General features: G+C 67.2%; 51 protein-coding genes, 2 tRNA genes and 1 pseudogene (1 of these 54 only partly in view). 26 read left to right on the forward strand and 28 right to left on the reverse strand.

Going from position 1 to position 56166, the window contains the following annotated elements; translation table 11 throughout:
- Positions 1-178: 178 nt before the first annotated feature.
- The gene (gene efp / locus ABE483_RS11705) at positions 179-748 is read right to left on the reverse strand and encodes an elongation factor P (protein ID WP_019182820.1); all 570 of its coding nucleotides are present in this window, start codon (positions 746-748) and stop codon (positions 179-181) included.
- A 126-nt stretch (positions 749-874) separates the two neighbouring features.
- Here efp and epmB point away from each other — a divergent pair, with 126 nt between their 5' ends.
- Positions 875-1879, forward strand: coding sequence for an EF-P beta-lysylation protein EpmB (gene epmB, locus ABE483_RS11710; RefSeq protein ID WP_346481740.1), 1005 nt, complete (start codon positions 875-877; stop codon positions 1877-1879).
- Here epmB and ABE483_RS11715 read toward each other — a convergent pair whose 3' ends face one another.
- From ABE483_RS11715 to ABE483_RS11725, 3 genes are read right to left on the reverse strand one after another with little or no spacing between them, the layout of a single operon-like run.
- Positions 1880-4006, reverse strand: a complete 2127-nt coding sequence (locus ABE483_RS11715; RefSeq protein ID WP_346481741.1) for an EAL domain-containing protein — start codon at positions 4004-4006, stop codon at positions 1880-1882. It abuts the gene before it with no gap.
- The gene (locus ABE483_RS11720) at positions 4003-4935 is read right to left on the reverse strand and encodes a phosphate/phosphite/phosphonate ABC transporter substrate-binding protein (RefSeq protein WP_313212366.1); all 933 of its coding nucleotides are present in this window, start codon (positions 4933-4935) and stop codon (positions 4003-4005) included. Before ABE483_RS11720 ends, ABE483_RS11715 begins: the two co-directional genes overlap by 4 nt.
- A 52-nt stretch (positions 4936-4987) precedes the next feature.
- Positions 4988-5761 (reverse strand): RNA methyltransferase, encoded by a 774-nt coding sequence (locus tag ABE483_RS11725; RefSeq protein WP_313212367.1) that lies wholly within the window; start codon positions 5759-5761, stop codon positions 4988-4990.
- A 119-nt stretch (positions 5762-5880) separates the two neighbouring features.
- On the opposite strand from ABE483_RS11725, the gene ABE483_RS11730 reads away from it, so the two are divergent.
- Positions 5881-6708: an inositol monophosphatase family protein gene (locus tag ABE483_RS11730; RefSeq protein ID WP_019182815.1), complete on the forward strand. Its 828-nt coding sequence runs from the start codon at positions 5881-5883 to the stop codon at positions 6706-6708.
- A gap of 451 nt (positions 6709-7159) precedes the next feature.
- Here the strand turns inward: ABE483_RS11730 and htpX are convergent, their stop codons facing one another.
- A complete protein-coding gene (gene htpX, locus ABE483_RS11735; protein ID WP_313212368.1) occupies positions 7160-8032 on the reverse strand; it encodes a protease HtpX in 873 nt (290 codons plus the stop codon).
- Between the two features lie 92 nt (positions 8033-8124).
- Between htpX and gluQRS the strand changes: the two are divergent.
- The 3 genes and pseudogenes from gluQRS to phaR form a co-directional block, all read left to right on the forward strand.
- Positions 8125-9044, forward strand: a pseudogene (gene gluQRS / locus ABE483_RS11740) (tRNA glutamyl-Q(34) synthetase GluQRS); the annotation flags it as partial.
- Between the two features lie 39 nt (positions 9045-9083).
- Entirely contained in the window at positions 9084-9824 is a 741-nt protein-coding gene (gene phbB / locus ABE483_RS11745; protein WP_121038246.1) for an acetoacetyl-CoA reductase, read from the forward strand.
- A gap of 121 nt (positions 9825-9945) precedes the next feature.
- Positions 9946-10485 carry a polyhydroxyalkanoate synthesis repressor PhaR gene (phaR, locus tag ABE483_RS11750; RefSeq protein WP_070470221.1) on the forward strand — a complete coding sequence of 180 codons (540 nt, stop codon included), beginning with the start codon at positions 9946-9948 and terminating at the stop codon, positions 10483-10485.
- 121 nt (positions 10486-10606) lie between these two features.
- Here the strand turns inward: phaR and ABE483_RS11755 are convergent, their stop codons facing one another.
- From ABE483_RS11755 to ABE483_RS11780, 6 genes are all read right to left on the reverse strand, one after another.
- The gene (locus ABE483_RS11755; RefSeq protein WP_346481771.1) at positions 10607-11569 is read right to left on the reverse strand and encodes a TraB/GumN family protein; all 963 of its coding nucleotides are present in this window, start codon (positions 11567-11569) and stop codon (positions 10607-10609) included.
- Positions 11570-11571: 2 nt separating this feature from the next.
- Positions 11572-12510 (reverse strand): DUF1684 domain-containing protein, encoded by a 939-nt coding sequence (locus ABE483_RS11760; RefSeq protein ID WP_346481742.1) that lies wholly within the window; start codon positions 12508-12510, stop codon positions 11572-11574.
- Between the two features lie 10 nt (positions 12511-12520).
- Positions 12521-14392, reverse strand: a complete 1872-nt coding sequence (mutL, locus tag ABE483_RS11765; protein WP_346481743.1) for a DNA mismatch repair endonuclease MutL — start codon at positions 14390-14392, stop codon at positions 12521-12523.
- Positions 14393-14499: 107 nt separating this feature from the next.
- Entirely contained in the window at positions 14500-16092 is a 1593-nt protein-coding gene (locus tag ABE483_RS11770) for an N-acetylmuramoyl-L-alanine amidase (protein ID WP_313209019.1), read from the reverse strand.
- Between the two features lie 88 nt (positions 16093-16180).
- Complete coding sequence (gene tsaE, locus ABE483_RS11775; RefSeq protein ID WP_259261485.1) at positions 16181-16663, reverse strand: tRNA (adenosine(37)-N6)-threonylcarbamoyltransferase complex ATPase subunit type 1 TsaE; 483 nt, start codon at positions 16661-16663, stop codon at positions 16181-16183.
- 2 nt (positions 16664-16665) lie between these two features.
- Positions 16666-18144, reverse strand: a complete 1479-nt coding sequence (locus ABE483_RS11780) for an NAD(P)H-hydrate dehydratase (RefSeq protein ID WP_346481744.1) — start codon at positions 18142-18144, stop codon at positions 16666-16668.
- 72 nt (positions 18145-18216) lie between these two features.
- On the opposite strand from ABE483_RS11780, the gene queG reads away from it, so the two are divergent.
- Complete coding sequence (gene queG / locus ABE483_RS11785) at positions 18217-19305, forward strand: tRNA epoxyqueuosine(34) reductase QueG (protein ID WP_346465986.1); 1089 nt, start codon at positions 18217-18219, stop codon at positions 19303-19305.
- Positions 19306-19365: 60 nt separating this feature from the next.
- A complete protein-coding gene (xseA, locus tag ABE483_RS11790; RefSeq protein ID WP_313209007.1) occupies positions 19366-20706 on the forward strand; it encodes an exodeoxyribonuclease VII large subunit in 1341 nt (446 codons plus the stop codon).
- A 30-nt stretch (positions 20707-20736) separates the two neighbouring features.
- Here xseA and ABE483_RS11795 read toward each other — a convergent pair whose 3' ends face one another.
- Together ABE483_RS11795 and ABE483_RS11800 are read right to left on the reverse strand one after the other, a co-directional pair.
- On the reverse strand, positions 20737-21639 hold the full coding sequence (locus ABE483_RS11795) for a M48 family metallopeptidase (protein ID WP_313218924.1): 903 nt from the start codon (positions 21637-21639) through the stop codon (positions 20737-20739).
- 108 nt (positions 21640-21747) lie between these two features.
- Entirely contained in the window at positions 21748-23574 is a 1827-nt protein-coding gene (locus ABE483_RS11800) for a formylglycine-generating enzyme family protein (protein ID WP_313209018.1), read from the reverse strand.
- A 310-nt stretch (positions 23575-23884) separates the two neighbouring features.
- Here ABE483_RS11800 and rnd point away from each other — a divergent pair, with 310 nt between their 5' ends.
- Together rnd and ABE483_RS11810 are read left to right on the forward strand one after the other, a co-directional pair.
- Positions 23885-24967: a ribonuclease D gene (gene rnd, locus ABE483_RS11805; protein WP_313209005.1), complete on the forward strand. Its 1083-nt coding sequence runs from the start codon at positions 23885-23887 to the stop codon at positions 24965-24967.
- Between the two features lie 284 nt (positions 24968-25251).
- On the forward strand, positions 25252-26430 hold the full coding sequence (locus ABE483_RS11810; protein ID WP_346481745.1) for a serine hydrolase domain-containing protein: 1179 nt from the start codon (positions 25252-25254) through the stop codon (positions 26428-26430).
- Between the two features lie 88 nt (positions 26431-26518).
- On the opposite strand, the gene ABE483_RS11815 is transcribed toward ABE483_RS11810, so the two are convergent.
- Entirely contained in the window at positions 26519-28867 is a 2349-nt protein-coding gene (locus ABE483_RS11815; protein ID WP_346481746.1) for a TonB-dependent receptor, read from the reverse strand.
- A gap of 332 nt (positions 28868-29199) precedes the next feature.
- On the opposite strand from ABE483_RS11815, the gene ABE483_RS11820 reads away from it, so the two are divergent.
- Both ABE483_RS11820 and ABE483_RS11825 read left to right on the forward strand, forming a co-directional pair.
- Positions 29200-30525: an acetamidase/formamidase family protein gene (locus ABE483_RS11820; protein ID WP_346481747.1), complete on the forward strand. Its 1326-nt coding sequence runs from the start codon at positions 29200-29202 to the stop codon at positions 30523-30525.
- Positions 30526-30629: 104 nt separating this feature from the next.
- Positions 30630-30705: transfer RNA gene (locus tag ABE483_RS11825), tRNA-Ala, on the forward strand.
- Positions 30706-30775: 70 nt separating this feature from the next.
- Here the strand turns inward: ABE483_RS11825 and ABE483_RS11830 are convergent.
- Positions 30776-30946, reverse strand: a complete 171-nt coding sequence (locus ABE483_RS11830) for a hypothetical protein (RefSeq protein WP_176989378.1) — start codon at positions 30944-30946, stop codon at positions 30776-30778.
- A 124-nt stretch (positions 30947-31070) separates the two neighbouring features.
- Positions 31071-32093 carry an NADP-dependent oxidoreductase gene (locus ABE483_RS11835; RefSeq protein WP_313218928.1) on the reverse strand — a complete coding sequence of 341 codons (1023 nt, stop codon included), beginning with the start codon at positions 32091-32093 and terminating at the stop codon, positions 31071-31073.
- Between the two features lie 223 nt (positions 32094-32316).
- On the opposite strand from ABE483_RS11835, the gene ABE483_RS11840 reads away from it, so the two are divergent.
- On the forward strand, positions 32317-32706 hold the full coding sequence (locus ABE483_RS11840; protein ID WP_123730690.1) for a hypothetical protein: 390 nt from the start codon (positions 32317-32319) through the stop codon (positions 32704-32706).
- Here ABE483_RS11840 and ABE483_RS11845 read toward each other — a convergent pair.
- Positions 32696-33502: a helix-turn-helix transcriptional regulator gene (locus ABE483_RS11845; RefSeq protein WP_123730689.1), complete on the reverse strand. Its 807-nt coding sequence runs from the start codon at positions 33500-33502 to the stop codon at positions 32696-32698. The two genes, ABE483_RS11840 and ABE483_RS11845, sit on opposite strands and share 11 nt — an antisense overlap.
- A 93-nt stretch (positions 33503-33595) precedes the next feature.
- On the opposite strand from ABE483_RS11845, the gene ABE483_RS11850 reads away from it, so the two are divergent.
- The 9 genes from ABE483_RS11850 to dxs all read left to right on the forward strand — a co-directional run bounded on the left by ABE483_RS11850 (position 33596) and on the right by dxs (position 42649).
- On the forward strand, positions 33596-34777 hold the full coding sequence (locus ABE483_RS11850) for a YbfB/YjiJ family MFS transporter (protein WP_313208999.1): 1182 nt from the start codon (positions 33596-33598) through the stop codon (positions 34775-34777).
- Between the two features lie 203 nt (positions 34778-34980).
- Positions 34981-35056 (forward strand) — tRNA-Phe (locus ABE483_RS11855).
- Positions 35057-35163: 107 nt separating this feature from the next.
- Positions 35164-35688, forward strand: coding sequence for a hypothetical protein (locus tag ABE483_RS11860; protein ID WP_123730687.1), 525 nt, complete (start codon positions 35164-35166; stop codon positions 35686-35688).
- A gap of 125 nt (positions 35689-35813) precedes the next feature.
- Positions 35814-36530 (forward strand): hypothetical protein, encoded by a 717-nt coding sequence (locus tag ABE483_RS11865; RefSeq protein ID WP_346481748.1) that lies wholly within the window; start codon positions 35814-35816, stop codon positions 36528-36530.
- A gap of 123 nt (positions 36531-36653) precedes the next feature.
- Positions 36654-37193 (forward strand): lipocalin family protein, encoded by a 540-nt coding sequence (locus ABE483_RS11870; protein ID WP_313208997.1) that lies wholly within the window; start codon positions 36654-36656, stop codon positions 37191-37193.
- A gap of 167 nt (positions 37194-37360) precedes the next feature.
- Positions 37361-37846, forward strand: coding sequence for an LEA type 2 family protein (locus tag ABE483_RS11875; protein ID WP_123730685.1), 486 nt, complete (start codon positions 37361-37363; stop codon positions 37844-37846).
- A 47-nt stretch (positions 37847-37893) separates the two neighbouring features.
- Positions 37894-39687 carry an acyl-CoA dehydrogenase C-terminal domain-containing protein gene (locus ABE483_RS11880; RefSeq protein ID WP_123730684.1) on the forward strand — a complete coding sequence of 598 codons (1794 nt, stop codon included), beginning with the start codon at positions 37894-37896 and terminating at the stop codon, positions 39685-39687.
- Between the two features lie 275 nt (positions 39688-39962).
- Entirely contained in the window at positions 39963-40622 is a 660-nt protein-coding gene (locus ABE483_RS11885; RefSeq protein ID WP_088432555.1) for an HNH endonuclease, read from the forward strand.
- A gap of 116 nt (positions 40623-40738) precedes the next feature.
- The gene (dxs, locus tag ABE483_RS11890; RefSeq protein ID WP_313218937.1) at positions 40739-42649 is read left to right on the forward strand and encodes a 1-deoxy-D-xylulose-5-phosphate synthase; all 1911 of its coding nucleotides are present in this window, start codon (positions 40739-40741) and stop codon (positions 42647-42649) included.
- Positions 42650-42765: 116 nt separating this feature from the next.
- Here the strand turns inward: dxs and ABE483_RS11895 are convergent, their stop codons facing one another.
- The 3 genes from ABE483_RS11895 to ABE483_RS11905 form a co-directional block, all read right to left on the reverse strand.
- Positions 42766-43326: a DUF3011 domain-containing protein gene (locus ABE483_RS11895; protein WP_346481749.1), complete on the reverse strand. Its 561-nt coding sequence runs from the start codon at positions 43324-43326 to the stop codon at positions 42766-42768.
- A 167-nt stretch (positions 43327-43493) separates the two neighbouring features.
- Positions 43494-43697, reverse strand: a complete 204-nt coding sequence (locus ABE483_RS11900) for a hypothetical protein (protein WP_313208993.1) — start codon at positions 43695-43697, stop codon at positions 43494-43496.
- A 118-nt stretch (positions 43698-43815) separates the two neighbouring features.
- Positions 43816-44856: a linear amide C-N hydrolase gene (locus tag ABE483_RS11905; protein ID WP_313219225.1), complete on the reverse strand. Its 1041-nt coding sequence runs from the start codon at positions 44854-44856 to the stop codon at positions 43816-43818.
- A gap of 283 nt (positions 44857-45139) precedes the next feature.
- Between ABE483_RS11905 and ABE483_RS11910 the strand changes: the two genes are divergently transcribed.
- Positions 45140-45418 carry a peptidase gene (locus ABE483_RS11910; protein ID WP_346481750.1) on the forward strand — a complete coding sequence of 93 codons (279 nt, stop codon included), beginning with the start codon at positions 45140-45142 and terminating at the stop codon, positions 45416-45418.
- A 12-nt stretch (positions 45419-45430) separates the two neighbouring features.
- Here the strand turns inward: ABE483_RS11910 and ABE483_RS11915 are convergent, their stop codons facing one another.
- From ABE483_RS11915 to ABE483_RS11925, 3 genes are all read right to left on the reverse strand, one after another.
- Positions 45431-45679 (reverse strand): hypothetical protein, encoded by a 249-nt coding sequence (locus ABE483_RS11915; RefSeq protein ID WP_313208992.1) that lies wholly within the window; start codon positions 45677-45679, stop codon positions 45431-45433.
- Positions 45680-45748: 69 nt separating this feature from the next.
- Positions 45749-47113, reverse strand: coding sequence for a HAMP domain-containing sensor histidine kinase (locus ABE483_RS11920; RefSeq protein WP_346463798.1), 1365 nt, complete (start codon positions 47111-47113; stop codon positions 45749-45751).
- On the reverse strand, positions 47110-47784 hold the full coding sequence (locus tag ABE483_RS11925; protein WP_313208990.1) for a response regulator transcription factor: 675 nt from the start codon (positions 47782-47784) through the stop codon (positions 47110-47112). The genes ABE483_RS11920 and ABE483_RS11925 overlap by 4 nt, the downstream gene beginning before the upstream one ends.
- A 115-nt stretch (positions 47785-47899) precedes the next feature.
- On the opposite strand from ABE483_RS11925, the gene ABE483_RS11930 reads away from it, so the two are divergent.
- From ABE483_RS11930 to ABE483_RS11945, 4 genes are all read left to right on the forward strand, one after another.
- Complete coding sequence (locus tag ABE483_RS11930; protein ID WP_313218940.1) at positions 47900-48688, forward strand: MipA/OmpV family protein; 789 nt, start codon at positions 47900-47902, stop codon at positions 48686-48688.
- A gap of 2 nt (positions 48689-48690) precedes the next feature.
- Positions 48691-48903: a hypothetical protein gene (locus ABE483_RS11935; RefSeq protein ID WP_313208988.1), complete on the forward strand. Its 213-nt coding sequence runs from the start codon at positions 48691-48693 to the stop codon at positions 48901-48903.
- Positions 48904-48941: 38 nt separating this feature from the next.
- Positions 48942-49358 (forward strand): hypothetical protein, encoded by a 417-nt coding sequence (locus tag ABE483_RS11940; protein ID WP_313208987.1) that lies wholly within the window; start codon positions 48942-48944, stop codon positions 49356-49358.
- Between the two features lie 116 nt (positions 49359-49474).
- Positions 49475-50245, forward strand: coding sequence for a transporter (locus ABE483_RS11945; protein WP_346481751.1), 771 nt, complete (start codon positions 49475-49477; stop codon positions 50243-50245).
- A 93-nt stretch (positions 50246-50338) separates the two neighbouring features.
- Here ABE483_RS11945 and ABE483_RS11950 read toward each other — a convergent pair whose 3' ends face one another.
- The 5 genes from ABE483_RS11950 to ABE483_RS11970 form a co-directional block, all read right to left on the reverse strand.
- Positions 50339-50512 (reverse strand): DUF1328 family protein, encoded by a 174-nt coding sequence (locus ABE483_RS11950; protein ID WP_019182774.1) that lies wholly within the window; start codon positions 50510-50512, stop codon positions 50339-50341.
- Positions 50513-50608: 96 nt separating this feature from the next.
- On the reverse strand, positions 50609-51064 hold the full coding sequence (locus ABE483_RS11955) for a GNAT family N-acetyltransferase (RefSeq protein WP_313218944.1): 456 nt from the start codon (positions 51062-51064) through the stop codon (positions 50609-50611).
- A gap of 90 nt (positions 51065-51154) precedes the next feature.
- Complete coding sequence (locus ABE483_RS11960; protein ID WP_346481752.1) at positions 51155-52537, reverse strand: hypothetical protein; 1383 nt, start codon at positions 52535-52537, stop codon at positions 51155-51157.
- 73 nt (positions 52538-52610) lie between these two features.
- Complete coding sequence (locus ABE483_RS11965; RefSeq protein ID WP_346481753.1) at positions 52611-55658, reverse strand: TonB-dependent receptor; 3048 nt, start codon at positions 55656-55658, stop codon at positions 52611-52613.
- A 160-nt stretch (positions 55659-55818) separates the two neighbouring features.
- A protein-coding gene (locus tag ABE483_RS11970) for a FecR domain-containing protein (protein ID WP_346481754.1) crosses the window boundary here: on the reverse strand, positions 55819-56166 show its 3' end. 708 nt of this gene lie beyond the right edge of the window; 348 of the gene's 1056 nt are visible here — the last part of the coding sequence; its start codon lies beyond the right edge, outside the window; its stop codon occupies positions 55819-55821.

Consider the following 56166-nt stretch of genomic DNA (forward strand, 5'->3'; position numbering starts at 1 on the left):
GTCGGCTCTACCGGGTGCGGTGGTCGGCCGGTGCTGCAGCCGACCAACGGTCGGCTCTACCGGGTGCGGTGGTCGGCCGGTGCTGCAGCCGACCAACGGTCGGCTCTACCGGGTGCGGTGGTCGGCCGGTGCTGCAGCCGACCAACGGTCGGCTCTACCGTAATCCGGCTTTGCCGGATTACTTGCCTGCGCGTGCGGAGTATTCGCCCGAGCGGGTGTCGACCTTGATGATTTCATCCTGGTTGACGAACAGCGGCACGCGGACCACGGCGCCGGTTTCCAGGGTGGCCGGCTTGCCGCCGCCGCCCGAGGTGTCGCCACGGACGCCCGGATCGGTTTCGGTGATCTTCAGTTCCACGAAGTTCGGCGGCTGGACGAAGATCGGCTCGCCGTTCCACAGGGTGACGATGCAGGACTCTTCGCCCTTCAGCCACTTCTCGGCGCCGCCCATGCCGGCCTTGGTGGCCTGGACCTGCTCGAAGGATTCGGGGTCCATGAAGTGCCAGAACTCGCCGTCGCTGTACATGAAGTCCATGTTGGTATCCACAACGTCGGCCTTCTCCACGTCATCGGTGGCCTTCATGGTCATTTCGACCACGCGGCCCGACTTGATGAAGCGGTACTTCATGCGGGTGAAGGCCTGGCCCTTGCCCGGCTTGACGTATTCGGTCTCGGTGATGACCGCTGGTTCATTGTTGACCAGGATCTTCATCCCGTTCTTGACGTCGTTCATGCCAACAGTGGCCATGCTGAAACTCCTGAATGGGCAAACGCCGCGCAGGCGCGGCGAGCCGGATAGAATGGGAAATCCCACCGACACCGGTGGGGTGACTCGATATTTCTGACCCACATGATAACCGCAGGCCCCCATTCCATGCAGCTTTCCGCCACGCCCCTGGCCGCCCCCGTCCGCTGGCAGCAACGGTGGCGCGAGGCGATCCGCGACCCGCGCGAGCTGCTGCGCCAGTTGGGGCTGGATCCGGCGGAACTGGGCGTTTCGGACGAGGCGGCCGGCCAGTTCGCGGTGCGTGTGCCGCAAGGCTTTGCAGCCCGGATGCGTCATGGCGACCGCCATGACCCCCTGCTCCGCCAGGTCCTGCCGATCACCGACGAGCTGAAGGTCGTGCCCGGCTTCAGCCTGGATGCGGTGGGCGACGGGGCGGCCAAGAAGGCCACCGGGGTCATCCAGAAGTACCGCGGCCGCGCCCTGCTGGTCACCACCGGCAGCTGCGCGATCAACTGCCGGTACTGTTTCCGCCGCCATTTCGACTACGGCACCGAGAACGCGGCCCGCGAGGGCTGGCGCGATGCCGTGGATGCGATCGCGCAGGACCCGGACATCGACGAGGTGATCCTGTCCGGCGGCGACCCGCTCTCGCTGGCCACCCACAAGCTGGTGGAGCTGACCCAGGCCCTGAAGCAGATTCCGCACCTGCGCCGCCTGCGCATCCACAGCCGCCTGCCGGTGGTGCTGCCCGAGCGCGTGGACGACGCGCTGGTGCAGTGGATCGGCTCGCTGCCGTGGCCGGTGGCGTTCGTGATCCATGCCAACCACGCCAATGAATTCGACGCATCGGTGGACGCCGCGATGGCGCGCCTGCGTGAGGCCGGTGCCACCCTGCTCAACCAGGCGGTGCTCCTGCGCGGGGTCAACGATTCGATCGAGGCGCTGCAGGCGCTGAGCGAGCGCAGTTTCGCGGCGGGCGTGCTGCCCTATTACCTGTATCAGGTGGACCGGGTCGAAGGCGTGGCCCATTTCGAAGTGGCCGACGACACCGCCAAGGACCTGCATGCGCAGCTGACCGCGCGCCTGTCCGGCTACCTGGTTCCCAAGCTGGTCCGCGAGATCTCCGGCGACAGCAGCAAGCGCCCGGTCTGATCAGCTGCCGGCCTCGAGCAGCTGCACCACGTCCGTGGCGCTGACCGGGTGGCTCAACCAGTAGCCCTGGGCCAGGTCGCAGCCGCGCTGGGCCAGCAGATCGAACTGCACTTCCTGCTCGATGCCTTCGGCCACCACGGTGATCCCCAGTGCATGGGCCATGGCGATGATCGCCGTGGTCAACGCCAGATCGTCCGGGTCACGCTGCATGTCGGCCACGAAGCTCTTGTCGATCTTGACCCCGTCCACCGGCACCTGGCGCAGGTGGCTCAGGCCGGAGAAGCCGGTGCCGAAGTCGTCCAGCCAGACTTTGACGCCCGTCCGGTGCAGCTTGTCCAGCAGCGCGGCAGCCAGCATTTCATCGCCGATCACGGCGGTTTCGGTCAGCTCCAGGTGCAGGCGCGAGGCCGGCAGGCCGGTGTCGCGCAGGCAGTCGGCGACCAGCGTCGGCAGCTCGCCACCGCGCAGCTGGCGCGGTGACACGTTGACCGAGACGAACAGGCCTTCGCCATCGGCACCCGGCGGCCACTGCACCGCCTCGGTACAGGCCGCGCGCAGCACCTTGGGGCCGATCACTTCGATCAGGCCACTCTGCTCGGCCACTTCGATGAACACCGAGGGCGGAATCGTGCCCAGGGTGGGGTGTTGCCAGCGCAGCAGCACCTCCACGCCGACCATGCGGCGGTCGCGGGTCCGGTAGATCGGCTGATAGGCCAGCCGCAGCTCGCCGCGCTCCCAGGCGCCGCGCAGCTCCTGTTCCATGTGCACGCGGCGCTCGACCGCGTGATCCATGGCCCGGCTGTAGTACCGGTAGCAGTTCTTGCCCGCCATCTTGGCCTGGTACATGGCGATGTCGCCGTTCTTGAGCAGCGTGGTGGCATCGGCGGCATCATCGGGAAACAGGGTCACGCCGATCGAGGCGCCCAGGAACAGCTCGCGGCCCTGCACCACCAGCGGCTTGCCCAGCTCACGCACGAGAATCTCGGCCAGCTCACGGGCGCCGGCAGGAACATCGCCGTCACCGATCAGGATCACGAACTCATCGCCACCGAAGCGCGCCAGCAGCGCTTCATCCCCACCGGCCTGGGCCACCGCCGCGCTGATCCGCTGCGCGAACTGCAGCAAGGCCTCGTCACCGGCCTCGTGGCCCAGCGTGTCGTTGACGCGCTTGAAATCGTCCATGTCAGCGAACAACAGCCCCAGCCGATGCCCGGAGGCCCGTGCCGCCATCAAGCGATGATCCAGCGCCTCGCGGAAGGCCAGCCGGTTGGTCAGCCCGGTCAGGGCGTCGGTATAGGCCATGTGCCGCACCTCCCGGTCGTGCCGGGCAATCGCCTGGCTCATGCGACCGAACGCGCGCATCAGCTCCCCCACCTCATCCTGACGCCGGATCTCCGGCATCTGCAGGGTGTAATCGCCGGCCTCGATCTGGCGGGCGGCGCCGGCCAGCCAGCGGATCGGCGTGACCAGGGTGCGCTGCACGTAGATGATCACCACTGAGCCGATTCCGACCAGCAGGCCGAGCATCAGCAGCAGCCAGCCCAGGTGCCGCTTGCCGACCTGCTGCAGGCGGTCGCCCAGGGTCTGGTTGGCCTGCTGCTCCATGGCCTGCACATCGTCCAGCGCCATGCCCACGCGCACGCCGCCGATCCGCTGGTTGCCGATCATGATCGGCATCGCGTTGTCGAGCACCTTGGGCGACTGCTGCACCACCAGCCCGCGCGCGCCGGCCGCGCCCGCCGCGAGCGGATCGGTCATCGGCTGGCCAAACTCGAGCACGTCCAGCGTGCCGTCGTGGATCAGCCTGCCGTTGTCATCGAACACCAGCACATAGCGCACCACCTGCTGCCGCGAGGTATTGCGCACCAGCGCACCGACCTGCTCCAGGTCGTTGTAATAGAGCGGATTGGCCAGCGCATCGGACAGCTCCCGCGCCAGCGCTTCGCCCCGGCTGCGCACACTGCGGTCGAACAGGTCATGGATGACCGTCCCGCTGAGGTGCTGCACCTCCCCCTGCATCGTCGCCTGGCGCCCCAGCACCACGGCCACGATCGCCACCACGACCAGCATCGCGCCGCCCATCGCCAGCACGAAGCGGGCCTGCATTCCCGAACCCAAGCGACTCATTCCACTTCCATCCGCACGCGCGTCAAGCCTTGTTTCAATTCATCCAGCCGGTGCTGCATCTGCGCATCCACCCGGTGGAACCCGGACGTACCAAAAAATGTTTTCAATGCCGGCTGCGCCTGCGGATCCGATGCGGCATCCAGCAGAACCTGCTGCAACCGGTCGCGCACCTTCGGATCCAGGTCGTCACGCACCATTTCGACCGCACGCGGATACGGTTCGGTGCGATGGATGATGCGGAAATCGCGCAGGAAATTGGCCGGAATGCGTTTGGCATCGGACCAGTCCACGCTGCTCACCGCACCGGCATCGACCAGCCCCTTGTGGACGAACGTGGCGATGTTCGATTCCGACCGCGCGAACACGTAACCCACCGTATCCGGTGCGGCGACATCGCCGATCGAGGCCAGGATTTCCGGCGTCTCGCCGTGCTGCAGCAGGGTCATCACCGGCACCAGATACGCGCTGGTGGAGGCCACGTTCTGCAACGCCAGGGTGTGCCCACGCAGGTCTTCCAGTGTCTGGATGGGGCTGTCGCGGCGCACGAAAAACACGGTGTGGTAGTCGCGAACGCCGCTGCGCTCGGTCAGCAGCAGCGGCCTGGCGCCGCTGCGCAACCCCAGCGCGACGGCAGTACCGGAGGTCTCGGTCACCCAGTCGACCCGGCCGCGGCGCAGGTAACTGCCCATCTGCTGGGTGTCGCGCGCCATCAGGATGCGGCCTTCGGTGATACCAACATCGTGCATGCGCGGAATCACGTAATCGAGCAGGGGCTGCAGTTGCGCATAGTGTGACCTGGGGTCGTCGCTGATCCGGCCCAGCACCAGCACCTGCGCGGGGCCGGCCCACACCGGGCCGGTCATCGCGGCAATGGCCAGACACAGCACTACGCTCTGCAGCAGCCTTCGCAGTCCCGACAAGCCCATCACTCCCCCCAAGGAATCGAGACAGACTACCCGAAAAAATGAGAACTGCGTCAGCTTACAGGGGCTTATTCGTCGCCAATCGCGCCATGCGCTGTGCGTCGGAGAGGATACCGCGCAGCAGGCGCACTTCCTGTTCGCTCAATTCGGTGCGCAGGAACAGACGGCGCAGCTTGCGCATCGCCGATTCGGGGGCACGGCCCTTGTGGAAATCGATCTCATCCAAGGTGTCACCCAGCTGGCCGAACAGGCCTTCCACCTGGGCATGGCTGGCCGGCGCTTCGCCGAAGCCGGGGTCGGCCGGGACGGCGACCGGGGCATCGGCCGCGCCGAGAATGGCCATGCGCACTTCATAGGCCAGCACCTGGACAGCGGCGGCCAGGTTCAATGAACTGAAGTCCGGGTTGGACGGAATATGCACGGCGGCGTGGCAGAGCTGCAGCTCTTCGTTGGTCAGGCCGGTGCGTTCACGGCCGAACACGAACGCCACTTCGGCCGGCTCGGCGGCCTTGGCCAGGACGCGCTGGGCAGCCACGGCCGGCAGCAGCTCTTCCAGCTGGACCCGGCGCGAGCGGGCGGTACAGCCCAGCACGAAGCGGCAGTCGGCCACGGCCTCGGCCAGGGTCGCCACCACCGGCGCGTCGCCCAGGACGTCTTCGGCACCGGCCGAGCGGCGGAAGGCCTCTTCATCCAGCGGTTTTTCAGGGGCGACCAGGACCAGGCGGCCCAGGCCCATGGTTTTCATGGCGCGTGCGGCCGCCCCCATGTTTCCGGGGTGCTGGGTGCCGACCAGGACGAAGCGGATGCGGGCGGGAGCGGTTTCTACGGACATGAACAGGCCAAATGCGAGCAGGACAGCGACAAATGGTAAACTGTGCGACCGGCCTCTGCGCCGGGACCGCTCTTTTCCCCCGCCAAACCCCTACTCTGCCTTTACGGGAGCTTTTCGCCATGCAGAAACCCGCCGTCACCGTCATGGTCAAGGCCGCCCGCCTCGCCGGCAACGTCCTGTTGCGCAACATCAACAAGCTCGAGGCGTTGAACGTCGTGCAGAAGGGCCGCATGGACTATGCCAGTGAAGTCGATGCAGATGCGGAAAAGGTCATCGTCAAGGAACTCAAGCGCGCCTATCCCGAGTACGGGATCATGGGTGAGGAAGGTGGCGTGCAGTCGGTCAACCGTTACATGTGGGTCATCGATCCGCTGGACGGCACCAGCAACTACCTGCGCGGCTTCCCCCATTACTGCGTGTCCATCGCCCTGGTCGAGAACGGTGAGCCGATCGACGCGGTGATCTTCGATCCGCTTCGCAATGAGCTGTTCACCGCCAGCCGTGGTGCGGGCGCGGTGTTCAATGACCGCCGTATCCGGATTGCCGAGCGCAAGGATCTGGGCGGCGCGATGATCCATACCGGTTTTGCCCCGCGTGAGCGTCAGCGCACGAGCGCGCAGCTGAAGGCGGTGGACGCGCTGCTGGTGCAGGCCGAAGACGTGCGCCGCACCGGTTCGGCGGCACTGGACCTGGCCTATGTGGCCTGTGGCCGTGCCGATGCGTACTTCGAGGCCGGTGTGAAGGCCTGGGACATCGCCGCCGGTGTGCTGCTGGTCCGCGAGGCCGGTGGCCGCGTCTGCGATTTCAAGGGCGCGACCCCGGCCCGTATGGACAGCCGTGGTCCGGAGACGCAGCAGATCGTGGCTGGCAATGTGAAGATCAGCGATGCGCTGCAGAAGGTGCTGGTCAATACGGGCTACGCGGCGGAGTTCGACGCGAAGTTCTGATCGGGCTGGATCTGATCTGCATGATGACGGCGCCTTCGGGCGCCGTTGTTGTTTGTGGGCCGTCATCGTGCGCCCTGCTGGACACGTCGTCGTGCGCCCTGCTCGGCGTGCCACGGTAGTGCCGACCGTTGGTCGGCTGCTGTTGAATTGCTGCCAACGGCAGCGGCAACAGCAACAGCAACGGCAGCGGCAGCGGCAGCGCTTCCATTGCTGAGGGCGAGAGGCCGGTGGGTAGCCTGGGCCAAGACGCGCCGTAAACCCATCCCTGGGGGCTCGTGGGCGCCCTCCATGGCGCCCTGACGGTCTTGGCCCAGGCTACCCACCGGCCTCTCGACAGATCTTGATGTGGCGGATGGAAGCGCTCGTGCTGCTGAGTCCACTCGGGGCACCTGCTCGCCCAACAAAAACGCCCGGCGGAAGCCGGGCGTTCTGGTCAGCGCACTGCGGTGGGTTACACCACGGTGTTGTTGGCGGCGCGCAGGGCGGCGATGCGCTCGTCCAGCGGGGGGTGGCTCATGAACAGCTTCTTGGCAGCGCCGCCGGCGATGCCGAAGGCGGCGATCTGGGTCGGCAGGGTGCTCTGGCCGTGGTTGACCTTGAGGCGTTCCAGGGCGGCGATCATTTTCTGGCGGCCGGCCAGGTGGGCGCCGCCGGCGTCGGCGCGGAATTCGCGGTGACGGGAGAACCACATGGAGATCATGGTGGCGAACAGGCCGAACACCATTTCCAGGACGAACACGATGATGTAGTACGCAAAGCCGCGGCCGCCGCCTTCGCGGTTGCCGGACAGGGCGCTGTCGATGAAGCCGCCGACGATGCGGGCCAGGACGATCACGAAGGTGTTGAGTACGCCCTGCAGCAGGGCCATGGTGATCATGTCACCGTTGGCGACGTGGGCGATTTCATGGCCGAGCACGGCTTCGGCTTCGTCTTCGCTCATGTTGTGCAGCAGGCCGGTGGACACCGCGACCAGGGCCTTGTTGCGGTTGGCGCCGGTGGCGAAGGCGTTGATCTCCGGGCCTTCGTACACGGCCACTTCGGGCATGCCGATGCCGGCTTCACGGGCCTGGCGCTCCACGGTGGCCAGCAGCCAGCGCTCGGTCGGGTTGCGCGGCTCGGTGATCACGACGGCGCCGGTGGAGCGCTTGGCCATGAACTTGGAGAGCAGCAGGGAAATGAACGAGCCGCCGAAACCAAAGATGGCCGCGAAGACCAGCAGGCCGCTCATCTTGTTGGGATCGACGCCCACTACCGACATCACGATGCCGGCCAGGATCAGCACCGCAAAGTTGGTCAGCAGGAAGAGAGCAATGCGACTGAACATGGAAAAGGACGCTCATGGGAGGTTGATGAGTGCAAATCTGCGGGGACTTCAGCTTGAATTCAAGTCGCAAACTGACCGACGATTCATAGTCCATGTCTGATTCCTCCTATTACGGGCGCTTTGCGCCCTCCCCTACCGGCCCCCTGCACCCCGGCTCGCTGCTGGCGGCGCTCGGCAGCTGGCTGCTCGCCCGCCACGCCGGCGGCCAGTGGCTGGTGCGGGTGGAGGACGTCGATCCTCCTCGAACGGTGCCTGGCGCGGTGAGCGGCCAACTGGCCGCACTCGCCGCCTTCGGGTTGCGCAGTGACGGGCCGATCGTCCATCAGAGCCAGCGCGATGCGCTGTACCAGGGCGCGCTGGACCGCCTGCTGCGCGAGGGCAAGGCATTTGCCTGCCATTGCAGCCGCAGCGAGCTGGCTGCGCAGGGCGGCATCCATCACCACTGCGTGGCCCGCGCCGCGCGTGCGCAACCGGCGGTGCGGCTGCGGGTAGCGCCGGGCAGCGTGGTGCGATTCGACGACGGCTTGCAGGGCCGGATCGTGCAGGACGTGCACGCCGAGGTCGGCGACTTCGTGCTGCGCCGGGCCGACGGTTACTGGGCGTATCAGCTGGCAGTGGTGGTCGACGATGGCGCGCAGCACATGACCGACGTAGTGCGCGGCGCGGACCTGCTCGATTCCACGCCGCGCCAGATCCTGCTGCAGCAGGCCCTGGATTTGCCGACACCGCGCTACCTGCATCTGCCGCTGCTGCTCGGCCCGGAGGGGCGCAAGCTCTCCAAGTCCGAGGCGGCGCTGCCGGTGGATCCCGCCCAGCCGCTGCCAGCGCTGCGGCGGGCGTGGGCGCAGCTGGGCCAGGATCCGGCGGTCGGTGCAGGGGCCGATGAGGTGGGCGGGTGGCTTCAGCAGGCGGCCGATGGCTTCGATCCGGCGAGATTGCCACCGGGCGACATTCCGCTGCCGCACGGTGCCGGCGCGGGCGCCCCTTTTGCCCGCTGATGTTGCAGAATCCTGTTCCCCCTTGTTCGCCCTGCCTTTCGGAGTAGCTGCTCATGACATCTCGCGTCGCACTGGTCACCGGTGGTACCGGCGGTATCGGTACTGCCATCTGCCAACGCCTGGCCGACCAGGGCCATCGGGTCGCCACCAACTACCGTGACGAAGCCAAAGCCAAGGCCTGGCGCGAGAAGATGCTGGCGCGCGGCTGCGATGTGGCGATCTTCCCGGGCGATGTGTCCGACCCCGGCACCGCCGAAAGCATGGTGCAGGCTGTCGAAGCGGCGCTGGGCCCGGTCGAGATCCTGATCAACAACGCCGGCATCACCCGCGACACCACCTTCCACCGCATGCGTGCGGACCAGTGGCACGACGTGATCAACACCAACCTCAATTCGGTGTTCAACGTCACCCGCCCGGTCATCGAGGGCATGCGCCGCCGCGGCTGGGGGCGGGTCATCCAGATCAGCTCGATCAACGGCCTGAAGGGCCAGTACGGCCAGGCCAACTACGCCGCCGCCAAGGCCGGCATGCACGGCTTCACCATTTCGCTGGCCCGTGAGAATGCCGGCTTCGGCATCACCGTGAACACGATTTCGCCGGGCTATGTGGCCACCGACATGGTGATGGCCGTGCCGGACGAAGTGCGCGCCAAGATCATCGCCGACATCCCCACCGGCCGCCTCGGCAAGCCGGAAGAGATCGCCTACGCAGTGGCCTTCCTGGTCAACGAGGAAGCGTCCTGGATCACCGGCTCCAACCTGGACATCAACGGCGGCCACCACATGGGGTGGTAAGCGCCGAAAATGCTGCACTCCATGTTGCGCAACATAAATGCGGCCCCTTGCTACCTATGGCGGTTGCATAGGCTGCTGCACTGCGCCATGCTGCGCGCCTACTGTGATGAGTGACTGCTTCATGGCTGCGACCCGCATTATCAAGAAGTACCCGAACCGCCGGCTCTACGACACGGAAATCTCCAGCTACATCACCATAGAGGATGTGCGCCAGCTGATCCTGGACGGTGAGGACTTCGAGGTGCGTGACGCCAAGAGCGGCGATGACCTGACCCGCTCGGTGCTGCTGCAGATCATCGCCGACCAGGAGCAGGACGGCGAACCGATGCTGTCCACCCAGCTGCTCAGCCAGCTGATCCGCTTCTATGGCGACTCGCTGCAGGGCTTCATGGGCAACTATCTGGAGCGCAGCATGCAGGTCTTCCTGGACCAGCAGCAGCAGTTCCGCCAGCAGATGGGCAATCTGCTCGGCCAGACCCCCTGGGCGATGATGAACCAGCTGACCGAGCGCAACATGGAGATGTGGCAGGACTTCCAGCGCAACATGGGCGCCGGCTTCGGCGGCCGCCCGGGTGGCACCGGGACGGGTACCGGCACGGGCACGGGTACCGGCAAGAAGCCGGAAACGCCACCACCGGGCGCAGGCAAGACCCGCCGCTGAGCCCACGCTCGGCGCAATAAAGAAAAAGGCGCTGCCCTCGGGCCGCGCCTTTTCTCGTTCCAGGGTCCGGCGACGTCATCGACGCCGTGCGGTCGGCCCTATCGCCGTCCAGCCGCGCGCATCAGCGCTTGGGCTTGGCGCAGCCGGTGCAGACGCGCTCCACCTTGTAGCCCTTGGCGCGCAGCTTTTCGACCACACCGTCGTTGCCGAGCAGGTGCAACGTGCCCACCACCACCATCGTGCCGCCCTGCCCGGCCTGCAGATGCTGCTGCAGCTTGGGCACCCAGGCATCGTTGCGGTCGGTGTTGATGCGCTTGTACAGCTGCGGGTACTGGCCGCGCATTTCGGTGGCCATCGAGGTCCACAGCAGCTTGTCGTCGCCGCGGCGCCAGGCGTCATGCAGCTTGCGCCCCATCTCGTCGCCCTTGCCGGCCTGCTCCAGCGCTTCGGCCACCATCTGCTGCTGCTCCTTGGCCGACATCCCCGACAGCACCGCGATCTGGGTATCGATGTCCTCCAGCCCGGCGGTCGCCTTGCCGGCACTCGCGGCGCGGGTCATGAAATGTCGATCCAGGCCGAGCGCGGGGTCCAGCCCCATTTTGGTGAACTGACTCAGGGTGATCGTCAGGCCGACGAACCACGGCTTCATGCCCTGCAGCTGGGCCAGCGGCAGCTTGTTCTCCTGCGCATAGGCCTGCAGCCTGGTCCAGGTCGCGGCGTCCAGATCGCGTTTCAGCTCCGAGCCATCGGTGCGCATCGCGGCCTGCACCATTTTCTGTGCCAGCTGCGGCGATTCCATGTCCTGCGGCGACAGCTCGAACACCACCCGCTGGGACGCCGTGAACGCCTGATCGACATCGGCAGAGAGCGGGTAATCGCTCGGCTGCAGCAGATGGAACGACCCCAGCAGATACAGGCGGCTGTCGCCCGGGCCGGTCACCTTCCACAACAGCGGGACCGGCGGGGTGGCTTTCGCCGCTGCCGGCGCGCTCGGCGGCGCGGGGCGCGCTTCGGCGCCGCCCGTACCGACCAACAGGCTCGCCGCGATCAGCAACGGGGACACGACACGCGACAACATCAAGATCATCAAGCCTCTCCTTCAGGGGCGTGGTACGCCTGCTCACCGGCGTCCACACGCAGGTCCAGGCGGTTTTCAGGGGGGGTCAGCGGACAGGTCGCGAACGGGGTGAACGCGCACGGCGGGTTGTAGGCGTGATTGAAATCGATCACCACCCGGCCCTGCGCGTCGGGCGCGGGCAGATCCAGATAGCGGCCGGCCGGATAGCTGCCGTGGCCGCTGGTGCGATCGCCAAAGATCACGAACAACTCGCGGCCAGGCTCGCCGATCGCCTCCAGCCGCCAGGTGCGGCCAGCGCGCTCGAATTCCAGCGTGCCGGCATTGGGCAGGTTCGTGGTCAGTCCGGTGATGTCCACGATCGGCAGCGTCTTGCCGGCCGGATGTGGCACGAAGCGCGCAGTGATGCGCCAGGACGGCCCCCCCGGCCAGTACGTCAGGCCGGTGAAGTTCGTTCGCGAGGGGGCATCGGCGTGCTTGACCCGCAGCGCGAAGCGCTCACCGCGATGGATCAGGCTGAGCCGGCCCTTGTCGTCATCGAAGGCGATGACTGTCGGCGTTGGATCGCGATCACTGAAGAAGCGGATGCGGCCGGTGACCGGCTTGCCCTCCACGCGCATCGGCACGCCACGCTCCGGCGTGAACCAGACGGTGCTGCCCTCGCGCGCGACCATGCCGAGCTTGTCGGGGCCGACCGCCAAACGGATGCCGCTGCCCGGCCCACGCCCGATGTAGTGCGCCTTGTACTCCAGCCAGTGCAGGCCAACCAGGCTGGTCCAGCCATCGGCGGCGTGCAGCGCTTCATAGCGCTGTTGGCGCCACTGCTGCTGTTCGGCCTCGAAGGCCGGATCGACCGCCACGTTCGCCGGTGCCGCCTCATTCTTTTCGCCGCATCCCGACACGCTCACTGCCAGCAGCAACGCGGCGGCCCACACTCCCCAGTGCTTCATGACCTTCCTCTCAACGTCCGCGCAGGAACCAGCGGTCGATTTCCGCCAGCGAAAAACGCGCCCAGGTCGGTCGGCCGTGATTGCACTGACCCGAGCGTTCGGTAATTTCCATGTCGCGCAGCAGGCCGTTCATTTCCGGCACGGTCAGCCGCCGGTTGGCGCGCACCGCGCCGTGGCAGGCCATGGTGGACAGCAGTTCGTCGCGGGCACTGGCAATGCGTCGGCTCTGCCCATGCTCGCGCAGGTCGGTGAGCACGTCGCGCAGCAGCGCTTCGGGTTCGGCATTGGCCAGCAACGCCGGAATGCTGCGTACGTGCAGTGAACCGGGGCCGGCGCGGGTGATCTCAAAGCCCAGCGAGGTCAAGGTTTCGGCCTCGCGCTCGGCGGTGTCGGCATCGCGTTCGCCCACCGCCAGGGTGATCGGCACCAGCAGCGGCTGCGCATGCAGGCCCATGCCATCGTGTGCGGTTTTCAGGCGTTCGTAGCCGATGCGTTCGTGCGCCGCGTGCATGTCCACCACGATCAGGCCTTCGGCGTTCTCGGCCAGGATGTAGATGCCATGCAACTGCGCGATCGCATAACCCAGCGGCGGCACGCCACTGTCGGCTGCGGTCATCGGCAGGCCGTTTTCGGTCGGCATGGGCGGCAGGCTGCCGGTCGCTGCGGTACCGCCCGGCGCGCCATACAGCGCTGCATAGGCGGACGGCGCATCGGCCACGCGCAGCCCCAAGGGGGATTGCTGCGGGCGCCAGTCGCCGCCCATGCCGCCGCCTGCTCCGTTGCCGGCGAGCGCATAGCCGGTGCTGCCGGCGGACGGCAGGCCGTAGGCCGGCGCCGCGGTAGCGACACTCTCGGTGGCATGCACCTGGGGACCGGCCGCGGTCATGCCGGCACGGGTGTCGGCCAGCGCTTCCTTGAGCGTGCGGTAGACGAAATCGTGGATCAGGCGCGAGTCGCGGAAGCGAACCTCATGCTTGGCCGGGTGCACGTTGACGTCCACGCGGGTCGGATCGAGTTCCAGGAACAGCACGTACGCCGGCTGACGGCCATGGAACAGCACGTCGCCGTAGGCCATCTTCACCGCATGGGCGACACTGCGATCGCGCACCGAACGGCCGTTGACGTACAGGTACTGCTGATCGGTGCTGGCCCGCGAATAGTGCGGCTGCGCGATCCAGCCGTGCAGGCGCAGACCGGCCCCGCTGTGATCCACCCGCAGCGCCTGGTTGGCGAAGTCTTCGCCCAGTGTTTCGCCCAGGCGCGCATCCGAGTACAGGTCGCCGGGCTTGTAGCGGCGCGAGGGTTTGCCGTTGTGCGACACGCGCAGCTCGACATCCGGGCGCGCCAGCGCGAGCGAGCGCAGCCACTCTTCGATATGGCCCAGCTCGGTGCGCTCGGCGCGCAGGAACTTGCGGCGCGCCGGTATGTTGTAGAACAGCTCGCGCACTTCCACCGTGGTGCCGGGCGCATGCGCACGCGGCGTGACTTCGCCCAGCCGACCGCCTTCGATCTGCAGGGCCGAACCGTGCTCGTCGATGGCGCGGCGCGAGCTCAGGGTGAAGCGGCTGACCGAGGCGATCGAGGGCAGCGCTTCGCCGCGGAAGCCGAGCGTCGCCACCGATTCCAGATCATCCAGGCTGGCGATCTTGCTGGTTGCATGCCGCGACACTGCCAGCGGCAGCTCTTCCGGGGCGATGCCGCCACCGTCGTCGCGGATGCGGATCAGCCGCACACCGCCCTCTTCCAGGTCGATATCCACGCGGGTGGCGCCGGCGTCCAACGCGTTTTCGACCAGTTCCTTGACCACCGACGCCGGGCGTTCGACCACCTCACCGGCGGCGATCTGGTTGATCAGGATCTCAGGGAGTTGGCGGATGCTCATGCGCACCTCCGGGCAGTGGAGGTGGCAGGCGTGGCAGCGGTGGGAATTCGGGAAACGGACGTCATCCCGTGATGATAGCGTGCGCCGGGCAGTGCAGCCCGAAGGGGTTACTTGCTGCCGCCCGCCACGGTGCCGGCGGCATCGATTTCCGCCTGGGCGCGCGCGGCGTACAGCGTGCCCGGCGGCGGCTGACGGCTGAAGAAGGTGTGCACACCGTCCAGCACCGCGCCGGCGATCTGGCGCTGGTAGGCCGGATCGATCAGGCGGCGCTCTTCATCCGGGTTGGAGATGAAGGCGGTTTCGACCAGCATCGCCGGCATGTCCGAGGTGCGCAGTACCGCGAAGTTCGCACGCTCGATATTGGGCTTGTGGTTCTTGCCGATCCGCTTCAGGCCGCCCAGCACATGCCCGGCCGCGTCTTCGGAGGCCTTCATGTAACCGCTCTGGGCCAGATCCAGCAGCACGTTGGCCAGGGTGCCTTCGGTCTGCTGCAGGCGCACGCCACCGACCAGATCGGCGGCGTTTTCCTTGTCGGCCAGCCAGCGCGCACGCTGCGAGGAGGCGCCCTTGGTGGAGAGCACGTACACCGAGGAGCCGGTCGCGGCCCGGTTCTCGGCGGCATCGGCGTGGATCGAGATGAACATGTCGGCCTTGGCCGCACGCGCCTTCTGCGCGCGCATCGGCAGCGGAATGAACACGTCGCTGTCGCGGGTCAGGTAGGCCTTCAGCCCGGGCGTCGCGTTGACCTGACGGGCCAGTTCACGTGCCACCGCCAGGGTAATGTCTTTTTCGCGCTTCCCGGTTGGGCCGACGGCGCCGGGATCCTGGCCGCCATGGCCGGGATCGATCGCGATCACCAGTGGGCGCATACCGGCCCGCATCTTCACGCGCGAAGCGTCGCTGGGCATGGCCGGACGCGGGTTGTCCTGCAGCGCCGGGGTCGGCGCGGGCGCGGGAACCGGCGCACTGGCCACGACCGCCGGGGTCGACTGACCAGCCAGGATCGCGGCCGGCGACGCGCTGTTGCTGGCCGCGTTGGCGGTCCCAGCCGCAGCGACGTTGACGGTGGTGGCCGTCGCGGCAGCCGGGCCCGGCGCCGAGGTGGCGACCGTGGCGCTGGCCTGCTGGCGTACCGACGCGGTCAGCAAGGCGGTGGCGCGCGCGGCATCGCTGCGTGCCTGTGCAGTCTGGGCGGCGGTCGGTGCGGGGGTCGGTGCCGGCGCGGCGGCCGGCATCGACGCCGCTGGCGTGGGCGAAGGCGCTGCGGCCGCGGTGGGCGCGGGCGCACTGGCAACGGTGGGCGCGGCCGGCGCATCGCCCGGCCACTCGATCACCAAGCGCGACTCATTGCCCTGCTTGATCATCTGCGGGCGGAACGGCGCGACCGATTCGGCCAGATCGAACACCACGCGGAACGTACCTGGCACCGGCTGCCCGGTGCGGACAGCGGTGACCACGCCCTTGGGCGCAGGCAGTTTGAGGTTGCGGATCGCGCTGGAGTCCGGGAAATCCACCACCAGGCGGTTCGGACCGGCCAGCGACAGGGTCTTGTAGCCCCCGCTGCCGGCCAGCGAAATCTCCGCACGGGTACCGGTCGCACCGGTCTCCACGGCCACCTGGCGGACTTCGCCCGCCCACGACAGCGCGCTCGCCAGACAGAGTCCGACGGCAGTGCAGAGGGCGGCGAGTGATTTCCCCATTGGCATGGGTCTGGATTCAATCACCGCGCTGAATGAAATGCAACTCCTTTTCCCTTAATAATCCGTAACCTGCCGGTGTTTCCTAGTGTCAGCCGACAGAAAGGGCCTGCAAGTCACCCCCTTGGGGCAGCCGAGCGAGCCATTCACGACCGGCCGGACTGGTGGCGGTGAGCCGGGCGCGACGCCCCTGTCCCTGGATATCCAGGGCCACTTCGAGGTCGGTCGGCGGCAAGGCACCGGCACCGCGCTCGGGCCACTCGACCAGCCACAGCGAGGCGCTGCCCTCGTCCAGCCCGAGGAAATCCAGCTCCTGTGCGTTGCCGATCCGGTACAGATCCAGGTGCCAGGCCTCGTGGCCGTCGGCCAGCGGGTAGCGCTCCACCAGGGTGTAGGTCGGGCTGCGGATCGCCCCCTGCACGCCCAGCGCGCGCAGCAGTGCGCGGGCCAGGGTGGATTTACCGGCCCCCAGGTCGCCCTGCAGCTGCATCACCGCCTGCGGCGGCCGGGTCGCGGCCAGCCATTGCCCGAGCAGGTCGGTGTCTTCGGTCTGCGCGAGGAAAAACTCGATCATGTTCAAACGTCCGGATTGACCAGCCGGCGCAGCGGCGCCAGCAGATCGGTGGGAAGCAGGCCCCGCTGGCCGTCACTGGCGGCGGCATCGCCGGCCAGGCTGTGCAGCAATGCGCCGGTGCTGGCGGCATCGAAGGCGCCCAGCCCCTGCGCGCGCAGGGCGGCAATGATGCCGGTGAGCAGGTCGCCCATGCCACCCACGGCCATGCCGGGATTGCCGGCGGCCATCACCCGCGGCGGCGCATCGGGCGCGGCGACCACGGTGCCGGCGCCCTTGAGCACCACCACCGCGTGGAAACGCTCGGCCAGCGCTTTGGCCGCCGTGAAGCGGTCGGCCTGCACCTGCGCGGTGCTCAGCCCGAGCAGGCGCGCGGCCTCGCCCGGGTGCGGGGTCAGGATCGCGTCATGGAGCGGCTGCGGCGCCTTGGCCAGCAGGTTCAGGGCGTCGGCATCGACCACCAGCGGCTTGCCGCTGGCCAGCACCTGGCGCCAGAGTTCGTGCGCCCAGTCGTCCTGGCCCAGGCCAGGCCCGATCGCGATCACCCCCGCGCGGGGCAGCAGGGCCTGCAGTTCCTGCGCGTCCTGGACGGCATGCACCATCGCTTCGGGCAGGCGCGCCAGCAGCGGTGCCACATGCGGTGGCTGCGTCGCCACACTCACCAGCCCTGCGCCCGCGCGCAACGCCGATTCACTGGCCAGCATCACCGCGCCGCCGCTGCCGAGGTTGCCGCCCACGCACAGCACGTGGCCGGATTCGCCCTTGTGGGTGTTGGCGCGTCGCGCCGGCAGCTGCGCGCGCAGGCGCGGTTGCTGCCAGCACTCGGCGCTGTACTGCACGCCTTCGCCAGCGTCCGCGGGCAGATCCAGCGCGGCCAGGCGGCGACCGCCGACATGCTCCAGCGCTGCGCCGGTATACAGCCCCTGGTGGCGCACGATGAACTGCAGGGTGACCGTGGCGCGGATGGCAATGCCCGGCACGTGACCGGTGCGCGCATCCACGCCGCTGGGCACGTCCAGCGACAGCACCGGCACGCCAGCGCCGTTGATGGCCGTGATCAGATCCACCGCGGCACCGGCCGGCGCGCGGTTCAGGCCGATGCCGAACAGCGCGTCCACCAGCAGGTCTACCGGCGGGAGCACCCCATCGAAGCGCGCCACCGCACCGCCGGTGGCGATGAACGCCTGCTCGGCCCGCTGCGCCAACGTCGTGGCTGGCGCATCGGCGTCCAGCCGCAGCGCCGTTACCAGGCGGCCGGCTTCACGGGCCAGACGGGCCAGCACGTAGCCATCGCCGCCGTTGTTGCCGGCCCCCACCACCACACCAATGCGCTGCGCCTGCGGCCAGCGCTCCAGCAGGCAGTGCCAGGCGGCCTGGCCGGCCTGCTCCATCAGCGAGGCACCCCCATCGCCCAGCAAGGCACTGGCCTGCGCATCCAGGCGGCGCGCAGCGGCGATATCGAACAGTTCAGCAAGCTCGGGCATGCCGGGATTCTATACTTGTCGCCCAGGCGCAGCCTTGTCGCGCCCTCCCCAGGCTCCGTTTCCGCCCAGGCCATGTCCGCCGTTCCCCTGCCCGCCCCCGTCCATCTGGCCCGTGCCGCCGAACGCATCCGTGCGATCGCGGGCGTGCACGGCTTCCAGCGCTGCGGGGTATCCGGCATCGATCTGCGCGAAGACGAGGCGCACCTGGCCGATTGGCTGGGCAAGGGCCTGTACGGCACGATGGAGTGGATGGCGCGCCACGGCACGCTGCGCGCCCGGCCGGACGAACTGCTGCCGGGCACGGTGCGGGTGATCTCGGTCGGCATGGATTACGGCCACAAGGACGACGCTGAAGCCTGGGCCACCCTGCACGATGGTGACCGCGCCTACGTGGCGCGCTACGCGCTGGGCCGCGATTACCACAAGCTGATGCGCAACCGGCTGCAGAAGTTCGCCGACAGCATCGCCGCCGAGATCGGGCCGTTCGGCTACCGCGTGTTCGTTGATTCGGCCCCGGTGCTGGAGCGCGCGCTCGCCCGCAATGCCGGGCTGGGCTGGATCGGCAAGCACACCTGCCTGATCGACAAACAGGGCGGCTCGTGGTTCTTCATCGGCGAGATCTACGTCGACCTGCCGCTGCCGGTGGATACACCGGCCACCGCACACTGCGGCACCTGCACGCGCTGCATCGATGTCTGCCCGACCCAGGCGATCATCGCCCCGCACCGCCTGGATGCACGCCGCTGCATCTCCTACCTCACCATCGAACACGACGGCGCGATTCCCGAGGAAATGCGCACGGCGATGGGCAACCGCATCTACGGCTGCGACGACTGCCAGCTGGTCTGCCCCTGGAACAAGTTCGCCAAGCGCACCGACGAGCCGGATTTCCGCGCGCGCAACGATCTGGACACCGCCTCGCTCGCCCAGCTGTTCGCCTGGGAAGAAGACGAGTTCCTGCGCCGCACCGAGGGCAGCCCGATCCGCCGCAGCGGGCATGAACGCTGGCTGCGCAACATCGCCGTGGCGCTGGGCAATGCACCTGCCCATGCCGAGACGCTGGCCGCGCTGCAGGCACGACGCGAGCATCCTTCGGCGATCGTGCGCGAGCATGTGGCCTGGGCGCTGCAGCAGCACGCCGACCGCGCCGCCGCGGGATGAAGCATTGCCGCCGACGTGCGACCATGGCCCCCCGTTCGTACCGTTTGGCCTGATTCCTCCATGGACCGCAGCGCGCAGATTCTCACGCCCAGCCAGCTCAACATCCTGGCCCGCGACCTGCTGGAGGGCGCATTCCCGTTGATCTGGGTGGAGGCCGAGCTGGGCAGCGTGACGCGCCCGGCCTCGGGCCATATGTACTTCACGCTGAAGGACGCGCGGTCGCAGATCCGCGCGGCGTTGTTCAAGCCCAAGAGCCAGTGGCTGAAGTTCGTGCCGCGCGAAGGCATGCGCGTGCTCGCGCGTGGCCGGCTGACCCTGTACGAAGCCCGCGGCGAGTACCAGATGGTGCTCGACCACATGGAAGAAGCCGGCGAAGGCGCCCTGCGCCGCGCCTTCGAGCAGCTCAAGGCGCGCCTGGAGGCCGAGGGCCTGTTCGCGCCGGAGCGCAAACGCCCGCTGCCGGCGCATGTGCGTCGCCTGGCGGTGATCACCTCGCCCACCGGCGCGGCGGTACGCGACGTGCTGAGCGTCCTTGAACGGCGTTTCCCGATGCTCGAGGTCGATCTGCTGCCCAGCCTGGTGCAGGGCGACAGCGCTGCCGCGCAGATCACCTCGCTGCTGCGTGGCGCCGATGCCAGCGGCCGCTATGACGTGATCCTGCTGACCCGCGGTGGCGGCTCGATGGAAGATCTCTGGGCCTTCAACGATGAGCAGCTGACCCGCGCGATCGCGGCCAGCCAGACCCCGGTGGTGTCTGCCGTGGGTCACGAAACCGACTTCAGCCTGGCCGACTTCGCCGCCGATCTGCGCGCGCCGACGCCGTCGGTCGCGGCCGAACTGCTGGTGCCTGATCAGCGTGACCTGCTGCTGCGTGTGCGTCGCCTCGACGCGCGTCTGGCGCAGCTGCAGCGGCACAGCCTGGGACAGGCCATGCAGCGCGCGGACCGTGCCCTGCTCCGCCTCAACGCGCAGAGCCCGCAATCACGCCTGCAGCTGTTGCAGCGCCGCCAGCAGGACGTCGCGCGCCGTCTGCACGCGGCGTGGACGACACAGCATCAGGGCCGTCTGGCCCAGCTGCGCCACGCAGCGGCCGTGCTGCGCAGCGGTCATCCGCAGCGCCGGCTGGATGCCCTGCGTGAGCGCCTGCAACGCCTGCAGCCGCGTGCGGACAGTGCGATCGGCCGCCAGCTGCAGCGCGACGCCCTGCGCCTTCGTGCGCTCGCCCGTTCGATGGAGGCGGTCAGCCCGCTGGCCACCGTCGCGCGTGGCTACGCGATCCTGACCCGCGAGGACGATGGCAGTCTGGTGCGTTCGCCGTTGCAGGTGCGCCCGGGCGACACGCTCAAGGCACGCGTGCAGGACGGCGTGATCGACGTAACGGTCAACGAACCGGCGCGCTGATCCAGCGCATCGCCGATAAGGCGTTGACGGTCAGCGCCCCGCGCTCTCGCAGAACTTCTGCCGGTACTCCATCGCCTTGGGCATCAACGCCTGCAGGTTCTGGATGCGCGTGCCCGGGTTGGGATGCGTGGACGCGAACTCCGACGTTGACTGCCCCCCACTGGCCTGCCCCATCCGTTCCCACAACGGGATCGCCTCCTGCGGATCGAAACAGGCCGCCGCGGCCAGCATCAGGCCCACTTCATCGGCCTGGGTCTCATGGCTGCGCGCGTACGGCAGCAGGTAGCCGTAGCCCATCGCCGACATCATCATCTGCTGCTGTTGCGGGTCCATGCCACTGGCGGCACCGGCCATCTGTCCGATCTGCGTCATCTTCTGCTGGGCCATCCGCTGGGCGCCATGGCGCAGCAACGCATGCGCGATTTCATGCCCCATCACCACCGCCATCGCGTCCACCGTCCGCGCCACCGGGATCAGCCCCGTGTAGACCGCCATCTTGCCGCCCGGCAGGCAGAACGCATTGGCCTGGTCGGACGGGATCACGTTGACCTCCCATTCGAACTCCCGCGCGAAGTGCGCAGGCTTCAGGCCATGCTCTTCGGCGAGCGCGGTTTCCACGACGTCCACCTTGGCGATCAGGCGCTGGGCGATCGCCTGGATTTCGCGTGACTGTGGCGCACTGGGATCCAGCGGTCGCTCCTGCGCCAGGATCTCCTGGTAGGCCTGCAGGCCCAGCGCCTTTTCCTGGGTCGCATCAAGCGAGCTGTCGATCAACACGCTTTCGCCGGTATACGGATCCACCGCACGGTTGGAGAACCAGTAGAACGCGGCATAGCCGGCAAACGCCAGCAGCACCCACCAGCGGATGTTGCCGAACAGGCCTGGCCGCCGGGCGCGGCCCTGCTGCTGACCGCCGAATGGATCGTTGCGCATGCGCGTGGTTCCTGAGATGGCCGCGGCACCCTGCCCGACACTGTGCCAATCCTAGAGCGCGCGCCGGGGGGCCGGGTGAAATCCCGTCACCTCACATCGGGGACATCCTCAGATGCCACGGACCAGCCGGAAGCCGATCCGTGCGCTGGTGGTGTCCGAATCCTGCGATTGCCGCCACGCCGCGCGGGTCTGTGCCGGCGCATTGGCCCAGTTGCCACCGCGGATCACGCGCTGCCGGCAGCCCGGGTTGAACCACGCGACGCCATCGGACGGCGCCCGCCGGTAGCTGGCATGCCAGCAGTCGGCCACCCATTCGCTGAGGTTGCCGGCAATGTCGTGCAGACCCCACGGATTGGGATCGAAGCTGGCCACCGGGGCCGGCCCCCAATACCCATCGCCATAGCCGACGAAGGCGTTGTACCAGTGCCGTCCGGAGGGCGAGACATCCTCGGCCCCGGTGAAATTGCCCGCGCGCGCGGGCGGCGTGCCCGCATCACCCCATGGATACCGGCCGCTGCTGCCGGCGCGCAGCGCGTACTCGAATTCGGCCTCGCTGGGCAACCGGTAGGAGCGCCCGGTCTGTTCGGACAGCCAGGTCGCGTAATTCTCGGCATCGCGCACGCTGACGTGCATCACCGGCAGGTTGGCGATCGCCTCGGCCCCGTTGTAATCGGACTGCCAGTCCACCCCGCTGCGCCGGACGAAGTTGCCGCTGCGCTCGTCATACACGATCGAATGGCCGCGCCGGGTGGCCCGGGGGCGGGCCTTGGTAGCCTGCACATAGCGGCGGAAATCGGCGACCGTCACTTCGGTGATCGACATCGCGAAGCCGCGCTCGAAGCGCACGTAGTGTGCGGGCTTCTCGGCATCGGTCGCGCCGAGCTCGTTCTCGGCCGCGCCCATCTGGAACCCGCCGTGCGGCACCACGATCATCTGCGGCCCGCGGCCGCCATCGCGCAGCGCATCGCTGAACACCTGCCGCGGCCGGAAGCTGCCGTAATGGGTGACCAGTTCGATGCGCTCGCGCAGCTGCCCCACGACAGGATCACCGGGCAGCGCGATGCGCAGGGCATCTTCCAGCTTCTGCCGGGCCGGCTTGAGTCCCTGTGGCGTGGCCAGATCGCGCAGACCCTCGTTACGCAGCCGCACCAGGGTGTCGGAGCGGATCTTCTCGATACGTTCGAAGGCGTCGGCAATGGTGATGGAGGAGTCCCGGACCTTGGCCGCTTCGGCCAGCCAGGTACCGGCCGTCGCGAAATCGGCCGCCAGCGCCGCCGTCTCGGCACGCCGGATCAGCGCGCTCTCGGCCGCTGCCAGTCCTTGCCGGGCGCGGGGGTTGTCCGCGTCCAGTGCGAGTGCTTCACGGAAATTGGGAATGGCGCCATCGCCGTCTTCGCCGATGCGGTCCGCGCGCAGATCGTCTTCGCCGGCGCGGTTGTACGCCACCACGCGCTGGGCAATTTCCACCCGCGACTGCAGCTCGCGCACCTTGGGATCGTCCGGCGCCAGGGTCAGCAGTACCAGGGCCATCTCGCTGGCCTGGGCCAAGGCCTCGCGCTGCTTGAGCGGCCGCTGCAACAAGGCGGACGCCTCCTGCAGCAGGCGTTGCCGCGCGCGTTTCAGCCCGGCCTCGGCCACGCGGTCCTTGGGGTCGTGCTGCAGCAGGGCAAGCCAGATCGGGATCGCGTCCTCGGCGGTGCGGTACAGCCGGTCCTCCTCGAAGGCGCGTGCGGCGTCGCGGCGAGCCTGGACAACGTCGTCGTCAACGAGGGTGACGGCAGGTGGCTGCCAGCGCTCCACCGTCTCGGCAGCGTCCTCGCCTCCGATGGTGACCTGCGCCACCGGCGCGCTCGCTTTGGCCGGTGCGGCAGCCGGCTTGGCCGCCGGCGCTGCCGACGGTGCGGGCGCGGGCGCGGGAGAACATGCGGCCAGCATGCCCAACAGAGCAGTGAACAGCAGCGGCAATGGGCCTGACGGTCGCAAATGGGGGTCCTTGGGGCGTGTCATCGTCTTGCTGGTGCCCACGCCACGTCGCAAGCCGCCGCCCGGGGCGCGATGGCGATCCAGGGGGCATGCCGCAGGCGCAGGCAGGGGATCATCATAATCGCCACCGTCGCGGGGGGCGACCGTCCCCGGCCCGGGCGTTCATCACCGCACGGCGGGATGCCGGACATGGCATGGCATCGCATGGCGTTAGGCTATCCTCCCCGACCTGAGCACCCCTTTGCAGTACATGGAATCCCACGTGGCTTACTGGATCAAAACCCCGGCGGAACTGGACGAGCGCTACCGCCAGCGCCCCACCCGCATCGGCCTGGACACCGAGTTCATCCGCGAACGCACCTACTGGCCGCAACTGGCGCTGGTGCAGATGGCGGTCGGTGATGAAATCCTGCTGATCGACCCGCTGATCCCCGGCATGAACGCGGCGCTGGCCCCGTGGCTGGCCGACACCTCGATCCTCAAGATCATGCATAGCGCCAGCGAAGACCTGGTCACCTTCAAGGTCGCCTGCGGCGTGCTGCCGCGGCCGCTGTTCGATACCCAGATCGGTGCGTCGCTGGCCGGCATCGGCGGCGGCATGGGCTACCAGAAACTGGTCACGGCAGTCACCGGCGTCACCTTGGCCAAGGGCGAAACCCGCTCGGACTGGATGCGCCGCCCGCTCTCGGAGGCGCAGCTGGAGTACGCCGCCGACGACGTGGAATACCTGTTCCAGATCCACGACACCATCGAGGCCCGCCTGGAAGAACTGGGCCGCCGCCAATGGCTGCAGGACGACGCCGAGCGGCTGCTCGCCAGTGTCGAACACGATGAAGAGCGCTGGCCGCACGTGGCGATGCGCTCGGCACAGTTCATGGATACCCCCGCGCAGCTGCGCCTGCTGCGGCTGCTGCGCTGGCGCGACGTGCAGGCGCGCGCCAGTGACAAGCCGCGCAGCTGGGTACTCGACAACGAACTGGCTGCCGTGCTCGCGCGCACCCCGCCGGCCGATGTGGAGGCGCTGTCCAAGCTGATGGAAGGCTTCCCCAAGGCTCCGCGCAAACTGGCCGCCCAGGTGTGGCAGGCGCTGTCCACCCCGCTGGCCGACGAAGCCGAGGCACCGCTGGCGCTGCCGGCCAACGATGCCAACAAGCAGGCGCTCAAGCGGCTGCAGGATGCCGTCAGCGCGCGCAGCGCCGAACTCGGCCTGCCTGATGGGGTGCTCGCCTCGCGCAAGCATCTGGAAAGCTATCTGGAAAACCGCCAATGGCCGGCCGCGCTCGCGGGCTGGCGCCAGGCGCAGCTGGAGCCGATCCTCTCGCCGCTGTTGCCGCCGGCGGCCTGACCTTCGTGCATCGGTGCGTATCTCACCGCACCTATGCACCGCCTCGCCCAGCGTTTCAGTGCACTGACGACGGCGCAACGCCGTCGATTCCTGAACGGATCGCGTCACCCTTTTGACCTGCCGCCATCGGCATGACTGCAGACACATACGCGGGTCTGAAACGCATGCAAGAGTGAATCGCACGCACCGTTCCCCGCCTGCTCCAGGCGCGGTCCGGACACGGCATCCCGCAGGACCGTGCCGCCGGCGCAGGTTCTGCCCACGCGGCTGCGCAAAGGACTCCCATGCATCTGATCGCGACTCGAAGGAACGCCCCCACCCCTCGCCGCACCACGCGCCGCCTGCACCGCTGGCTCGGCATGACCCTGCTGCTGGCGGCCACCACGGCCAGCGCTGCCGATGATCTGAACGCACGGCTCGCGCAGGCCCTGCAGGGCACCGCCACACCGGCCATGGGCGTGCTGGTCATCCGCGATGGCAAGGTCGCTGAACATGCCGTGCGGGGCGTCCGCCGCAACGATGCGTCCACGCCGGTCACCACGGAGGATCAATGGATGATCGGCTCCACCGGCAAACCGATCACCGTGGCCATGATCGCGCGATTGGTCGAACAGGGCGTGTTGGGCTGGGATGCGCCGCTGTCGACATTGTTGCCCGACCTCGCCGCACAGATGCAGCCGGCCTACCGCAGCGTCACCCTCGTGCAGTTGCTCTCGCACCGCGCCGGCCTGCCGGAAAACCTCACCGACGCCGCCGCGCTGGACGCGTTCTTCGTCGATAGCCGGGCCCTGCCCGTGCAGCGCGAGGCTTACGTCAAGGCAGCCCTGGCCGAAGCGCCGGTGCATCCGCCCGGCACCGAATTCGCCTACAGCAACAGCGGCTTCCTGATCGCGGCGGTGATCGCCGAACGTGCCACGGGCAAGGACGTGGAAACGCTGATGCAGCGCGAAGTGTTCCAGCCGCTGGGCATGACCGGTGCCGGGTTCGGCCCCACTCCGGCCGGGCAACCGGTGGGCCATCGCGGCGGCAAGCCGGTGACCACCGCGCCGCAGAAGGCCGATGACGGGGTGCCGCCGCTCTACACTGCCGCCGGCAACCTGCATATGCGACTGCACGATCTGGCGCTGTTCGCCATCGATCAGCTCGCGGGCAGCCAGGGCAAAGGCAGGTTGCTGACAGCGGCGTCCTACGCGCTGATGCAGACCGTTCAGCCGGGCAGTGGCTCCGGGCTGGACTGGGGCGTGCAGCCGTCGATCGCCGGTCGCCAGGGGCCGGTGCTGGTGCACGGCGGCTCGGACGGCAACTGGCTGGCCTGGGTGGTGCTGTTCCCTGGCCAGAACAACGGCGTTATCGCCATCGCAAATGCCGCCGAAGACATGGGCGCCGACCAGGCCACCATGGGCGTGCTGGGCGGACTGTTCGCCGAGCTGGCGCCCGCTGCAGCCGGGGCGCTCGCCAAGTAGCAGAAACGACAACGCCCCGCAGGTGCGGGGCGTTGTCGGAACACGCATCACGCTCACCGGTGCCCTGCGGCACCGGCGATCGCGTGTCTTACCAGTTCATGTTGAGCGACACACCCACGGTGCGCGGTTCGTTGTAGACCGCGGCCATGTAGTTCTCGATCACACCCTTGAGGTTCTTCTCATTGGTGATGTTGCGCGCGAACAGCGCCACTTCCCAGGCACCGTAGTTGGCGGAGTAGCCCAGCTTCAGGCCGCCTTCGAAGCTGCCCTTGGAGTTGAACTCGGCCGAGTCGTACAGCACGAAGCTGGTATAGCCCTGCTTGTTCCAATCGGTGGAGACGAAGAACACATCGCTGTCATTGACCGGCATGTCGTAACGCGCGGCCAGGTTGATGTTGTACTTCGGTGCGTTCGGCAACGGGTTGCCGTTGATCTGCGCGAAGGTGTTGGCACCGACCTTGATGGTCGGGTCATTCACGGTGCACACCACGGCGCCGTTCAGGGCACAGACCTGCGCGTACACGCGGTCGTCCTGGATCTTGCTGTGCAGCAGGCTGACACCGGCGCTCAGGGCCAGGTTCGGGATCGGGCGCAGCTCCATGTCCGCTTCCAGACCGTAGGCCTTGGCCTTGTCGGCGTTGAACAGCACGCCGTTGCCGTCCGAATCGTTGCCGTTGAGCTGGATGTCATTGACCACGTAGGTGAACGCGGCGGCGTTCACGCGCAGGCGGTTGTCCCACAGGCTGCTCTTGATGCCGGCTTCCCAGGACAGGATGGTTTCCGAGTTCGCCGTGGTGAAATCGGCATTGAACACAGCCGAACGGCCCTGGATGGTCGGGCCACGGAAGCCGCGGGCCACGCGCGCATACACGCTCAGCTGCGGGTTGAACGCGTACATCGCGCTCAGGTCCCAGCTCGGCGTGGTGTCGGACATCTCCACGTAGGTGCGGCCCTTGTAGGTCACGGCACCAGCGGCGGTATCGGCGGTCTTGAGCAGACGGGTCTTCTTCTCGTCCTTGGTCTGGCGCAGGCCGGCGGTCAGGGTGAACTTGTCGGTCACGTCATAGCTGACCTGGCCGAAACCAGCCCAGGAGGTGTTGACGTTGCGCAGGCGCACCCAGTTGTTCGGATTGCGGGCATTGCCCTGCAGGAACCAGGCGCGCTGGTAGAAATCGGTGGTGTCGCGGCCGTCGAAGTAGAACGCGCCGACCTGCCACTTCAGGCGGTTGTCATCGGCGTTGGCCAGACGGAACTCCTGGGTCCACTGGTCCAGATCGCGGATCTGGCCCATCGACTGGCCGTAGCCGTTCGGCACGCCGTTGACCGGATAGTTCACGGCGGCGCCGCCGTCGGTGTCACCGCGGCTGTAGCCGGAGGTGGTTTCGTAGGCGGTGATCGAGGTCAGCGAGACGTTGCCGAAGTCGTAGATCGCCTTCACCGAGCCGCCGTAGGTCTTGTAGGCCTGCGGGTTGTTGCCGGCTTCGTCGTAGGCGACCTGGTCGCGCGGCACGTCGGTCTTGTTGGAGCCCTTGGTCAGCGCGCTGCGCAGGAACAGGGTCGAGGTACCGTCGTAATCGCGTGCGTGGGCCGAGGCCAGCAGCGAGAAGTTGTCGCTCGGCTGCAGCAGCAGCTGCGCGCGCACGTTGCGGTCGTCGAAGCCGCCCATCGCGTTCTTCTTCGGCGAGGCCGTGCCATCGGCGCTCGGGCCGCGGTAGGTATTGTCGACGTAATCATCGCGGTGCTGGTACAGCGCCGACACGCGGAACGAGGCGATGTCGTTGATCGGGCCGCCGAAGCCGCCATCGATGGCCACGCTGCCGTACGAGCCATAGCTGGCCTGCACGCGGCCGCTGTAGTCCTGGCTCGGCTTGATCGTGTCGAACTTGACGATGCCGGCGGTGGTGTTGCGGCCGAACAGCGTGCCCTGCGGGCCGCGCAGCACTTCGATCTGGTCCACGTCGTAGACCGGGTTGGACTTCAGCACCACGTGCTCAAGCACCACGTCGTCCTGGATGATCGACACCGGCTGCGAGGCACCCAGGTAGAAATCGATGTTGCCCAGGCCACGGATGTAGAAGCGCGGGAAGATGCGGCCGGTGGTGGTTTCAGCGTAGAAGCTGGGCACCTTGCCCGACAGCGCCAGCAGGGTGTCATCGCCGCCAGCGGTGTAGTCGCGGATCTTCTCGCCCTGCACCACGCCGACCGAGACCGGCACGTCCTGCAGGTTGCGCTCGCGGTGGTCGGCGGTGACGGTGATGGTGTCCAGCGAGGTGGCGCTGGCGGACTGCGCGTCCTGCGCCGAGGCGGCAGCGGACAGCATCAGCGCAGCGGACGCGCAGGCCAGCGCCAGCGCGCGGCGGCGCGGCAGCACGGCGGTGGTGGAGAGGGAACGGGAGAGAAGACGCGTCGACACAGGGGCGTGGCGTAGAGCGGGCATGCAGAGGTCTCGGGTAGTACAGATCGGGGCAGCCGGCGCGATGGCCGGGCACCATAGGAAATCGACATCGCTGTGGAGACAGCGATGCGGCACGGTATTGGCTGGATGTTGCAGATTGGTGTCAGGGCGTTGTGGGCGACGGCTGTCCGGCCCCCCTGGTCCACTGGCTATGCGGCCGCGTTTTCTGGCGCGGATTATGCCCGGCCAAGGCGCGCGCCGGAAGGGCGGGATTCGCGTGTGACGCTTTCCGGGCCATCGGTCACGTGTCGCCCGGCACTTGTCGCCCTGGCAGCGGCGGCGAACACTGAACCGGTCATCCACGAGATCTCTGCATGTCCTCTCGCCACCTGGCCTGCCTGCTCCTGTTGTTGTCCGCCTCGGCCGCCCAGGCCGCCGAACCGCCCGCACAGTGGCTGGTCACCACCGACCTGTGGGGAAACCCGGCCTACCAGCTGCTCACCCTGCCCGACCAGCAGGGTCCGGTGGAGGGGCGCTTCGATGGGGACACCCTGCAGGGCAGCCGCCAGGGCAACGCGCTGGCGTTTGTCGTCACCGGCGGCGATGGCGCGACCTACCGCTTCCGCGGCGAGCAGACCGGCACGACCCTGCGCGGTACGGCCGATTATCCCGACACCAACGCCAGCGAGCGACGCGCGATGCATCCCTTCAGCGCGCGCCGTCTGCCCGAGCGGCCGGCCGGCGGCCCCCGCCAGCATGACTTCGTGCCCACCTCCTATTCGAACGAGTTCTCACCCCACCGCGCACCCGTGCTGACGATCTGGCCGGGCGACAGCGTGCGCACCACGACGCTGGATTCCGGCGGCGTGGACGCCAAGGGCCAGACCCGGGCGCTGTTCGGCAATCCGCAGACGGGGCCGTTCTATGTGATGGAGGCCGAGCCCGGCGATGTGCTGGCGATCCACATCAAACGCCTGCGCTTGAACCGTGACTACGCCGACAGCCTGGACAGCATCGTGGGACGCGCGCTGACACCGGCCCTGGCGGCGAAGGCCACCGCGCTGGACAAACCGGTGCGCTGGACCCTGGACCGCGAACGCGGCCGTGCCCGTCCAGAGGCGGCCACCGGCAAGCTCAAGGATTTCTGGGTGCCGGTCAGGCCGATGCTCGGCGGGCTGGCGGTGGCACCTGGGTTCGGCAACGCGCCGATCTCCACCGGCGACACCGGCCGCTTCGGCGGCAACATGGACTTCAACGAAATCCGCGAGGGCGCGACCGTGTATCTGCCGGTATCCCAGCCCGGCGCCCTGCTCTACCTGGGTGATGCGCACGCACTGCAGGGCGATGGCGAAACCTCGCAGTATGCGCTGGAGACCTCGATGGACGTGGACTTCAGCGTGGAGGTGATCAAGTCCCGGGCGCAGTCAGCGCCGCGGGTGGAATCGGCCACGCAGTTGATGGTCCTGGGCCAGGCCGGCTCGCTGGATGAGGCCCTGCGCGCGGCGACCGCCGGGATGGCGCAGTGGCTGGAACAGGACTACGGGTTGAGCCTGTCCGAGACGGCCCAGGTGCTGGGGAGTTCGGTCAGCTTCGTGGTGGCCAACCTGGCCGGGCGCAGCGTCGGCGTGGCCGCCAAACTGGACAAATCCCTGCTGCAGCAGGTGGAACGCGCGCCCGCCGCGGCGCGCGGCAGGCACTGAGCCGAACGCAGGCCCCACTTGGCAGGCGCCGCCGGTCGGCGCTAGACTAGGCGCATTGCGGGGTACGGCCGAGGCCGGTGACGCCACGCAGCAGCAGCATCCGTGGGGCCATAGCTCAGCTGGGAGAGCGCGTCGTTCGCATCGACGAGGTCAGGAGTTCGATCCTCCTTGGCTCCACCACTATTCAACAGAACGCCCCGGGGATCAGCTTCCCGGGGCGTTCTTGTTTTCACAGCCTTCGCGCAGTTGCTCACGCGCCCTCGGGAGTGTCCTTGCGCTCCGGCCGGCGCGTGCCTGCATCGTGGATCGCTTGATCGGTCTGCCCCGGCCGCTGCTTGGCGGTTTCATCCTGCTTGCGGTCCTGCTGGCTCTCTTCGATGCCTTCCTGCTTGCCGTGTTCGCTGGGCTTGGTGTCTGCCATGGGTCTACTCACTTGTGCGGTTCCCGGTACGGGGCCTTCATCCGCAGGCTAACCGGCCGATCGTGATGCACGAATCACGATCGGCACGGCCTTGCACACGTCGCACTCACACGCCCCGCGCCGCTCAATCCAGCTTGACCACCAGCTTGCCGAAGTTGTGGCCCTTGAGCAGTCCGAAGAAGGCCTCCGGCGCGCGTTCCAGTCCCTGCACGATGTCCTCGCGATATTGCACGCGGCCGTCCTTCAGCCACTGCCCCATGTCGCGCAGGAACGCAGGGAAGAAGGCGTGCAGATCCGACTGGATGAAGCCGCGCACGGTCAGGCGCTGGCGCAGCACCTGGCTCATGAAACCCGGCAGCCGGTCCGGCCCGGGCAACACCGCACCGCGCGCGTTGTAGGTGGCGATCGTGCCGCAGACCGGAATGCGCGCGAAGTCGTTGAGCAATGGCGCGACCGCATCGAAGACGTGCCCCCCGACGTTCTCGAAGTAGACATCGATGCCGTCGGGCACCGCCGCACGCAACTGCGCGGCGAAATCGTCGGCGCGGTGATCCAGCGCTACATCGAAGCCCAGCGTTTCCAGATACGCGCGCTTCTGCTCGCCACCGGCAATGCCCACCGTGCGCGCACCCTGCAGCTTGGCGATCTGACCCACCGTCGCGCCCACCGGGCCGCTGGCAGCCGCCACCACGAGCGTTTCGCCCGGCTGCGGCTTGCCGATTTCCTGCAGGCCCACGTACGCCGTGAATCCGGGCATGCCGTACACGCCCAGTGCAGTGCTGATCGGCAGGCCGTTGTCTTCCAGCTTGCGGCTGAGCTGATCGCCGTCGATGACGGCATGCGTCTGCCAGTTGCCCGGAGCCAGCACATGCTCGCCGATGGCGAAACCGGGATGGTTGGAGGCGAGCACTTCAGCAACGGTGCGCCCTTCCATCACCGCATCCAGCGCAACCGGTGCGGCGTAGGACGGCCCCTCCTCCATGCGACCGCGCATGTAGGGATCCAGCGACAGATAGCGATTGCGCAGCAGCACCTCGCCCGGGCCAGGCGCGGGAACCGGCACGTGTTCGATACGGAAGTTGGACGAGACGGGAGCACCGTTCGGGCGCGAGGCGAGGACGATGCGGGTGTTGGTGAGCGCGGTCATCAGAGGATCGCTCCGGGGAGACGAAAAAGGAATCCCGACAGTACGCCGTCCAGGCACGTCCGGGCGGGGGGTAAAACAGCGTTCCATCGGTGCAGGACGACGCGGCTGTGCAATCACCTTGTGCGACAGGGACCGATCATCCCGATGGCGTCACAGCATTCCATCCGTACGCTGCACCGCGCATGCGTTGCCCGCGCCGCCGGCCAGGGCGCATGATCGCGTCATGAACGTTCCCTCCTCCAGCCGACGCCGCTACCTGCTGCCCGTGTTGATGTCCGCCACCACGGTGTTCGGCCTGACATGCTGGGCGATTCTGGCGACCGAGCCCGGTTGCCTGGCCGCGCAAGGCCATTGGTCGTCCGGTGCAGGCAAGTGCCACACGCGCCTGTGCCTGCTGCAGGGCGACTGCGGCGAGATGGCGTCACCTATCGTGGCATGCAACAAAGTGCAGGTCGGCGACAGCCGTGGCCGCGTGTACTTCCACCTGGGCAATCCCCTGCCTGGTGCGGGCGCCGAAGCGGAGTGGCCCGCAGGCAAGGCCGACAACGGCTCGATCCGTGCACGCTTCGAGGATGAGCGGCTGGTCAGCCTGGCCTGCCCGGTCACGCCGTAGGGCGTGCGCGCTTCCATTGCAGCGGGCTCATGCCCATCTCGATCCGGAACATGTAGTTGAACGCCGACGCCGAGGCATAGCCCAGCTCGTGCGCGATTACCGTGGGCGAACGCCCCTGCGCCAGCCACTCGATGGCGCGCAGCAGGCGCAGCCGCAACCGCCACTCGCGCAGCCGCATGCCGGTCTCGCGTTCAAAGTGGCGCGCCAGGGTACGCGGCGATGCCCCCAGCAAGGGCGCCCAGTCCTCCACGCTGCGGGTATCGGCAGGTTGCTCGTACAGTGCCTGGCACCAGCGCTGCAGGCGCGCATCCTGCGGCCACGGCAGGTGCCGGGTGTGCTGCCGCTGGCGCGGCAACTGCGCAGTGATCAGGGTGCACAAGGTGGCGTAGTAGGTGCGGTCGTGATCGGGCACGGTGCGATCGAGTTCAATGATCAGTTCGCGCAGCAGCGGTGACACATCGAGTACCACGCAATGCGTGGGCATACCCAGTGCCGGCCCATCCGCCACGTAAAGATTGCGGAACGCCGAGGTATTCAACGCGCCCGTGTGATGGGACGTGCCCGTCGGCACCCACAGCGCCTGCTGCGGGGTGATCACGTGACGTGCCTGCCCGGCGCTGGCCTGCAGCACACCCGTGCTGGCGTGGACCAGCTGGTTCCAGCCGTGCACGTGCGGCGGGAAGCGCTCGCCCGCCTCCAGTCGCTGGCTGCGCGCCACCACCGGCCAGGGCAGACGCCGCAGCGGCGGCACCGGGACTTCGCGCCAACCCGGCGCAGTGGGTTCCGCCGTGGCCATGTGACGCCTCATCGACAGGATGGGTCATTCTATCGAAAGACGCGGTCACCTCTGTCCACGGACCATGGGCCCTCCCCGCTGCCCTCCCCACCCATGTCACTCTCGATCCCGCCTCCCCGCCGCGCCTGGCAGGTCATCACGGCCGGCATCTGCGCGCTGGTACTCACGGTCGGCCTGGCGCGCTTTGCCTACACCCCGCTGCTGCCGGTGATGCGGCTCGACGCCGGGCTCACGGCAGCCGGCGGCGGCTGGCTGGCAACGTTCAACTATCTGGGCTACCTGGCCGGCACTGTGCTGGTCGCCCGGGTCGGCGACATGCAGCTGAAATTCCGCTTCTACCGCATCGGACTGGTCCTGGCAGTGGTATCCACCGGCCTGATGGGCACCACCACGGACATGGCCACCTGGGGCGTGCTGCGCTTCGTGGCCGGCCTGTCCAGCACCGCCGGCCTGCTGCTCGCCTCCGGGCTGGTGCTCAACTGGCTGCTCGCCCATCAGCGCCGCCCACAGCTCGGCCTGCACTTCGCCGGCCTCGGGGTAGGGATCGCGGTCTCGGGCCTGGCGGCTGCGGCGATGGCCGATCAACTGGCGTCCTCCCGGCAGTGGATCGCGCTGGGCACCCTCGCGGTGGTGTTCCTGATCCCGGCCTGGGCATGGATGCCGCCGCCGGCAGCGATCTCCAGTGCCACTGGGGCCAACGCTCCCCCGCCACCCGGGCGGCGCTGGCGCTGGCTGCTGATCGCCTCATACTTCTGCGCGGGGGTCGGCTTCGTGGTCAGCGCGACCTTCATCGTCGCCATCCTGGTGCAGACCCCTGCCTTCGCCGGCCACGGCAGTTGGGTGTGGGTCCTGGTCGGCCTCACCGCCATCCCCTCGACGTTTGCCTGGGATCGGCTCTCGAACCGGCTTGGACTGATCCGTGCATTGATGCTCGCCTATGCGTTGCAGGCTACGTCCTTCGTATTGCCCTTGCTGGATGGCGGGCTGTGGGCCGGCGCAGCCAGCGCCGTGCTGTTCGGCCTGACCTTCGCCGGCATCGTCAGCCTGACCCTGACCGTGGTCGGTCGCCACTACCCGCACAATCCTGCCAAGGCGATGGCGACGCTGACGCTGAGTTATGGCGTCGCCCAGATCATCGCCCCCGCGATCGCCGGCACGCTGGCGCGCGACAGCGGCAGCTACCAGGGCGCATTGGTGCTGGCGGCGATCATGATGGTGATCGGCATCGTGCTGTTGTGGTGCATGCCCGACGACGCCCGATCCACCACGGGCTGATCAACTGCACCGGCGGAAAGCATCCGCCTGAACCGACGTTCATGCGCTTGGGTGATGTGCTCGGGCCCGCTGGATCAAGCACTTGGATGTGGGCGGACACGGGTTTGGAAACAAATGTGAAATTTTTTTCCCGAAACGCTTGCCGAACCCCTCATACCTCCGTATTATTCGCGTCCTCGCCAGCGGCAACGCAGCGATGAAGTGGCCGGGTAGCTCAGTTGGTAGAGCAGGGGATTGAAAATCCCCGTGTCGGCGGTTCGATTCCGTCCCCGGCCACCACAATTTCAGATGACCTGCAGAAATGCAGGTCATTTTTTTTGTCTGTTGTTCGGCGTCGCTACATCGCGCAGCGTTCAAGGAAGGAGGTTCCGCACATGGTTCGTGCTTTGTTCGCCGCGCTGTTCGGCAAACGTCCTGTTGCCTTCCACAGTACATCCCCGATCGATGTGACCGTGCTGCGCCTCAAGCAGTCGATCCAGCATGGCCCGCGCCTCTCTGTCGCCGGAATGCGCGGGAAGGCCTCCGCTCAACGGATCCGCCTGTGCTGGACGCGCCCGTTCGTGTCCAATTCTTTCAAGCCGTATTTCATCGGCCAGTGCATCCCCACCGAACGCGGCACGCGGCTTGAAGGTGCGTTCCAGATGCATCCCTTCATCCGCACCCTGATGATCGGCATGTTCGTCAGTCTGCTCATCGTTCCGCTGGTGGCGGTGGTGAAGCACTGGCAACACACACACGACCTCGCGCCTGCCCTGTTGGCCAGTCTGGCGGTGGTGCCTGCTGCCTACTTCATGGCCGGCGCGGTGCTGGTGATCGTCACGATCAGCCGCTGGGCCGCACGCGACGATGAAGCAATGATCGAGGCGGAGATCCATCGCGCGCTGCAAAGCGGGCACACCGCTCAGGGATGATTTCCGCGGGCGGGCCGTTGCGCGCCTTGCCGTCCATCGCCACGCGCTGGCATGCTCACCCGGCGGACAGGATCGTCTGCGGCCGCGCTTGTTCGTCCCCATGGCCGCACACACAGGGAGAGGTGATGTCCGAAAGCATCGAAGTGCTGCAGGCGCAGATCGCGCATCTGCAGCGAAACCAACGGCGACTGACGCTGGGCTGCGCAGCAGCCGGCCTGCTCACCATGGCCGCCTTGATGATGGGTGCAACGTCACAGCGCAGCGCCAGCTTTGATGTCATTGATGCGCAACGCATCAACATCAAGGAGCCTGACGGAACGTTGCGGCTGGCGATCTCCAATCGCACGCTGTTTCCTGGGGTGGTCATTCACAACAAGGAGCAACCTCATCTGCGCCCGATGGCAGGCATGCTGTTCTTCAACGATGAAGGCACGGAAAACGGCGGGCTGATCTACAACGGTTCGCTCGACAAGAGCGGCAAACCCTCCAGCGGCATGAGCCTGACCTTTGATCGCTATCAGCAGGATCAGCAGATGCAACTGCTGGGCGTGGATGATGCGGGGACACACTACGCAGGGCTGACCTTCAATGACGTTGCCGATGGCCTGTCCCGCCCGTTCTTCTCCGAGCGGGACGAAGCACTTCATCGGAAGGGCATTCCTGCGATCACCGAGCGCGTGTTCCTTGGCAAGTCTGATGCGCGCGATGCCATGCTGACCCTGCGCGATGGTCAAGGAAAGCCGCGGCTTGAGTTGGTGGTCACGCCCTCGGGAGATGCCAAGGTGCGCTTCCTGGACGAGAGCGGCAACGCCACGCGGGAACTCTCCGCTGACAGTCGGTAGCGCGGGTGCTGCACGCTGCCACGCGCACGTCAGCGACGTGGGACGGCCACTGCATGACGGAATATTCACAATTTCCGCTCAGCCTATGCCTAAGCTCGCTGCGTCTTGTGTGGAGTGTCGACAATGCGCAGCCGCTATCTGATCAGTGCCCTGCTCGCCCTTGCCGCCACCGGGTCGGCCTGGGCGGCCGCGCCGGTGACCTCGGTGGAGGCGCTGGACATGGGCCGCTATGCCGGCCAGTGGCATGAGATCGCGCACCTGCCGGTGTCGTTCCAGAAGAAATGCGTGGGCGACATCACCGCCACCTACAGCCTGCGTGCCGATGGACGGATCAGCGTGCACAACGCCTGCCGCGAGGCTGACGGGGATCGCGTGGCAGCAGATGGCGTGGCGCGCCCGGTCGAGGGCCATCCCGGCCGCCTGCAGGTACGTTTCGTGCCGGACTGGCTGTCCTGGGTGCCGCTGGTGTGGGCCGATTACTGGGTGATCGCGCTGGACCCCGGCTACCAGTGGGCAGTGGTCGGCGAGCCGGACCGCAAGTACCTGTGGATCCTGTCGCGCTCACCGAGCATGGATACCGCCCTGTTCGAGCAGCTCAAAGCCCGTGCCGAAGCAATGGGCTATGACCTCGCCCCGCTGCGGGTGATGGCGCCGCTGGACTGACCCGGCCCGGCCTCACCCCGCGCGCCGGGCCGGCCTGCCCCACGACTAAAAGCACGTGGCCCCGTCATCCCGGTGCCCTACCCTTGCATCTCGCTGCCGCAGGCAGCGCGAACACCATACGCCGTAGTATGCTCACACCCATGCAACACCCGCCTGAGGATTGCGCCATGTCCCACCGCTTCCGTCCCCGCCTCGCCTTTGCCCTGATCGTCATCGCCTCGCTGGCCCTGACCGCCTGCAACAAGACGGTCAAACGCGTTTCCGAGCCGGCCGCCAGCGTGCAGGAGTTGACGGTGCGTGCCGATGGCAGCTGGACGGTTGCGCTGCGCCTGCAGAACTTCAGCTCCATGCCCATGACCTTCGACAACGTCGCGCTGCAGTTGAAGGTGAGCGATGAGGATGCCGGCCAGCTGCAGCTGAAGCCCGCACTGTCAATTGGCGGGGTCTCGGCCGATGTGGTCAACGTGGACATCAAGCCGAGCTCGGGCGCCCGCCTGGTGATGGCCGATGCACTGGCCGGCAACCGCACCCTGGGCTATTCGCTCAAGGGCACGGTAAGCGCCACCCCGCAGGAAAAGAAGCAACGCACCTTCGAGATTGAAAGCCGCAGCACGCTCAACCAGGCCCCTGGCCTGCCCGGCGTCCTGCGCTGACCGGCGGGCTTTCCGCCACCCTTCGCCACTGATCGAGACTGTCCCCGATGAGCAGCTACACCGCCCCGCTTTCCGATATCCGTTTCGCCCTGCATGACGTGCTCAAGGTCGAGCCGCTGTTCGCGCGCCTTGGCCTGACCGATGCCACCGCCGATGTGGTGGATGCCGTGCTGGAAGAAGCCGGCCGTTTCAGTGCCAGCGTGCTGGCGCCGTTGAACAGCGTGGGCGATGAGATCGGCTGCGTCCTCGACCAGGCGACCGGCGAGGTCACCACCCCGCCGGGCTTCAAGCAGGCCTACGCCCAGTTCGTGGACGGCGGCTGGACCGGTCTGACCGCTGCACCGGAACTGGGTGGCCAAGGCCTGCCGCATACGTTGGGCGTGCCGCTCAATGAAATGATCAATGCCGCCAACCTGGCGTGGGGCAACTTCCCGCTGCTCTCGCACGGTGCGATCGAAGCGCTCAAGCAGCATGGCGAGGCCTGGCAGCAGGACGCCTTCCTCAAGCCGCTGATCGACGGCCGCTGGACCGGCACCATGTGCCTGACCGAACCGCATTGCGGCACCGATCTTGGCCTGCTCAAGACCAAGGCCGAGCCGAACGCGGATGGCAGCTATGCGATCACCGGCACCAAGATATTCATCACCGCCGGCGAGCACGACCTTACCGACAACATCGTGCACCTGGTGCTGGCCAAGCTGCCCGACGCACCGGCCGGGGCCAAGGGCATTTCGCTGTTCGTCACCCCGAAGTTCAAGGTCGATCGCGAGGGCAAGGTGGGCGAGCGCAATGCGCTGCGCTGCGGCTCGATCGAACACAAGATGGGCATCAAGGGCTCGGTCACCTGCGTGATGAACTTCGACGGTGCCGAAGGCTACCTGGTGGGTCAGCCGCACAAGGGCCTGCAGGCAATGTTCACCATGATGAACACCGCGCGCCTGGGCGTCGGCCTGCAGGGCATCGGCCTGTCCGAGCGGGCCTACCAGAACGCACTGAAGTACGCCCGCGAGCGCCTGCAGTCGCGTTCGCTGAGCGGTGCGAAAAACCCGGAAAAGCCGGCCGACCCGATCCTGGTCCACCCGGATGTGCGGCGCATGCTGCTGACCATCAAATCGCTGGTCGAAGGCAGCCGCCTGCTGGCCCTGCACGCGGCCACCCTGATCGACGTCGCCCACCACGCCGAGGATGCCGGCGAGCGCGAACGCGCGGACACGCTGGTGAGCTTCCTGACCCCGATCTCCAAGGCATGCCAGACCGAATGGGGTATCGAGAACACCTACAACGCGCTGCAGTGCTTCGGTGGCCACGGCTACATCCGCGAGCACGGCATGGAGCAGCTGGCCCGCGATGCGCGCATCACCACGCTGTATGAAGGCACCACCGGCATCCAGGCGCTGGACCTGATCGGCCGCAAGACCGCCTCCAGCCAGGGCGCGGGGCTGAAGCTGATGCTGGCCGAGATCGAGGCCTTCGCCAAGGCCAATGAAGGCAACGAAGCGCTGGCCGAATTCATTGCCCCGCTGCGCGCCAAGGCCGACGAGTGGGCCAAGCTGACCATGGCGACCCTGCAGCGCGCGGCCACCAACCCCGATGAACTCGGCGCAGCCAGCTTCGATTACCTGTTCTACTCGGGCTATGTGGTGCTGGCCTACTGGTGGGCCCGCAGCGTCGCTGCCGCCGAGGCCTCCGCGCAGAGCGACGCGTTCAAGCAGGCCAAGCGCGAGACGGCCCGCTTCTACTTCGCCCGCGTGCTGCCGCGCACCCTCAGCCACGCCGCCGCGATCCAGTCCGGCGCCGAACCGTTGATGGCGATGACCGACGCGCATTTCGGCGAAGGCTGATCGGCTGCCAGACCACCGACCAACGGTCGGTGGCTACCTGATTGCCGCGCAGGTGCCGACCGCCCGCCGGAATACCGACGCCTGATCGTCGGTAGGTACCGACCGTTGGTCGGCACCCCGATACACCTTCTGGAGAAAAGCCCCCTTGATGTTCAAGGGGGCGCGCCAACGGCGCGGGGTTAAGGTGGAATGCCTGTCCGAATCGTTACGAATCGGGTAAGGGCGCAAGCCCCTATACCCAATTCGTAACGATTCGGGTATAAGCTGTTTTCCCGATGGAGACAGACACTACACGCTTGGGTCTGATCGATACCGGAGCCTCGTCCGCCCCGGTCGCCGAGGTGTCGCCGATCGTTACGCTGCATCGGCCCGGCTCGGTGAGGTTATTGGCCCTGGACGCCCATGGGCGCGTACTCGACTGGATCAATTGGCAGGACGCCTCCTGCCTCTACGCGCGTGGCGCGGTGGCCTGGACCCTGGGCGACCCCTGCCTGCACATCCACGGCGGCATCTGCCGCACCACCGGCCTGCAAAGCGGCTTGGACCTGCACCCGATCATCGCCGCCCGCGGGCATGCGCGCTCCCGCGCGATCGACCCCACCCCGAATCTGTCCAATCCCGCGCTGTTCGCGCGCGATTCGCACCTGTGCCTGTACTGCGGGCAACAGTTCAACCGCCCGCAACTGACCCGCGACCACGTCATGCCGCTCTCCAAGGGCGGCCTGGACGTGTGGGAGAACGTGGTCAGCGCCTGCTTCCACTGCAACTCGCGCAAGAGCAACCGGACCCCGCAGCAGGCCAGCATGCCGCTGCTCGCCGTGCCCTATCGGCCGAGCTGGATCGAGCACATGATCCTGTCCAACCGCAACATCCTGGCCGATCAGATGGCATTCCTGAAGGCGCAGTTGCCCAAGCGTTCCAAGCTCTGCGCCTGAGCGCGCTGCGACGTTCTGTCGCAGCCTCCGTCACCGTTTACTCACTGAAAAGGCGGTTTGCTTGCCCCACCCTCATTTGGGGGGGAAAATAGGCGCTCAGAAGAAGCGCGATAAACATGATCGATTCCGCCCGCTATCCCCGCCTTGCGCGCATCCAGTCACCGGATGACCTGCGCAGGTTCGAAGAATCCGAACTGCCCGCGATCGCGGATGAACTGCGTGCCTACCTGATTGAGTCGGTCGGCAAGAGCGGCGGCCATTTCGGCGCCGGCCTGGGCGTGATCGAACTGACCGTCGCCCTGCACTACCTGTATCAGACGCCCGTCGATCAGCTGGTGTGGGATGTGGGTCATCAGACCTACCCGCACAAGATCCTGACCGGCCGCCGCGACGAGATCCACACGGTCAAGCAGAAGGACGGCGTCGCGCCGTTCCCCAAGCGCGAGGAAAGCGAGTACGACACCTTCGGTGTCGGCCATTCCTCCACCTCCATCTCGGCGGCGCTGGGCATGGCGATCGCACGCCAGGCCGAAGGCGATGACCGCAAGGTCGTGGCCGTGATCGGCGATGGCGCGATGACCGCCGGCATGGCTTACGAGGCGCTCAACCACGCCGGCGGCATGGAGCAGGAACCGAACCTGCTGGTGATCCTCAACGACAACAACATGTCGATCTCCGAGGCCGTGGGCGGGCTGACCAAGATGCTCGGCCGCGCCACCGGCAGCCGCACGCTCAATGCGCTGCGCGAAGGTGGCAAGAAGATCCTCGGCGACAAGAAGCACAACCCGACCGCGCGCTTCGTCAAGCGCTGGGAAGAGCACTGGAAGGGCATGTTCGTGCCGTCCACGTTCTTCGAGGAAATGGGCTTCCATTACACCGGGCCGATCGACGGCCACGACGTGCCGGCGCTGGTCGCCACGCTGAAGACGCTCAAGAGCCTGAAGGGCCTGAAGCTGCTGCACGTGATGACCACCAAGGGCAAGGGCTACGAGCGCGCCGAGGGTGACCAGATCGGGTATCACGCGGTCGGCCCGTTCGATCCGGACAAGGGCCTGGTCTCCAAGGGCGGGGCCAAGAAGCCGACCTATACCGACGTCTTCAGTGACTGGCTGTGCGATGCCGCCGCGGCCGAGCCGAAGCTGATGGGCATCACCCCGGCGATGCGCGAAGGTTCGGGCCTGGTGCGCTTCAGCAAGGAATACCCGGAGCGCTACTTCGATGTGGCCATCGCCGAGCAGCACGCGGTGACCCTGGCGGCCGGCATGGCCACCCAGGGCGCCAAGCCGGTGGTGGCGATCTACTCGACCTTCCTGCAGCGCGCGTATGACCAGCTGGTCCACGACGTGGCCGTGCAGGAACTGGACGTGCTGTTCGCCATCGACCGCGCCGGCGTGGTCGGCCCGGACGGGGCGACCCATGCCGGCAACCTGGACCTGAGCTTCCTGCGCTGCGTGCCGCACATGGTGGTCATGGCACCGTCCGATGAGGCCGAATGCCGCCAGATGCTGACCACCGGCCTGCGCTACGCCGGCCCGGCTGCGGTGCGCTACCCGCGCGGCAGCGGGACCGGCATCGCCGCCGGTACGGATCTGGCCACGCTGGAGATCGGCAAGGCCGAGCTGCGCCTGCAGGGCAGCCGGATCGCCCTGCTCGCGTTCGGCAGCACCGTGACGGCCGCCGAACAGGTCGGCCGCGAACTGGGCCTGACCGTGGTCAACATGCGTTTCATCAAGCCACTGGACCGGGCCCTGCTGCTGGAACTTGCGCAGCGCCATGAAGGCTTCGTCACCATCGAAGACAACGTGGTTGCCGGCGGTGCCGGCTCCGGCGTGGCCGAGCTGCTCAATGCCGAGAACGTGCTCAAGCCGTTCCTGCACCTGGGCCTGCCGGACAGCTTCCAGCACCATGCCAGCCGCGAAGACCTGCTGGCCGACGCCGGCATCGATGCCGCCGGCATCCGAAAGGCCGTGCTCAAGCGCTGGCCGATGCTGGTCAAGAGCGGCCAGACGCTCAGCGCCGCCGGCTGAATCACGGCGCGCCCCCACTGGGTGAGCGCTCAGGAAAAGCAGCGAGGCCGCGTCCCATCGACGCGGCCTCGTTCGTTTGAGCGCTCAGGGGGCGCTCAAACGCGGTGCACCGGCCATCAGTAGATCTGGAACTGGGCGCGGCAGCCGCCATCCACCCAGACGCCGGTGCGATCCCAGCCCCAGGTCCGCCCTTCGATACAGGCGTTACGCGAGGTCTGGCGGACCAGCCGCGCCTCGCGGCGGACATTGGCCACGCAGCGCTGACGGCGATGGTCGTTGGAATCGCAGGTCAGGATCTGGCCCCGGCCGTTGTTGCCGCCGCCGTTGTGGCCCCAGCCACCCCCACCGCCATTCCAGCGGCCGCCGCGGCCGCCCTCGGCGATGAACTCGGCCCGGCAGCCCTGCGTCACCCACACGCCGTTGCGTGCCTGGCCCCAGGTCTGGCCTTCAACGCAGGGCGAGCCGGAAATCTGCCGCACCAGGCGCGCGCGTCCCGGCAAGGCGCACTGCTGCGTCCGGTTCTTGATCGATTCGCAGCGCACCGGACCGCCGTTGTAACCGTCGTCGTAATAGCGGTCGTAGTTCTGCGCCGGGGCGCCGCCGGCCAGCGCCATCAGCGCCGGCACCACGGCCCAGCGCAATCGTCTGGCGGCCTGGGAAGGGCTCGTGTTCGACATGGGATCCTCGTTGCGTGTTGGGGGAGGCGCACAGGATCGGTGATCGTCCGGCGGCGCGACATAGGCCAGAAGTCGCTGATTTCATCCCCTATTTAGGTACCCGACGCGAGGCTGACTGGACGGACGGCAGGCGGTCACATCCGCACGGACAGCCTTGGATGGCCGGCTCAGCCGTAGCGGACGGCGTCCACGTAGGTCTCCAGCACCTGCACCCGGACGGCGCTGCTGTCGCCGGTCTCGGCATAGTGCTCGCGTGCCAGGGCATCGGCGAAATCGAAGGCGGTGGCCCCGCTTCGGAACGCAATCGGTGCGGATTTGGCCGGATGCACGACGTGCCAGCGGCGTTCGATGTGTTGCAGTTTGATCACCATGCGGATCGTTCCTTTGCGGCATGCCTGGGCGAAAAGCTCACGACGGGAGGGGTCCATCCCTCAGCAGGAACGATAGAGCAGGTTGAAGCCCGTTGTTATCGGATTAGTCTGATTTTGCTCAGCCGTCGGTGCCCAGGAACCGGAACGGTTCGGACGGCTGGAACCGGGGCAGCGCGTCGCCGGCGAATACATTGCGCTGGTCCGGCCCGAGGTCGAGTTTCAACACCGAAGCGCCGCGCGAGAAATCGGCCTTGTTGAGATCCACCCAGAAGGTATTGGGCGTCATCGCCGATTCAAAGAAATACAGCTTGCGCTTGTGGTCGGCCACCGTCCGCCAGCGCGTGGAGGAGATGTTCGGCTCGCCCGGCGTGGTGATGCCATACGGCACGGACACATTGCGGATCACACTGAACACACTGGCCAGTGCCACCACCGGATCCTCGCTTTTGGGAATCGCGTTGATGTAGAACTTCGCGCGGGCGAAGCGATCGGCCGAGCGGTTGGTGCCGGGCAGCATCACGGTGCCACCGATCTCCTGCCAGTACGCGTTGAGCGCCAGTTGCTGATCGAACACAGGCGAGTTGGTCATCACCTGATAGGCGCGATCGTGATGGATCACCTGCTTGCCGTTGATGTATTCCACGATGGCGCTGTCGCCGCTGGCGTCGGACAGGGACAGGTGCAGCGTGGCCAGCCGGGACTCGCCCGGCACCTTGTCCGTCACGATCGAAAACGGCTCGCGCTCAAGGGCGGCGACGGCCTCGGCAACGCTGGCGAAGTTGTCGAGCACGTATTGCGCCCACAACGAGATCGCCAATCCCGGTTTGCTGCCCCGTTGCTGCGGATACTGCGATTCTGCCAGCCACAACAGATTGGCTGACAACCCTGCTTCGTTGAGTCCATCGGTGGTGGAGATGTCATACCCGGTGGCGACCACGCTGCCGTAGCGCGAGGTCCAGCGGATCGAGCGAGGGCCGGCCTGGCCATCACGGTCGATGCCTTTGGGCAGCACCCACAGGTTGGTGGCCACATCGCTCTTCCAATCCATCGAGCGGGCCGTGATCACATCCTGGTTGTCGCCCAGGTACACCACGCGGGTGCAGGCATCGGCCTGGGCCGAGACACAGGTGAGCGCCGCAGCGAGTGCGATGTGACGCATCGAAAACAGTGTTTTCATGAGGTGCCTCCTGGCAGTGGTGCTGACAACCTCGCGTCAAACCTGATACCGGCGACGTCCATCCAGGCAGGTCGCACGCATCCTGCTTCAACGCATCATCGCGTTCCGCAGTGCTCGTCACAGACTGCAACGCAGCATCGGCAGAATCGCCCAGCGTCATATCAGCCCACGCGCGGTGATGGAGGAGTGAACCCTGCATCCTGCACGTGGCATCGACAGACCCGGCGCGAGACTGCCCGCGACCTCAAGCGCCTACGGAGCCTGCATGTCCATTCGAGCCGCCCTGCTTGCCCTGCTTCCCCTGCTCGCCGCCCTCACCGCCTGCGCCCATCCTTCGCCGTCACCCTCCTCGCCCACTGCAGGCGTACCCGGCGCGGACCGCGATGCGCATGGGTGCATCGGCTCGGCAGGCTACCGTTGGTGCCAACGCACCCAGCAGTGCGAACGCCCATGGGAGCTGGCCAGGGCCAAGGGGCTGGAGAACACCGCCGAGATCATCACCGCCTACTGCGCTGCGCCGCCGGCCGGGCCGGCGAAACGCTGATCCCACGCGGGATCAACCGTCCTTGTTCTTGCCGCCGAAATCGAGCGGCTTGCTGTCGCCGCCGCGATCGTCATTGAACCGGATGTTCAACTCATTGCAGCGGCTTTCGCGGCGGGCGACCTGCGTCGGCAGGTCCTTCACCTGCGGCGAATCCTCGCACTGCGGGCGCGAGGCGACATCGTCATAGGTGGCGCAAGCGGACAGGCCGGACAGGGCCAAGCCGGATACCACGATCACACCGAACAGCGAACGTCTGCGCATCGAACCGGCACCAGAAAGGGGGACGGGTCCGTTGTCCCACGATGCCCCGGCCCGATCACCTGCCATTGGTCATGCCGGGGACACCCCCGGGAACGGCCGCGGGTCCACCGGCAACACCACCAGGAACCGCGCGCCGCCGCCCGGGGCGCTGTCCACCGCGATGGTGCCGGCATGGCGCAGTACGATTTCGCGCGCCAGGTGCAGGCCCAACCCACTGCCACTGCCGCTGGGCCGCAACCGGTGGAACGGCTCGAACACGGACAGCCGTTCGGCCTCCGGCACGCCCGGGCCTTCATCACTGACCGACAGGCCCCCATCGTCATGCAGCGCCACGGCGATCATGCCGCGGCCGCCACCGTGGGCGATGGCGTTCTGCAGCAGACTGGCGATGACCCGGTGCAGCGCATGCGGATCCCCGCGGACCCAGATCGGCTGATCCGGAGCATCCACCGAAAAGCCGTAGCCGGCATCCACCACCAGTGGCGCGACATCGGCGGCCACGTCGCGGGTCAATGCGGAAAGATCGATACGCTGGGACTGGCTGCCGTGCCGGTCCAGCCGCTGCAGATCCAGCAGCTGCTCGGCGATGTTGCTCAGCCGGCTCAGGTCCAGCTGCAGGCGCGAACGCGCATCACCGGGCGGCAGATCGGCCAGGCGGGTGGCGAGGATCGCGATCGGCATGCGCAGTTCATGCGCTGCACCGGCGAGGAAGCGATCCTGCGCATCGTAGCTTTCGCCGATGCGGCGCACGGCCGCGTTGAAGGCGTCCACCAGCGGATAGATCTCCAGCGGCACCGCACGCGTATCCAGGCCGCTGCCGCGCTCGTTGACCTGGATCGCTGCGGCCTGCGCCGCCACGCGGTTGACCCCGCGCAGCGCGCGATGGATCACCCATGGCGCCACCACCAGCGTGATCACCAGCACCGGCAACGCGATCCAGCCGCCCAGATAGCGGAAGATCAACAGCAGCTGCCGCACGATGCTGCGTTCGGGAATGCCGCCTACCGCCACGTGCAACCGCCCTTCCGGCCGAACAACGACCACCACGCGCACGGCAAGCGCATCGGCATTGATGCGGGTACGGATGTCGGTCTGCTCGATCTGATCCAGCCGTGCCACCAACTGACGGTACTGCACGGGAACATCGCCATGTACCAGGCGTCGGCCACGCTCATCGGCCGCGGCGAACCAGAACGTCGCCGGCGGCCGTGGCACGGCCAGCGCTACCTTCGGCAGATCCGCCTCCAGTCCCTGGGCACCGAAGGTGATGGCCGATGCGATCTGGTCGCTGGTCTTCCAGTCGATATAGGCCGAACGGCGGTCGCCGTAGGTCAACACCATCGCACTCAAGGCCAGGGCGATCGTGGCCGCCTGGATCAGGCAGACCTTCCACACCAGGTTGAACGCCAGGGAATCGGGTTTGAGCAATCTCACGGCGTGTCCTTGAGCAGATATCCGATGCCGCGCATGACGTGGATCTCCACGCCCGCGTCGGCTTCCAGCAGCGCTTTGCGCAGCTTGGAGACGTGCGCATCCAGCGCATTGGATTGGATCGCATCGTCAAAGCCGTACACGGCTTCCAGCAACGAGGCGCGGCCCACCGTGCGCCCTTGCCGCAGTGCCAGTGCCTCGAGCACCAGCAGCTGCCGCCGCGGCAGCGCCAGCAGCACCTCGGACACGCGGGCTTCGCGCGCCACGAAATCGAACTGCAGCCGGCCCAGCGACAACACCGGCAGGGTGATCTGCGAGGGCCGCCGCGAGATCGCGCGGATGCGCGCGAGCAGCTCTTCGACCGCGAACGGCTTGGTCAGGTAATCATCCGCACCCACGTCCAGGCCGGTGACCCGATCGGCCACCGAATCGCGCGCGGTCAACATGATCACCGGCAGGTTGGGCACGCGCTCACGCGCGATCCGGACGAAGCTGGCACCGTCGCCGTCGGGCAGCTGCCGGTCCAGCAGCAGGATCTGATGGACGCCGGCCTTGAGGGCTTCATCGGCCTGCGCCATCGTGCCGACCACGTCGATCACCATGCCGTGGCGCGCCAGGCTGACCTGGATCGCGCTGGCCATTTCCGGGTCATCTTCCAAGAGAAGAAGGCGCATGGGGCGGTGCCTTGCGGGGTACGAAGGAGGCGATGGTACCGCGCAGCCGGACGTAACGTTCCGACAATGTAGGGCGCCCACCATGACACTCCGGTTGTTCCCCCTCGGCAGGTCCATGCACGTCCGTTTCCGTTCTCCGCGCCCTTCCCTTCCGCTGTTTGGCCTGGCCCTGGCCAGTGCGTTCACCGCCGCCACTGCGCAGGCGGCTGATGCCCCCGAGGGCGCCAGGAAAAGCAGCATCGGCATCGCCGTCGTCGCACTCAAGGCCCCCTACGCCGGCTATGACACCGATCGTCTGGCCGCCCCGATCGTCAGCTGGGAAGGCCGTTCGTTCTTCTTCCGCGGTGGCAGCGTGGGCTATCGCCTGCACCAGACCGCGCAGTCCGAGCTTGCCCTGACCGCCTCACCATACGTGATGCGCTTCAAGCGCCGCGACAGCCACGACCCGCAGCTGCGCCAGCTCGACAACCGCAGCCTGTCCGGCATGCTGGGCGTCTCCTGGCGGCACCAGGCCGAATGGGGCGTGCTGCAGGCCAATGCGCAGGCGGAAGTCACCGGACATGGCGGCGGCTTTTCGGCCGATGCCCGGTACGCCTACCCGATCCCGGCCGGCCGCGTGACCTTCATGCCTGCGCTGGGCGTGACCTACACCAGCGCCGATCTCAACGACTATTACTTCGGCGTCAGTGAACGCGAAGCGGCACGCAGCGGCCTGGCGCACTACTCGGCCGGCAGCGGTGTGTCGCCCTACATGGACATCGCCGCCGTGATGCCGCTGGGGCCGCGCTGGACCGCGACTGCGTCGATCCGCCGCACCTCGCTGGCCGATGCCGTGCGCGACAGCCCGATGACCCGTGGCGACCACATGGATACCGCCGCACTCTCCCTCAGTTACGGATTCTGATCATGCGTCAGGGAATCGTACGTCGTGTCGCGGATCTGGCCTTGCAGATCGAACCGGACCGCGCCGCCGTTCTTGAATGGATTCTGCATTCCCCACTGCCCGCGCTCGACGGGCAGACCACGTTCGAACTGGCCTGCGAGGGCCAGGGTGAACGCGTCGTCGCGCTGCTGGACACCCTGCTGCGGCAGGGTGATCCGATCCTGCCGCGCGGCTGATTCCTCGTTTTCCCCCCACCGGTGTCCTGGAGGCGCGAATGAACAACGCAACCGATACCCCGCTGCTGCAAGCAGCCAACGATGACCTCGCCGCGCACGCGATCGTGGCCAATCTCCACCGCGCGATCCAGCACCGCATGGACCGCGACAGCCAGGCCCACGGCCGTTTCTCACGGGCTTACATCGCCGAGCTGTTCGACATCGGGCGCACCATCAGTCCGGCATGTCGGCCGCACCAGGTCGACAGTGAATGGATCACCGCCCGACGTTCCTGGCTGGATACGGTGCTGGGCGAGCATCCGTTGGACCGTCGCGACGCGCAACTGACCGCTGCACGGCACGCCGCCGATGGGTTCCTGCTCCGCGCCTGCGTGCTCGGCTGTGACGCCACACCGGAGGCCGCGACCGAGCGCGTACGCGATGCCCTCATTGCCATGACCCGGCCGCCGCACTGAGTGACGAAACGCCGCCGCTACGTGCACATGACCGCCGGAATCACCGTGCTACATTCCGGCCAAGGGGCAGGCTGACTGCTTCTTGATGCCGGTATCGGCCGGCCCGGAGCGTGCCCATGCGGTGTTCGGCCCTGCTGCTGTCCCTGCTGTTCTGCGGTGCGGCGCATGCCCAACAGGACGCGCCGCCGGACCTCGCCTTCGACCGCCCCGGCATCGGCTTCGCCGCCTCGACACTGCCCCGCGGTAGCGTCGCGCTGGAGGCGGGACTGCCCAGCTTCAGCCGCGACCGCGACAGCGCGGGCGTGCTGAGCACGCAGTACAGTGCCGACATCACGCTCCGGATCGGCTTGGTCGAGCATCTCGAACTGCAGGCCTTCACCTCGCCCTGGAACCACCTGCGGGTGGCGCCGCGCGATGCACCGGCCGAGCGCAGCAGCGGTGCGGGTGACCTGGGCGTCGGACTGAAGTTCGCCCTGCCCTTGTCGTCGGAAAAACACGCCGTGGCGCTGCTGGCCAGCACCACGTTCGCTACCGGCTCGCGCGACTTCAGCGAGGGCGCCACGCAGTACGCGCTGGGTGCGAGCTATGAGTACAGCTTCAATGATCACTGGACCGGGGCCCTGTACGCCAATGTGGCCCGCGGTGGCAGCGAGGACAGCGTCACCTGGGCGCCGAGCCTGAGCTTCGCTGCCACCGATACCGTCAGCACCTATCTGGAAGCCGGCTTCACCGACACCCACGGCGATCCCTCGACCGGGATGGCCGGCGCAGGCGTCACCTGGATGGTGACCCCGACGGTGCAGCTGGATGCCTCATTCGATGTGGGGCTGGATGACGACAGCCCGGACACACAGGCCGGGATGGGGGTATCGCTGTATTTCGAGTGAGCCTTGCGAGGCTCGTGCAGCCTCACCAACGAAAAGGCCTGCGCGAAACCGCGCAGGCCTTTGTCTGGGACTGCAGTGTCTTTACGCGGCCGGTCAGGTCACTTTCTTGGCGATGGTCATGCCCAGCACGAACAGCACCACAGCGATGATGATGCCCGCCCAGAACAGGAACTTGGCGATGCCGATCGCGGCGCCACCGATGCCCGCGAAACCGAGGGCGCCGGCAATCAGGCCGATGACAGCAAAAATGATGGCCCACTTGATCATGATGATCCTTTCCCCGAATCGGGTTGAATGACAGGACTCCACGGTAGCCAGCCGGCTGTCTCACCTTCGTGAACGCGCCGACTGAACGGCGTGAAGTCAGGCGCGCGGCGCCAGGCGCATTTCCATCGGCTGGTAGCGCAGCCCGGAGGATTCCGCGGCATCGGCGCTGCAGGCAAAGCCGTAACGCTCATACGCAGGCACCGACGAGAGCGATGCGCTGACGGTCAGGACCTCCACACGCGCCTGCTCGATCATGGCCGCCATCAGTGCCTTGCCGATGCCCTGCTGCTGGGCCGCCGGGTCGACGAACAGCATGGCGACATGGCGCCCTTCCTTGAGCTCGGCGATACCGATGATCCGTTCCTCCTGCGCGTAGGCGAACATCAGAGTGTCCTGCACCATGCGCGCACGGAACCCTTCCACCGAGGCGATACGGCTGAAGGTCTCGACACCCAGTGCAGGCAATGATTCCGCCACCGATCCCATGAAGGCCGCCATGCATACACGGCTGGCCTGTTCGAGATCCGCTGCCACCAAGGGTCTTACCGCCATCTGCATCTCCTTCCACGTCCATGAAGTCAGCGATCACTCTACCCCGCTGGCCCCACCCCGCGCACGCCGCCCCAGCGGATCGACACCCGCTCAGCGCACGGCCTCGACAAAGACGGGATTGGAGTAGAACCACAGGTCCTGCCAGGGATCTTCACCGGGCACATCGGGCAGCGGCGTCACCTCCGCAGTACTGCTGCCGCGGGCACGGACGAAACCGCCCCGGGTGGGGACCGGCAACACCCAGGACACCGAGCGCCATGCGCCGTCCACCTGCCAGTCGCTGGCGCCGAACACACGCGTTTGCATCACAGGCCCATTGCCACCGCCGGGGCCGCCCACGATCAACTCCACGTGATCCAGCACCGGGTGCCGCTCAGCGTGATTGGCTGAGGCCGGTACACGCACCCGCAGTTCCACGCGCATGGAGGCGCCAGGCGACATCGACAGCGTGCCGCCCATCGTGGCACTACGTGCCTCGTCGTCGTTCGCAGTCGCACGCAGCTCCAGTGCATCGATCAGATCACCGGTGACCGCGAACATCCGTCCGTGTCGAAGGCCATCGAGGATGTCCTCGGCGTCCCGCCGCGCCCAGACATGGGTCTTGCTGTACTGGCCCGGATCGAAGTCACTGCCGCCATCACGCTGGTTGACGTGCGAATCGGAGCTGGCCGTGATCCAGAAGCGATGCCCCTCGGACAACAGCGTGTCCCAGATGCCGCCGACCGTCGCTGTCATCTGGTCGAAACCGCCCAGGGTCGGTGCATCCGCATTGCGATACAGGCCGCGATGGACACGGGTGGCTTGATGGCCCGGCGCGCCTTCCATGCCAACCAGCACCTGCGGTGCGGCCGCATGCCAGGCACGCAGTTCATCGGGCGCGACGTCGCCCCACCGGCCCATGGCGGTGGCAGTGCGCGCGGGGTGATTGATGAACATCAACGGCGGTGCCGGCAGCGACCGCATGTGGACCAGTGCATCGAGCATCGTCTGCCCGTCGTCGCGGCTTCCCTGCAGCGGCTCGCTGCGGCCGTAATCGCGTTCGATCGCGACCAGCTGCTCGCGCTCATCCGGGCCGGGGGCGATGATCAGCGAGGCGTGCTCGCCGGCCGGTACATCGAATTCCATGCCGTTGAACTGGATCAGTCCGGGCACCTCGCGGCGGGCATCCAGCAGCGCCGGCCACGCATGGTCCCGGGTGACCGCCGAATGCCCCGGCCCGCCATGATCGGTATGCACCACCCAGGTCAACCCATTGGCGAGCGCCTGCCGGGCGTTATGGGTGCGGGTGTAGGACGAGTCGCCGCCACGGATCGGCGTGGGCGGCGTGGTCCTGCGATCCCAGTCCACGCTCCACTCGCTGTGGACGTGGTGGTCGCCGGCCTGCCAGCTGCGGCCGGCATCGTCACCGGCCGCCTCGGAGACCATTGGCCACGCCAGCACGGCCACAAGCGGCAGGAAGAAAACATGTCGCATCGGATGTTCCTCACAAACGGGCAGCCGCATCCGGGGCACGCGCACGTGCCTCCGGATGCACCGCGAAGGTGGCTCAGAAATCCGCGCGCAGGCCGAGGCTGATCCGGCGACCGGAGCGCTCGTACATCGTCGGGAACGCGGGATCCATCGTGTAGCCGGTGGTCGCCTGGTTGGTCAGGTTGATGCCCTTCAGGCTGAGCTTGATGCTGTCGGTCAGGCGGTAGCCGATCGACACATCCACCTGGCCGTAGTCATCGCGCCAGATCGGGTACATGTTGTAGCCGATCGATTCAACGTACTCACCCTTGTGGTTGTACGACACGCGCGCGTCGAAGCGCTCGTTCTCGTAGTAGACGGTCATGTTGTACGACTTCTCCGAGAGCCCCGGCATCGGCGTGCTCACGCCCAGATCGGATTCGCCGGCCAGCGAACTGTCCAGCATCGTGTAGTTGGCATTGATGCCGAAGCCTTCCAGCGAACGGTGCAGCATGCTCAGCGGCAGCTGCGCGATCAGCTCGACGCCTTTCACAACGTAGGTGCCATCGGCATTGATCGGCTGGTACACGTCGAAATCATAGGTGCCGTTGAGCGAGCCGTTGGCGTTGTACACCGCCACATCCGGCACCACGCCGGTCAGCGCATTGATCACCACGCCGTCAATCTTCTTGTGAAAGTACGAGGCCGCCAGCAGGCCGCCGTTGTCCAGGTACTTCTCCAGACCCAGCTCCCATTGCTTGGCATAGGTCGGCTGCAGGTCCGGGTTGCCATCGGTGAAACGGAACGAGCTCCAGCTGGCGGTGCGCTTGTAGGCGATGTCGGTCAATGCCGGGCGGATGAAGGTCTTGGAGGCGGCACCCCGCAGCACCAGTCCCTCGGCCAGTTCGGCGGTCGCATTCAGGCTCGGCAGCAGATCGTTGTAGCTGCCTTTGCGCGAGACGGGCGTGTCGGTATAGCCGGTGCTACCGTCTGCCCGCTGGATCGGGTGGAAGCCGGAGGACTGCACCGAGGTATCCACATAGCGCACGCCCGCGTTGATCGACACCGGCACGTGGCCCACATCGAAGCCGATGTCGGTCATCGCGTACAGACTGGTCACGTTCTCGTCGACCCGGTAGTACTGGCCCGGATCGAATGGCGTTGCGAAGCCCGGATAGCGGAACGCACTGCGTGCGTAGTCGTTGGAGACCATCTTCCAGTCCAGGTCCTTCACCGAATAGCCACCGCCGGGCACGATATCGGCGATCGACTGCAACGGACTGTCGGCCAGGGTGCGCGTGTTCACCCAGCTGTTGTTGCCCGGGCCCGGCCCGTAGATCTTGGCCTCTCCGTATTCGCGCTGCTTGGACTTGTCGGTGTAGCGCGCGCCGAACTGCACGCTGCGCAGCGCCGGCAGGAAGGCCAGTTCCAGCGCCTTGGTCACATCCACCTGGGCGGCATACTTGTCATCGCTGACCTTCTCCAACGTCGTCTCATACGCTTCGAACAGATACTTGTCCGAGGCGTTGTACATGTCGATGCTGGCCGGGTTGGCGCTGGGTATCGTCTCGCCACTCTTGCCGGTCCAGCGGGTTCGCGAAGGCGCGTAGGCCACATGCTTGAGGTTGCTGGCATCCAGCGTCTTGTCGGCGCCGGAGTAACCGACCATCGCATCCACGCCCCAGGTGTCGCCCTGCCAATCCATCGCCACGCTGTACTGGCTGAAATCGGTCTTGTTGATCCGCTCCTTGCTCAGCATCTCGTGCTGGGTGGCGGTGTAGGACACATCGCGCAGCACCACGATGCCGTACTGCGACAACGTGCTGGCGTCGTAATCGTGGATGGTCTCCAGCGTGCTGCGGCTGGACGCCGAATATGCAGCCGCGTCGTACTCGTCTTCGGTGGTGTCGTAGCCGCCGCGCATCGCATCGAAGGTCAGGCTGAAACGGCTGCTCGGCTTGTATTGCAGCGAAGCGGTGGCACCCCACTTGTCCTGGTCGTTGACGAAGACACGGTCGCCCACTTTGTCCTGGAACACGATCAGGTTGCTTTCATCGGTGTTGTTGCGGTTCTTGACCACCACGCCGGCATCGCGCGCCAGCACGGCAGCAGCCTGCGTGCCGCGCGTGCCGGACGCACCGAGGAAGCGCGACATCGGGCGGAAGTTGATGCCCGAGGTGGCGTCCGTGCGGTTGCTGCGCTTGGCGGTGGCGAAGGACACCAGGCCACCCCAGTCGCCCCAGGTGTCACTGGCCAGGAAGGAGAATTTCGGGTCGACCTCTTCAGAGATCGAGTTGTGCGCCCCTTCCACCGACGCGACCAGCTTGCGGCCGGTGTAGTCGAACGGGCGCGCGGTGGAAATCTGCACCGAGCCGGCGATGCCGCCCTCTTCGTCCGCGGCGGTCGGCGATTTCAACACCGTCACCTGCTGGATGATCTCCGAGGCGAAGATGTCAAACTCGATGTCACGCCCGCCGCTGCCCGATGCCGTGGCCAGGTTGTTGATCGAGACATGGGTGTACTCCGACGGCAGGCCACGCACGTTGACGCGGCTGCCCAAGCCCTTGTCACGTTCGATGGTCACGCCCGGCATGCGCTGCAGGGCTTCGGCCAGGTTCTGCTCGGGAAAATCGGCCACGTCGGTGGCCACAATCGAGTCGGAGAAACCGATGGTGGCGCGCTTGATGTCCACCGCCTGCTCCAGGCTGCGGCTGTAGCTGCCGACCACGTCGATGCGCTCCAGCTGCTGCAGGCCCGCGCCTTCGGCCGCGGGGGCCGCTTCAAATGCCACGTCGGATGTGGCGACGGGCACGGCGGACGTGCCCGACGGTGCGGCGTCACTGCGTGCTTCGATGGTGACCGTGGTGTCGTTGAGATAGCGGTAGCGCAGCCCGGTGCCGTCCAGCAGCTGCTCCAGCGCCTGCTGCGGGGCCAGCCCCGCCGGCATCGCGCGGGTACGCGGGTTGCCGGCCTGCTGCGCGTTGTAGACAAACTGCAGGCCCGTCTGGCGCGACAGATCGTTGAGTGCACGGTCCAGCGGTTGGGCGGGAATCGCCTCGCTGGCCACGCGGGTGTCCTGCGCGGTGGCGGTGACGGCGGCGCTCTGCAGGGCAAGAGCGATCGAAAGGAAAAGAATGCGGCGCATCGTAGAAGTCCAGTGGGGTGGTATGAGCGTCGCGAGACGGAATCGTTCGCGCTTGCCTGGACTACGAGGGCGCAGGGCGAGGATCGGGCACCGGGATTTCGATGAATTTTTTTTGACAGCCGCTCGGCGTGCGCCGCGCGATGACGCGCCGATAGCGCCATCACGGCTGTTTCGTGTTGATTTCCGCCGCCGAGGCGCTGCTCACGTGGATCTGCTTGTCGACCACGCGTGTACGCAGCGATGGCTGCTGATCGAGGAAGGTACGAAGCGATGCAAGATCGTCGCCACGCAGATTGCCGGTCAGTCGCAGCGCCCCGGCGACATCGTCGTCCACCTGCAGACGCACGTTGTTGAGTCGATTGAACTGCTCGACCACCTCGCGCAGCGGTTCGTCCTGGAACACGACGCGTCGTCGCCACCACGCGGTCATCGTGTCGGTGTGCTGCTGGCGGAGGCTGACGGTCTGATCGCGGTAGTCGATGTGGGCGCTCTGCCCGGCATGCAGGTC

This window comes from Stenotrophomonas sp. TWI602, from assembly GCF_039674045.1.
GTDB lineage: Bacteria > Pseudomonadota > Gammaproteobacteria > Xanthomonadales > Xanthomonadaceae > Stenotrophomonas.

Excerpts from the sequence above, each read along its gene's own strand:
- efp (WP_019182820.1), bottom strand. The coding sequence starts at position 748 with ATGGCCACTGTTGGCATGAACGACGTCAAGAACGGGATGAAGATCCTG.
- epmB (WP_346481740.1), top strand. The coding sequence starts at position 875 with ATGCAGCTTTCCGCCACGCCCCTGGCCGCCCCCGTCCGCTGGCAGCAA.
- ABE483_RS11715 (WP_346481741.1), bottom strand. The coding sequence starts at position 4,006 with ATGAGTCGCTTGGGTTCGGGAATGCAGGCCCGCTTCGTGCTGGCGATG.
- ABE483_RS11725 (WP_313212367.1), bottom strand. The coding sequence starts at position 5,761 with ATGTCCGTAGAAACCGCTCCCGCCCGCATCCGCTTCGTCCTGGTCGGC.
- ABE483_RS11730 (WP_019182815.1), top strand. The coding sequence starts at position 5,881 with ATGCAGAAACCCGCCGTCACCGTCATGGTCAAGGCCGCCCGCCTCGCC.
- htpX (WP_313212368.1), bottom strand. The coding sequence starts at position 8,032 with ATGTTCAGTCGCATTGCTCTCTTCCTGCTGACCAACTTTGCGGTGCTG.
- phbB (WP_121038246.1), top strand. The coding sequence starts at position 9,084 with ATGACATCTCGCGTCGCACTGGTCACCGGTGGTACCGGCGGTATCGGT.
- phaR (WP_070470221.1), top strand. The coding sequence starts at position 9,946 with ATGGCTGCGACCCGCATTATCAAGAAGTACCCGAACCGCCGGCTCTAC.
- ABE483_RS11760 (WP_346481742.1), bottom strand. The coding sequence starts at position 12,510 with ATGAAGCACTGGGGAGTGTGGGCCGCCGCGTTGCTGCTGGCAGTGAGC.
- mutL (WP_346481743.1), bottom strand. The coding sequence starts at position 14,392 with ATGAGCATCCGCCAACTCCCTGAGATCCTGATCAACCAGATCGCCGCC.
- ABE483_RS11770 (WP_313209019.1), bottom strand. The coding sequence starts at position 16,092 with ATGGGGAAATCACTCGCCGCCCTCTGCACTGCCGTCGGACTCTGTCTG.
- tsaE (WP_259261485.1), bottom strand. The coding sequence starts at position 16,663 with ATGATCGAGTTTTTCCTCGCGCAGACCGAAGACACCGACCTGCTCGGG.
- ABE483_RS11780 (WP_346481744.1), bottom strand. The coding sequence starts at position 18,144 with ATGCCCGAGCTTGCTGAACTGTTCGATATCGCCGCTGCGCGCCGCCTG.
- queG (WP_346465986.1), top strand. The coding sequence starts at position 18,217 with ATGTCCGCCGTTCCCCTGCCCGCCCCCGTCCATCTGGCCCGTGCCGCC.
- xseA (WP_313209007.1), top strand. The coding sequence starts at position 19,366 with ATGGACCGCAGCGCGCAGATTCTCACGCCCAGCCAGCTCAACATCCTG.
- ABE483_RS11795 (WP_313218924.1), bottom strand. The coding sequence starts at position 21,639 with ATGCGCAACGATCCATTCGGCGGTCAGCAGCAGGGCCGCGCCCGGCGG.
- ABE483_RS11800 (WP_313209018.1), bottom strand. The coding sequence starts at position 23,574 with ATGCTGGCCGCATGTTCTCCCGCGCCCGCGCCCGCACCGTCGGCAGCG.
- ABE483_RS11810 (WP_346481745.1), top strand. The coding sequence starts at position 25,252 with ATGCATCTGATCGCGACTCGAAGGAACGCCCCCACCCCTCGCCGCACC.
- ABE483_RS11815 (WP_346481746.1), bottom strand. The coding sequence starts at position 28,867 with ATGCCCGCTCTACGCCACGCCCCTGTGTCGACGCGTCTTCTCTCCCGT.
- ABE483_RS11820 (WP_346481747.1), top strand. The coding sequence starts at position 29,200 with ATGTCCTCTCGCCACCTGGCCTGCCTGCTCCTGTTGTTGTCCGCCTCG.
- ABE483_RS11830 (WP_176989378.1), bottom strand. The coding sequence starts at position 30,946 with ATGGCAGACACCAAGCCCAGCGAACACGGCAAGCAGGAAGGCATCGAA.
- ABE483_RS11835 (WP_313218928.1), bottom strand. The coding sequence starts at position 32,093 with ATGACCGCGCTCACCAACACCCGCATCGTCCTCGCCTCGCGCCCGAAC.
- ABE483_RS11840 (WP_123730690.1), top strand. The coding sequence starts at position 32,317 with ATGAACGTTCCCTCCTCCAGCCGACGCCGCTACCTGCTGCCCGTGTTG.
- ABE483_RS11845 (WP_123730689.1), bottom strand. The coding sequence starts at position 33,502 with ATGGCCACGGCGGAACCCACTGCGCCGGGTTGGCGCGAAGTCCCGGTG.
- ABE483_RS11850 (WP_313208999.1), top strand. The coding sequence starts at position 33,596 with ATGTCACTCTCGATCCCGCCTCCCCGCCGCGCCTGGCAGGTCATCACG.
- ABE483_RS11865 (WP_346481748.1), top strand. The coding sequence starts at position 35,814 with ATGTCCGAAAGCATCGAAGTGCTGCAGGCGCAGATCGCGCATCTGCAG.
- ABE483_RS11870 (WP_313208997.1), top strand. The coding sequence starts at position 36,654 with ATGCGCAGCCGCTATCTGATCAGTGCCCTGCTCGCCCTTGCCGCCACC.
- ABE483_RS11875 (WP_123730685.1), top strand. The coding sequence starts at position 37,361 with ATGTCCCACCGCTTCCGTCCCCGCCTCGCCTTTGCCCTGATCGTCATC.
- ABE483_RS11880 (WP_123730684.1), top strand. The coding sequence starts at position 37,894 with ATGAGCAGCTACACCGCCCCGCTTTCCGATATCCGTTTCGCCCTGCAT.
- ABE483_RS11885 (WP_088432555.1), top strand. The coding sequence starts at position 39,963 with ATGGAGACAGACACTACACGCTTGGGTCTGATCGATACCGGAGCCTCG.
- dxs (WP_313218937.1), top strand. The coding sequence starts at position 40,739 with ATGATCGATTCCGCCCGCTATCCCCGCCTTGCGCGCATCCAGTCACCG.
- ABE483_RS11895 (WP_346481749.1), bottom strand. The coding sequence starts at position 43,326 with ATGTCGAACACGAGCCCTTCCCAGGCCGCCAGACGATTGCGCTGGGCC.
- ABE483_RS11900 (WP_313208993.1), bottom strand. The coding sequence starts at position 43,697 with ATGGTGATCAAACTGCAACACATCGAACGCCGCTGGCACGTCGTGCAT.
- ABE483_RS11905 (WP_313219225.1), bottom strand. The coding sequence starts at position 44,856 with ATGCGTCACATCGCACTCGCTGCGGCGCTCACCTGTGTCTCGGCCCAG.
- ABE483_RS11910 (WP_346481750.1), top strand. The coding sequence starts at position 45,140 with ATGTCCATTCGAGCCGCCCTGCTTGCCCTGCTTCCCCTGCTCGCCGCC.
- ABE483_RS11915 (WP_313208992.1), bottom strand. The coding sequence starts at position 45,679 with ATGCGCAGACGTTCGCTGTTCGGTGTGATCGTGGTATCCGGCTTGGCC.
- ABE483_RS11925 (WP_313208990.1), bottom strand. The coding sequence starts at position 47,784 with ATGCGCCTTCTTCTCTTGGAAGATGACCCGGAAATGGCCAGCGCGATC.
- ABE483_RS11930 (WP_313218940.1), top strand. The coding sequence starts at position 47,900 with ATGCACGTCCGTTTCCGTTCTCCGCGCCCTTCCCTTCCGCTGTTTGGC.
- ABE483_RS11935 (WP_313208988.1), top strand. The coding sequence starts at position 48,691 with ATGCGTCAGGGAATCGTACGTCGTGTCGCGGATCTGGCCTTGCAGATC.
- ABE483_RS11940 (WP_313208987.1), top strand. The coding sequence starts at position 48,942 with ATGAACAACGCAACCGATACCCCGCTGCTGCAAGCAGCCAACGATGAC.
- ABE483_RS11945 (WP_346481751.1), top strand. The coding sequence starts at position 49,475 with ATGCGGTGTTCGGCCCTGCTGCTGTCCCTGCTGTTCTGCGGTGCGGCG.
- ABE483_RS11950 (WP_019182774.1), bottom strand. The coding sequence starts at position 50,512 with ATGATCAAGTGGGCCATCATTTTTGCTGTCATCGGCCTGATTGCCGGC.
- ABE483_RS11955 (WP_313218944.1), bottom strand. The coding sequence starts at position 51,064 with ATGGCGGTAAGACCCTTGGTGGCAGCGGATCTCGAACAGGCCAGCCGT.
- ABE483_RS11960 (WP_346481752.1), bottom strand. The coding sequence starts at position 52,537 with ATGCGACATGTTTTCTTCCTGCCGCTTGTGGCCGTGCTGGCGTGGCCA.
- ABE483_RS11965 (WP_346481753.1), bottom strand. The coding sequence starts at position 55,658 with ATGCGCCGCATTCTTTTCCTTTCGATCGCTCTTGCCCTGCAGAGCGCC.